The 55872-nt window shown below is 69.1% G+C and carries 56 protein-coding genes and 1 tRNA gene (1 of these 57 only partly in view); 17 read left to right on the forward strand and 40 right to left on the reverse strand.

The window, feature by feature from the left end; translation table 11 throughout:
* Positions 1-573: 573 nt before the first annotated feature.
* From HDC36_RS20775 to HDC36_RS20795, 5 genes are all read right to left on the reverse strand, one after another.
* Positions 574-1071: a hypothetical protein gene (locus tag HDC36_RS20775; protein WP_179570762.1), complete on the reverse strand. Its 498-nt coding sequence runs from the start codon at positions 1069-1071 to the stop codon at positions 574-576.
* Between the two features lie 258 nt (positions 1072-1329).
* Positions 1330-1587 (reverse strand): cell division topological specificity factor MinE, encoded by a 258-nt coding sequence (minE, locus tag HDC36_RS20780; protein ID WP_009608870.1) that lies wholly within the window; start codon positions 1585-1587, stop codon positions 1330-1332.
* A gap of 2 nt (positions 1588-1589) precedes the next feature.
* Positions 1590-2399 carry a septum site-determining protein MinD gene (gene minD, locus HDC36_RS20785; RefSeq protein ID WP_179570763.1) on the reverse strand — a complete coding sequence of 270 codons (810 nt, stop codon included), beginning with the start codon at positions 2397-2399 and terminating at the stop codon, positions 1590-1592.
* 37 nt (positions 2400-2436) lie between these two features.
* Positions 2437-3192, reverse strand: a complete 756-nt coding sequence (gene minC / locus HDC36_RS20790; protein ID WP_179570764.1) for a septum site-determining protein MinC — start codon at positions 3190-3192, stop codon at positions 2437-2439.
* A gap of 2 nt (positions 3193-3194) precedes the next feature.
* Positions 3195-3788 carry a GNAT family N-acetyltransferase gene (locus tag HDC36_RS20795; protein WP_179570765.1) on the reverse strand — a complete coding sequence of 198 codons (594 nt, stop codon included), beginning with the start codon at positions 3786-3788 and terminating at the stop codon, positions 3195-3197.
* 139 nt (positions 3789-3927) lie between these two features.
* Here HDC36_RS20795 and HDC36_RS20800 point away from each other — a divergent pair, with 139 nt between their 5' ends.
* The 5 genes from HDC36_RS20800 to HDC36_RS20820 all read left to right on the forward strand — a co-directional run bounded on the left by HDC36_RS20800 (position 3928) and on the right by HDC36_RS20820 (position 8549).
* Positions 3928-5121, forward strand: coding sequence for a sensor histidine kinase (locus HDC36_RS20800; protein ID WP_179570766.1), 1194 nt, complete (start codon positions 3928-3930; stop codon positions 5119-5121).
* Positions 5121-5762: a response regulator transcription factor gene (locus HDC36_RS20805; RefSeq protein ID WP_003465620.1), complete on the forward strand. Its 642-nt coding sequence runs from the start codon at positions 5121-5123 to the stop codon at positions 5760-5762. The genes HDC36_RS20800 and HDC36_RS20805 overlap by 1 nt, the downstream gene beginning before the upstream one ends.
* 476 nt (positions 5763-6238) lie before the next feature.
* Positions 6239-7405: a polyketide cyclase gene (locus HDC36_RS20810; protein WP_179570767.1), complete on the forward strand. Its 1167-nt coding sequence runs from the start codon at positions 6239-6241 to the stop codon at positions 7403-7405.
* 96 nt (positions 7406-7501) lie between these two features.
* Positions 7502-7873, forward strand: a complete 372-nt coding sequence (locus HDC36_RS20815; RefSeq protein ID WP_179570768.1) for a DUF423 domain-containing protein — start codon at positions 7502-7504, stop codon at positions 7871-7873.
* 1 nt (position 7874) lies between these two features.
* A complete protein-coding gene (locus HDC36_RS20820) occupies positions 7875-8549 on the forward strand; it encodes a DNA-3-methyladenine glycosylase (protein ID WP_179570769.1) in 675 nt (224 codons plus the stop codon).
* 226 nt (positions 8550-8775) lie between these two features.
* Here HDC36_RS20820 and HDC36_RS20825 read toward each other — a convergent pair whose 3' ends face one another.
* From HDC36_RS20825 to HDC36_RS20875, 11 genes are all read right to left on the reverse strand, one after another.
* Entirely contained in the window at positions 8776-9312 is a 537-nt protein-coding gene (locus HDC36_RS20825; RefSeq protein ID WP_179570770.1) for a hypothetical protein, read from the reverse strand.
* A 105-nt stretch (positions 9313-9417) separates the two neighbouring features.
* Positions 9418-10851, reverse strand: coding sequence for an FAD-binding oxidoreductase (locus HDC36_RS20830; protein WP_179570771.1), 1434 nt, complete (start codon positions 10849-10851; stop codon positions 9418-9420).
* A 39-nt stretch (positions 10852-10890) separates the two neighbouring features.
* On the reverse strand, positions 10891-11487 hold the full coding sequence (locus HDC36_RS20835) for a hypothetical protein (RefSeq protein WP_179570772.1): 597 nt from the start codon (positions 11485-11487) through the stop codon (positions 10891-10893).
* Positions 11484-12290 (reverse strand): M15 family metallopeptidase, encoded by an 807-nt coding sequence (locus HDC36_RS20840; protein WP_179570773.1) that lies wholly within the window; start codon positions 12288-12290, stop codon positions 11484-11486. The genes HDC36_RS20835 and HDC36_RS20840 overlap by 4 nt, the downstream gene beginning before the upstream one ends.
* Positions 12291-12305: 15 nt before the next feature.
* Positions 12306-12863, reverse strand: a complete 558-nt coding sequence (locus HDC36_RS20845; protein WP_179570774.1) for a PH domain-containing protein — start codon at positions 12861-12863, stop codon at positions 12306-12308.
* Between the two features lie 5 nt (positions 12864-12868).
* Positions 12869-14143: an alpha/beta fold hydrolase gene (locus HDC36_RS20850; protein ID WP_255432851.1), complete on the reverse strand. Its 1275-nt coding sequence runs from the start codon at positions 14141-14143 to the stop codon at positions 12869-12871.
* A gap of 28 nt (positions 14144-14171) precedes the next feature.
* Positions 14172-14357, reverse strand: coding sequence for a DUF4177 domain-containing protein (locus HDC36_RS20855; RefSeq protein WP_179570776.1), 186 nt, complete (start codon positions 14355-14357; stop codon positions 14172-14174).
* Positions 14354-14533, reverse strand: a complete 180-nt coding sequence (locus HDC36_RS20860; RefSeq protein WP_179570777.1) for an Arc family DNA binding domain-containing protein — start codon at positions 14531-14533, stop codon at positions 14354-14356. Before HDC36_RS20860 ends, HDC36_RS20855 begins: the two co-directional genes overlap by 4 nt.
* 61 nt (positions 14534-14594) lie before the next feature.
* The gene (locus HDC36_RS20865) at positions 14595-15479 is read right to left on the reverse strand and encodes an SPFH domain-containing protein (RefSeq protein ID WP_179570778.1); all 885 of its coding nucleotides are present in this window, start codon (positions 15477-15479) and stop codon (positions 14595-14597) included.
* Between the two features lie 371 nt (positions 15480-15850).
* Positions 15851-16477, reverse strand: a complete 627-nt coding sequence (locus HDC36_RS20870) for a DapH/DapD/GlmU-related protein (RefSeq protein ID WP_179570779.1) — start codon at positions 16475-16477, stop codon at positions 15851-15853.
* Positions 16467-17618: an SRPBCC family protein gene (locus HDC36_RS20875; RefSeq protein WP_179570780.1), complete on the reverse strand. Its 1152-nt coding sequence runs from the start codon at positions 17616-17618 to the stop codon at positions 16467-16469. Before HDC36_RS20875 ends, HDC36_RS20870 begins: the two co-directional genes overlap by 11 nt.
* A gap of 359 nt (positions 17619-17977) precedes the next feature.
* Between HDC36_RS20875 and purT the strand changes: the two genes are divergently transcribed.
* Positions 17978-19165, forward strand: coding sequence for a formate-dependent phosphoribosylglycinamide formyltransferase (purT, locus tag HDC36_RS20880; RefSeq protein WP_179570781.1), 1188 nt, complete (start codon positions 17978-17980; stop codon positions 19163-19165).
* 93 nt (positions 19166-19258) lie between these two features.
* Here the strand turns inward: purT and HDC36_RS20885 are convergent, their stop codons facing one another.
* From HDC36_RS20885 to HDC36_RS20915, 7 genes are all read right to left on the reverse strand, one after another.
* On the reverse strand, positions 19259-19882 hold the full coding sequence (locus tag HDC36_RS20885) for a hypothetical protein (RefSeq protein ID WP_179570782.1): 624 nt from the start codon (positions 19880-19882) through the stop codon (positions 19259-19261).
* Positions 19879-20526 carry a hypothetical protein gene (locus HDC36_RS20890; protein ID WP_241093021.1) on the reverse strand — a complete coding sequence of 216 codons (648 nt, stop codon included), beginning with the start codon at positions 20524-20526 and terminating at the stop codon, positions 19879-19881. The genes HDC36_RS20885 and HDC36_RS20890 overlap by 4 nt, the downstream gene beginning before the upstream one ends.
* A 10-nt stretch (positions 20527-20536) precedes the next feature.
* Positions 20537-21292, reverse strand: a complete 756-nt coding sequence (locus HDC36_RS20895; protein ID WP_179570783.1) for a PhnD/SsuA/transferrin family substrate-binding protein — start codon at positions 21290-21292, stop codon at positions 20537-20539.
* Entirely contained in the window at positions 21289-21789 is a 501-nt protein-coding gene (locus HDC36_RS20900; RefSeq protein WP_179570784.1) for a PAS domain-containing protein, read from the reverse strand. The genes HDC36_RS20895 and HDC36_RS20900 overlap by 4 nt, the downstream gene beginning before the upstream one ends.
* 10 nt (positions 21790-21799) lie before the next feature.
* A complete protein-coding gene (locus tag HDC36_RS20905; RefSeq protein ID WP_206229898.1) occupies positions 21800-22183 on the reverse strand; it encodes a roadblock/LC7 domain-containing protein in 384 nt (127 codons plus the stop codon).
* Between the two features lie 131 nt (positions 22184-22314).
* Entirely contained in the window at positions 22315-23556 is a 1242-nt protein-coding gene (locus tag HDC36_RS20910) for an endonuclease/exonuclease/phosphatase family protein (protein ID WP_179570786.1), read from the reverse strand.
* A gap of 226 nt (positions 23557-23782) precedes the next feature.
* Complete coding sequence (locus HDC36_RS20915; protein WP_179570787.1) at positions 23783-24544, reverse strand: arginyltransferase; 762 nt, start codon at positions 24542-24544, stop codon at positions 23783-23785.
* 214 nt (positions 24545-24758) lie between these two features.
* Between HDC36_RS20915 and HDC36_RS20920 the strand changes: the two genes are divergently transcribed.
* Positions 24759-25364: an EF-hand domain-containing protein gene (locus HDC36_RS20920; RefSeq protein ID WP_179570788.1), complete on the forward strand. Its 606-nt coding sequence runs from the start codon at positions 24759-24761 to the stop codon at positions 25362-25364.
* Between the two features lie 346 nt (positions 25365-25710).
* On the opposite strand, the gene HDC36_RS20925 is transcribed toward HDC36_RS20920, so the two are convergent.
* The 3 genes from HDC36_RS20925 to HDC36_RS20935 all read right to left on the reverse strand — a co-directional run bounded on the left by HDC36_RS20925 (position 25711) and on the right by HDC36_RS20935 (position 27997).
* Positions 25711-26223, reverse strand: coding sequence for a DUF2007 domain-containing protein (locus HDC36_RS20925; RefSeq protein WP_179570789.1), 513 nt, complete (start codon positions 26221-26223; stop codon positions 25711-25713).
* A 10-nt stretch (positions 26224-26233) separates the two neighbouring features.
* Positions 26234-27145, reverse strand: coding sequence for an acyl-CoA thioesterase II (gene tesB, locus HDC36_RS20930; RefSeq protein WP_179570790.1), 912 nt, complete (start codon positions 27143-27145; stop codon positions 26234-26236).
* Positions 27146-27217: 72 nt separating this feature from the next.
* Positions 27218-27997 (reverse strand): enoyl-CoA hydratase/isomerase family protein, encoded by a 780-nt coding sequence (locus tag HDC36_RS20935; protein WP_179570791.1) that lies wholly within the window; start codon positions 27995-27997, stop codon positions 27218-27220.
* Between the two features lie 48 nt (positions 27998-28045).
* Between HDC36_RS20935 and HDC36_RS20940 the strand changes: the two genes are divergently transcribed.
* A complete protein-coding gene (locus tag HDC36_RS20940) occupies positions 28046-28531 on the forward strand; it encodes a copper chaperone PCu(A)C (RefSeq protein ID WP_179570885.1) in 486 nt (161 codons plus the stop codon).
* A gap of 326 nt (positions 28532-28857) precedes the next feature.
* On the opposite strand, the gene HDC36_RS20945 is transcribed toward HDC36_RS20940, so the two are convergent.
* On the reverse strand, positions 28858-29286 hold the full coding sequence (locus HDC36_RS20945; protein WP_179570792.1) for a thioesterase family protein: 429 nt from the start codon (positions 29284-29286) through the stop codon (positions 28858-28860).
* A complete protein-coding gene (gene uvrA, locus HDC36_RS20950; protein ID WP_179570793.1) occupies positions 29283-32249 on the reverse strand; it encodes an excinuclease ABC subunit UvrA in 2967 nt (988 codons plus the stop codon). Before uvrA ends, HDC36_RS20945 begins: the two co-directional genes overlap by 4 nt.
* Positions 32250-32543: 294 nt before the next feature.
* Between uvrA and rplU the strand changes: the two genes are divergently transcribed.
* The 3 genes from rplU (at position 32544) to cgtA (ending at position 34446) form a co-directional block, all read left to right on the forward strand.
* Positions 32544-32864, forward strand: a complete 321-nt coding sequence (gene rplU, locus HDC36_RS20955; RefSeq protein ID WP_039005690.1) for a 50S ribosomal protein L21 — start codon at positions 32544-32546, stop codon at positions 32862-32864.
* A 12-nt stretch (positions 32865-32876) separates the two neighbouring features.
* Positions 32877-33152 carry a 50S ribosomal protein L27 gene (gene rpmA / locus HDC36_RS20960; protein ID WP_179570794.1) on the forward strand — a complete coding sequence of 92 codons (276 nt, stop codon included), beginning with the start codon at positions 32877-32879 and terminating at the stop codon, positions 33150-33152.
* Positions 33153-33375: 223 nt separating this feature from the next.
* The gene (gene cgtA / locus HDC36_RS20965) at positions 33376-34446 is read left to right on the forward strand and encodes an Obg family GTPase CgtA (protein ID WP_179570795.1); all 1071 of its coding nucleotides are present in this window, start codon (positions 33376-33378) and stop codon (positions 34444-34446) included.
* Positions 34447-34570: 124 nt separating this feature from the next.
* Here cgtA and rpsT read toward each other — a convergent pair whose 3' ends face one another.
* Entirely contained in the window at positions 34571-34843 is a 273-nt protein-coding gene (gene rpsT / locus HDC36_RS20970; protein ID WP_003469619.1) for a 30S ribosomal protein S20, read from the reverse strand.
* Between the two features lie 116 nt (positions 34844-34959).
* Here rpsT and murJ point away from each other — a divergent pair, with 116 nt between their 5' ends.
* The 6 genes from murJ to HDC36_RS21000 all read left to right on the forward strand — a co-directional run bounded on the left by murJ (position 34960) and on the right by HDC36_RS21000 (position 42337).
* Positions 34960-36552, forward strand: a complete 1593-nt coding sequence (murJ, locus tag HDC36_RS20975) for a murein biosynthesis integral membrane protein MurJ (protein ID WP_179570886.1) — start codon at positions 34960-34962, stop codon at positions 36550-36552.
* A gap of 269 nt (positions 36553-36821) precedes the next feature.
* On the forward strand, positions 36822-37820 hold the full coding sequence (locus HDC36_RS20980) for a bifunctional riboflavin kinase/FAD synthetase (RefSeq protein ID WP_179570796.1): 999 nt from the start codon (positions 36822-36824) through the stop codon (positions 37818-37820).
* 6 nt (positions 37821-37826) lie between these two features.
* Positions 37827-40658 carry an isoleucine--tRNA ligase gene (gene ileS / locus HDC36_RS20985; protein WP_179570797.1) on the forward strand — a complete coding sequence of 944 codons (2832 nt, stop codon included), beginning with the start codon at positions 37827-37829 and terminating at the stop codon, positions 40656-40658.
* A gap of 106 nt (positions 40659-40764) precedes the next feature.
* The gene (gene lspA / locus HDC36_RS20990) at positions 40765-41268 is read left to right on the forward strand and encodes a signal peptidase II (protein WP_179570798.1); all 504 of its coding nucleotides are present in this window, start codon (positions 40765-40767) and stop codon (positions 41266-41268) included.
* A gap of 7 nt (positions 41269-41275) precedes the next feature.
* Complete coding sequence (gene ispH / locus HDC36_RS20995) at positions 41276-42226, forward strand: 4-hydroxy-3-methylbut-2-enyl diphosphate reductase (RefSeq protein ID WP_179570799.1); 951 nt, start codon at positions 41276-41278, stop codon at positions 42224-42226.
* A gap of 35 nt (positions 42227-42261) precedes the next feature.
* Positions 42262-42337: transfer RNA gene (locus tag HDC36_RS21000), tRNA-Thr, on the forward strand.
* Between the two features lie 221 nt (positions 42338-42558).
* Here HDC36_RS21000 and HDC36_RS21005 read toward each other — a convergent pair.
* The 11 genes from HDC36_RS21005 to HDC36_RS21055 all read right to left on the reverse strand — a co-directional run.
* Positions 42559-43548: a DUF4238 domain-containing protein gene (locus HDC36_RS21005; RefSeq protein WP_179570800.1), complete on the reverse strand. Its 990-nt coding sequence runs from the start codon at positions 43546-43548 to the stop codon at positions 42559-42561.
* A 229-nt stretch (positions 43549-43777) separates the two neighbouring features.
* A complete protein-coding gene (locus HDC36_RS21010) occupies positions 43778-44038 on the reverse strand; it encodes a hypothetical protein (protein ID WP_179570801.1) in 261 nt (86 codons plus the stop codon).
* A gap of 44 nt (positions 44039-44082) precedes the next feature.
* A complete protein-coding gene (locus tag HDC36_RS21015) occupies positions 44083-44808 on the reverse strand; it encodes a hypothetical protein (RefSeq protein ID WP_179570802.1) in 726 nt (241 codons plus the stop codon).
* A 186-nt stretch (positions 44809-44994) separates the two neighbouring features.
* Positions 44995-46734, reverse strand: coding sequence for a peptidase M61 (locus HDC36_RS21020; RefSeq protein ID WP_179570803.1), 1740 nt, complete (start codon positions 46732-46734; stop codon positions 44995-44997).
* Between the two features lie 25 nt (positions 46735-46759).
* Positions 46760-48463, reverse strand: a complete 1704-nt coding sequence (locus HDC36_RS21025; protein ID WP_179570804.1) for a hypothetical protein — start codon at positions 48461-48463, stop codon at positions 46760-46762.
* Positions 48460-48903, reverse strand: a complete 444-nt coding sequence (locus HDC36_RS21030; RefSeq protein WP_179570805.1) for a RidA family protein — start codon at positions 48901-48903, stop codon at positions 48460-48462. Before HDC36_RS21030 ends, HDC36_RS21025 begins: the two co-directional genes overlap by 4 nt.
* Complete coding sequence (locus HDC36_RS21035; protein WP_179570806.1) at positions 48900-50177, reverse strand: aminotransferase class V-fold PLP-dependent enzyme; 1278 nt, start codon at positions 50175-50177, stop codon at positions 48900-48902. Before HDC36_RS21035 ends, HDC36_RS21030 begins: the two co-directional genes overlap by 4 nt.
* A gap of 28 nt (positions 50178-50205) precedes the next feature.
* Complete coding sequence (locus HDC36_RS21040; protein ID WP_206229884.1) at positions 50206-50733, reverse strand: RidA family protein; 528 nt, start codon at positions 50731-50733, stop codon at positions 50206-50208.
* A complete protein-coding gene (locus HDC36_RS21045) occupies positions 50730-52763 on the reverse strand; it encodes an amidohydrolase family protein (RefSeq protein ID WP_179570807.1) in 2034 nt (677 codons plus the stop codon). The genes HDC36_RS21040 and HDC36_RS21045 overlap by 4 nt, the downstream gene beginning before the upstream one ends.
* On the reverse strand, positions 52760-54244 hold the full coding sequence (locus HDC36_RS21050; RefSeq protein WP_179570808.1) for a hypothetical protein: 1485 nt from the start codon (positions 54242-54244) through the stop codon (positions 52760-52762). Before HDC36_RS21050 ends, HDC36_RS21045 begins: the two co-directional genes overlap by 4 nt.
* Before the next feature lie 58 nt (positions 54245-54302).
* Positions 54303-55872 carry the 3' portion of a TonB-dependent receptor gene (locus tag HDC36_RS21055; protein WP_179570809.1) on the reverse strand. Its footprint extends 677 nt past the window's final position, so only the last 1570 of its 2247 coding nucleotides appear in the window; its start codon lies beyond the right edge, outside the window; the stop codon is at positions 54303-54305.

Here is a 55872-nt window from a genome sequence, read left to right on the forward strand (position 1 = left end):
GGGTGCATTGTGGGAGGGGCTTCAATGCCGACTGCATGCGTGGCCGGTTGGCATCGGTGCTTCGTTCGTCGCGGCTGAAGCCGCTCCCACAGTGGCTTGCGGCAGATTGGCTGGGTGCGCTGTGGGAGGGACTTCAGTCCCGACTGCATGCGTGGCCGGTTGGCATCCGTGTTTCGTTCGTCGCGGCTGAAGCCGCTCCTACAGTGGCTTGCGGCGAATTGGCTGAGTGCATTGTGGGAGGGACTTCAGTCCCGACTGCATGCGTAGCCGGTTGGCATCGGTACTTCGTTCGTCGCGGCTGAAGCCGCTCCTACAGTGGCCTGCGGCAGATTGGCTGGGTGCACTGTGGGAGGGGCTTCAGTCCCGACTGCATGCGTGGCCGGTTGGTATCGTTGCTTCGTTCGTCGCGGCTGAAGCCGCTCCTACAGTGGCCTGCGGCAGAGTGGCTGGGTGCACTGTGGGAGGGACTTCAGTCCCGACTGCATGCGTAGCTGGTTGGCATCATGTTTCGTTCGTCGCGGCTGCAGCCGCTCCTGCAAGAATTCGGAAGTCGAGAGATTGCTTGCGCGGGCCTCAGGCCTGCTGCGGCAACAGTCCGCGCTGCATCAGCCAGGCGCGCGCGTCTTCGGCGTCCTGTTCGAACCAGGCCCGTGTCGAACCCAGCCGGTAGGTGTAGCCCCAGGTATCCATGTCGGCCATCAGCCGCGCGCTGCCGACGCCGGGCAGCGCGTCGGCCAGCACGATCTGCAGGTAGCAGGTGGCGTCCTCTTCCTCGACCGAGTCGGTGGCGTCGGTATGCACCAGCGCACGCCGTTCCGGCGGCAGCACGATCAGGTGGCAGGCTTCGTGCAACAGCGAGTGCACCGGCGTGTCGTCGCGCACGTACACGTCGCTGGCGATCACGCCGGCTTCCGGTTCGCCCCAGTAGCTGCCGGGAATCTTGGCGCCGTCGGCGACCCGGTGCAGCATCAGCCCATGCCGGGCCAGCAGCGCGCGCGGCGCGTCCAGGCCGATGGCGCCGACGGTCAGGACCTCGGCAGCGGGTGCGGAGCGGGAGTCGTCGGTCTGCATCGTGAGGTCGGGAAGGAGAGGCGGTGCGAGAGGCAATCGGCAGCGCATTGGCGGCGGTTGGGCCGGCCGACAGCGCGACTGCCATGCCGCTCGAACTCGTGCGTTCGGTGAGCGCAGCTGGGGTGGTGCACGCAACCATGGCGCATTTCGGGTGCCGCAGTGCATTTTCGTGGGACGTTATGTCGAACACACCACCGAACAACGCGGCGCAGGCTGCGCGCCACGGTCGCTATCCACGACCGCAGCGCGCTGCCCGGTTCAGGGCGTCGGCCCTTCCGGCAATGCCACCGAGATATCGAGCACGTCGTGTTCGCCGTCCTTGACCAGGTCCACCTTGACCGCGTCGGCGTCGATGTTGACGTACTTCTTGATCACTTCCAGCAGTTCGCGCTGCAGCAGCGGCAGGTAATCCGGGCCGCCGCGGTGGTTGCGTTCCTGCGCGATGATGATCTGCAGGCGGTTCTTGGCCGTCTCGGCGGTGTTCTTCTTGGCCTTGAGGAAGTCGAATAGTCCCATGCTCACCCTCCGAACAACTTGGTGAAGAAGCCCTTCTTCTCCACGGAGATGAAGCGCATCGGGCGCTCTTCGCCCATGATCCGGGCCACGGCGTCGTCGTACGCCTGGCCGGCCGGTGACTCGCCGTCCAGGATCACCGGCTCGCCCTTGTTGGAGGCGTTGAGCACGTCGCCGGATTCGGGGATCACGCCGATCGCCTTCAGCCCCAGCACTTCCTCCACGTCGGTGATGCTGAGCATCTCGCCGCCTTCCACCCGGCCCGGGCTGTAGCGGGTCAGCAGCAGGAACGCCGGCACGGTCTTGCCTTCCTCGGCCTTGCGGGTCTTGGAGTCGAGCAGGCCGATGATGCGGTCGGAGTCGCGCACCGAAGAGACTTCCGGGTTGACCACGACCACGGCGCGGTCGGCGAAGTACATCGCCAGGAACGCGCCCTTCTCGATGCCGGCCGGCGAATCGCAGACGATGTATTCGAAGCCTTCGGCGACCAGGTCCTTGAGCACCTTCTCCACGCCGTCCTGGGTCAGCGCGTCCTTGTCGCGGGTCTGCGAGGCAGCCAGCACGTACAGGTTGTCGAAGCGCTTGTCCTTGATCAGCGACTGCTTGAGCGTGGCCTCGCCGTGCACCACGTTGACGAAGTCGTACACCACCCGGCGCTCGCAGCCCATGATCAGGTCGAGGTTGCGCAGGCCCACGTCGAAGTCGATCACGGCGACCTTCTTGCCGCGTCGCGCCAGCCCGCAGGCCAGGCTCGCGCTGGTGGTGGTCTTGCCGACGCCGCCCTTGCCGGAGGTGACTACGATAATTTCAGCCAAAGGAATGTCTCCTGATACGTTCGGTTGTAGGGCCGCGTCAATCTTGCGCGGCGATCTTGATCTGGTCCTGCTCCAGCCAGACCTGGACGGCCTTGCCACGCAGTTCCTTGGGAATATCGTCCAGTACCTTGTAGTGGCCGGCGATGGCGACCAGTTCGGCATGGAAGTCGCGGCAGAAGATCCGCGCCTCGGTATTGCCTTGCGCGCCGGCCAGCGCGCGCCCGCGCAGGCTGCCGTAGATATGGATGCTGCCGTCGGAGATCACTTCGGCGCCGGCGCCGACCGTGGCTACCACGGTCAGGTCGCAGTTCTCCGCATACAGTTGCTGGCCCGAGCGCACCGCGGTCCTCTGCATGCGGCCCGGCTGCGGGCGCGCCGCAGGGGCGGGCGGCGGCGGGGGCGGCGGCGAGACCGGGGCGGGCGCGGCGGCGGGGGCGCCGCCGTCGATGCGCTCGTACTGGGCGCGGAACTTGGCCAGCAGCGGCAGGCCCAGCGCCTCGGACAGCTGTTCGGTCTCGCGGGTGCCGTAGGCCAGCGCCACCGGCAGCACGCCGGCGGCGCGCAGGCCTTCCAGCAGCGCGCGCGCGGTGGCGGTGTCGGGCGTCTGCGCCAGGCCGCCGAAATCGATGATGACCGCGGCGCGGCCGAACAGCTTGGGCGCGCGCTGCACGCGCTCGCGCATTTCCTGGGTCAGGCGCGCCACGTCCAGGGTGCGGATGCGCAGGTTGGCGATGCCGACCTGGCCGATCTTCAGTTCGCCTGCCTGCTCGAAATCCAGATTCACCGACGACACGCTCAGGTCCCGGTCGGGCGCTGGGCCCGTTGCAGGCGACGGGCATGGCCGACCCAGGGCAGGTCGGGCAACTGCTCGCCGTAGGTCTCGCGAACCCAGGCGTAACTGCACAGATCCTTCAACAGCATGCTGGCACGCACCTCCACCTCGTTCATCGTGTTCTGGCCCACTTCGCGGAAACCGAAGCTGCCGTGGAACAGCAGCGCCGCGTCCGCGCCATGGTCCAGGAAAACCTCGCACGCCAGCTGCGGGTAGCGCAGCTCGGCGTAGCTCTGCACGTCGGCATAGAACGCGCGGCCGACGCCACCGCCGCGGCGGCGGCTGGCCACCACGATGCGGTCGATATAGAAGAAGGCCGGATAGCGCTCGCGGAACCAGGCGAAATTGCTGCTGTCGTGATCGCTGTCGCCGCCGAAGCCGACCAGGAAGCCGGCCAGGTTGCCGTCGCGCTCGGCGACGCGGAAGTACTCTGCGGTCTCGTAGAAGCGGTGCAGCTTGGCCGAATCCAGCGGCAGGATCGCCAGTCCGGCGTTGTTGTTCAGGGCCAGGACCGAATCGAGCTCGTGCTCGCGCACGTCGCGGATGACGATCGACATTGGGACTCCGTTGCTGATGCGCGCGCGGCCAGATGCGGACCGCCAGCCGGATTATCGCACGCGTGGCCCGGGGCGGCGAGCCGCGCATGCATGACTTCCGTGGGAGTGCATTGCGCGCCGTTCATCCTAAGATGCATGCATGTTGGGAAACCTCAGCCATACCCGCGTCCTGCGCTTCGCCGGCCTGTTCACCTGGGCCATGATCGCCATGCCGCTGGTCTACACCTACTGGATCCCGGAGGAGGGCGTGAACCGGCGGGGCGGCTGGGAGGCGGCGATGATGTCCGGCTTCTTCATCGCCTTCGGCGGCAGCTACTACTGGCTGACCCGCGGGCTGGGCAGCGGCGGCCACGCGCATTGGTACGATCGCCTGATCCTGCTGCTGCTGACCGTCTGCGCGCTGGCGGTCAGCTATCTGACCGGAAGCGGGCTGGGCAGCATCCTGATGATGGTGGCGGCGGGGGTGATCCCGTGGCTGCTGCCGGTGCGGATCGGCGTGCTGTGGCTGGTGCTGAGCCAGTTGGCGGTGCTGCCGGTCTACTACCTGCTGGTCGGCTTTCCGCTGTTCGACGCGCTGATGCAGTCGCTGCTGTACGGCGGCTTCTCCATGTTCATCTTCGTCACCAGCCTGGTCGCGCGGCAGCAGGCCCAGGCCCGCGAGGAGCAGCGCCAGCTCAATGCCGAGCTGCGCGCCACCCGCGCGCTGCTGGCCGAAAGCGCCCGGGTCAACGAGCGCACCCGCATCTCGCGCGAACTGCACGACCTGCTCGGCCACCACCTGACCGCGCTGAGCCTGAACCTGGAAGTGGCCGGCCACATCACCGAGGGCCGCGCGCAGGAACATGTGCACCAGGCGCATACCCTGGCCAAGCTGCTGCTGACCGACGTGCGCGAGGCGGTCAGCCATCTGCGCGACAGCGGCGCGATCGACCTGGCCGCGGCGCTGCGGCCGCTGGTCGAGCGGGTGCCGTCGCTGCGGATCCACCTGCAGGTGGACGAGCCGTTGACCGTCGAGGATCCGGAGCGCGCGCATGTCCTGCTGCGCTGCACCCAGGAAATCATCACCAACACGGTGCGCCACGCGCAGGCCGACAACCTGTGGATCCAGGTGCGCCGCGACGGCCCGCAGGTGGTGATCCGGGCCCACGACGATGGCCGCGGCTGCGAGGCCCTGCTGCCCGGCAACGGCCTGCGCGGCATGCGCGAGCGGCTGAGCCAGTATGGTGGCAGCCTGGAAATCGATGCGCCGCAGGGCACGGGCTTCCGCCTGCGCGCTTCGGTCCCGAGCGCGGCCGCCTTGCTGCCGCCCGCCGTTTCACAAGGAGTGTTGTGATGATCCGTGTCTGCCTGGTCGACGACCAAACCCTGGTGCGGCAGGGAATCCGCTCGCTGCTGGCGCTGGACGGCGGGATCGAGGTGATCGCCGAGGCCAACGACGGCCGCCAGGCGGTGGAGCTGATCCCGCAGGTGAAGCCGGACGTGGTGCTGATGGACATGCGCATGCCGGCGATGTCCGGGCTGGAGGCGCTGCAGATGTTGTCGCGCAACGGCACGCTGCCGCCGACCATCATCCTGACCACCTTCGACGACGACCAGCTGGTGCTGGCTGGGCTCAAGGCCGGGGCCAAGGGCTACCTGCTCAAGGACGTGTCGCTGGAACAACTGGTCGGCGCGATCCGTGCGGTGGCCGCCGGCGGATCGCTGGTGCAGCCGGCGGTGACCCAGCGCCTGCTGTCGGGCCTGGAGCACATGCGCAACGACTTCGTCAGCCTGGACCGGCCCGACCCGCTGACCGACCGCGAGACCGAGATCCTGCGGCTGATGGCCAGTGGCTTCTCCAACAAGGAGATCGCCAACTCGCTGGGCGTGGCCGAGGGCACGATCAAGAACCACGTGTCCAACATCCTGTCCAAGCTGGGCGTGCGCGACCGCACCCGGGCGGTACTGAAGGCGTTCGAGCTGCAGTTGGTCTGACGGGACAGGATGCCCGGCCCGGCGCAGCGCGCCGGGTGTCGGCGTCGGGCGTTCGCGCGCACCGGTGCCGCGCCAGCCCCCTGTAGGAGCGACTTCAGTCGCGACGAACGCAGCGGCAGGCGCGCCGAGTCCGGATGCGGTCTGGGCCGACAGCCCGGCGTTACAACGCTCGGGATGCAATGGTCTGGCCGCCCGGATCGGCGGTGTCGCCCGCGGCCAAGCGCAAACGCCGCGCCATGTCTGGCCTGCCCGCAGCGACCCGGCCCCGGCCCAAGCCTGTCCGCCGTTGCCGGCGCGACAATGGTCTGGTCGCCCGCCCGGCGCGGCGGCGGCGCTTTGCACGGCGCGTTCGCGGGGTTTTCGCCACTATGCCGAATTCCGCGTCGCCATCTGCTGACCACGAGCCGCGAAGCCTGCTAGGATGGGCGCTTCGCTTCATTAACCCGGCCGTGGGATCGGCCCCGGAGACCTCCTGAATGACCCGTATTATCGAATTCCTGATCGCACTGGGGATCGTGGCTGGCCTGTTCGTCATCGTCGGCCTGGTGCTGCCTTCGGAGCGTCACATGTCCGAGAGCGTCGAAACCAATCGGCGCATGACCATTGTCTATGACACGGTGAACAGCCTGCGTCGTTTCAAGGACTGGAATCCTCTGGTGCTACGCGATCCGCGTATCCAACTGAAGCTTTCCGGTCCTGAAGCCGGCGTCGGCGCCCGCCTCGACTACACCTCCAACGAGGGCTACATCGGCAAGGGCAGCTGGACCATCACCTCGACCGAGAAGAACAAGCAGGTCGTCATCGGCATCGAAGACGAGAGCAAGGGCAGCGACAAGACCACGTCGTTCAAGCTCGAGCCGACCGGCAAGAGCGGTCGCAACGTCAAGATCACCCAGGACTACACGGTCAAGTACGGCTGGGACCTGTTCGGTCGCTATGCCGGCCTGTACGTGAGCCGTCATGTCGGCGACGACATCAAGCTGGGCCTGTCGCGGCTGAGCAACGTGCTGGCCACCGTGCCGAACGTCGACTACCGCGCCGAGGAAACCCCGTTGACCGACCTGAAGGTCGTCGATGTCCCGGCCGAGGATCTGCTGGTGGTCAACGCCGGCAACATCGACCGCGACAACGACTCCATCAAGAAGTCCATCAAGGACAACCAGGAGTGGATCAAGCGGGTGATGGACGCCAACGGCCTGGAAGCGGCCGGTCCGGTGCGCATCGTCACCACCGATTTCGGTTCCGACAAGTACGCCTTCGACGTGACCCAGCCGGTGCGCAAGCGTGCCGGTGGCGCGCCGAAGCCGGACGCGGCGGCCAAGCCGGAAGAGAAGAAGGACGATGCGGCGGCTCCTGCGGCTCCGGTCGATGCGACCCCGGTCGCCGCCAGCGGCGATCCGCTGAAGCTGACCATCCCGCAGGGCGCGCCGGTCACCTACCTGCGTACCGAAGCCCACCGTTCCGCGTTCGCCAGCTACACCGGCCACATGGCTGGCCTGGATGCGGCGCGCAATGCGGTCCGCGCCTGGGCCGCGACCAGCGGCTACGACGTGACCGACCGTCCGTACGAGGCCTGGAAGGGCGGCGTGGACAAGTCGTTCACGCCGGAAGGCACGTACGACATCTACTGGGCGATCAAGTAAGCCGTCGCCTGGATGGATGAGTGACCCGAAACGCGCCGCTTCTTGCGGCGCGTTTCGTTTCTGGGGCCGGAACACCGGCCGCAACGGAGCATCGTCATGCTGAATCTCGATCGGCGTTCGCGCAAACGCTCCTGGCTGGCCTGTGCCGGCGGCCTGTTGGCGGCCGCCGCGATCGGCCTGTCCGCCTATGCCTCGCACGGCGTCGCCGAGCCGCTGGCGCAATCGCATCTGCAGACCGCCGCGCTGTACGCCTTCGGCCACGGGCTGGCGCTGGCGGCGCTGGGCCGCAGCAGCGAGCGCCTGCTCGCGCGCGTCGCACTGGCGCTGCTGCTGCTCGGCACGCTGCTGTTTTCCGGCAGCCTGGCCGGCAACGCGCTGGCGCAATGGCCGACCCGGCTGGCCCCGGTCGGCGGGACGACGCTGATGCTGGGCTGGGTGCTGTACGCGCTGGATGCGCTGAGGCGTTGAGATGCCCCGTTACGCGCGCGGATTCGACACCCAGGCCGCCTACGACCATCTGAGCCGGCGCGACCGCAAGCTCGGCGCGTGGATGCGCCGGATCGGCCCGATCGCGTCGCAGCCGGGCTGGGCCAAGCCATTCGATCCGGTCGATGCGCTGGCGCGCGCGATCCTGTTCCAGCAGCTCAGCGGCAAGGCCGCGGCGACCATCGTCGGCCGCGTCGAAGCGGCCATCGGCAGCACCCGGCTGCATGCCGACACGCTGGCGCGGATCGACGATCCCGGCCTGCGCGCCTGCGGCGTGTCCGGCAACAAGGCGCTGGCGCTGCGCGATCTGGCGCGGCGCGAGGCGGCCGGCGAGATTCCTTCGTTGGGCAGGCTTGCCTTCCTGGACGACGAGGCGATCGTGCAGGCACTGCTGCCGGTCCGCGGCATCGGCCGCTGGACGGTGGAGATGATGCTGCTGTTCCGCCTGGGCCGTCCCGACCTGTTGCCGGTGGACGACCTGGGCGTGCGCAAGGGCGCGCAGCGGGTGGATCGACTGGAACGGCCGCCGACGCCGATGGAGTTGCTGGCCCGCGGCGAGCGCTGGAGCCCGTATCGCAGCTATGTGGCGTTCTACCTGTGGAAGATCGCCGACTTCAGCGCCGCCGCGACGCTGCCCACGCCGCGGTCGCAGGAGTAGGGCGGCCCACGTTTTCTGTAGGAGCGGCTTCAGCCGCGACCGGGCGTTACCAGGAAAGGACCCGGTCGCGGCTGAAGCCGCTCCTACAGGGAAGCGGGCCATCGACCTCTGGCCGCACGGCGATGTTCGGCAGCACGTCCTGCGCCGCGTTCGCAGGAATCGGGTGGATTGATCGGCATGTCGCTGCCTGGTGTCGCTTCCGCATCCACTGGTGGCTGTGGGGCGATCAGGCGGTCGGCGGAATGGAGGCATCCTGGCTGGCCTGGCCCGGCGTCGCCGCAATCGGCCGCGGCGGCGTCCGCCACAACGGATCGTCGCTCAACCGTGGGCGTTGCGAGGACGGGAAACGCCGTTCCTGCTGCAGCCAGCGGTGGTACTGGAAGGTGCCGCGCGCCGCGCTCAGGTAGACCAGGATCACGATCACCCCGAGGGCCGCACCATTGAGACTTCCGGCGAGCAGGAAGGCGATCCGGACGAGGACGTAGTAGGCCAGCAGCACGCTCGCCGCCACCCGATGCTTGCGCCGGACGCCGTAGGCCAGCGCCGCGATGAAGAGGGCCTCGATCGCGCTGGTCGTACCGATAACCGTGTTGCCGTTCTTGAGCGCGAGCAGTCCGCTGAGCAGCGTGATCCCCGCTTGCAGCGCTGCGACGATCCAGCCGACCTTGATCCTGCGCAGCACGTCGTCCGGTGCCTTGCCCGGCGGCGCGGCGGGGCTTGCCTGCAAGTCGGCTGCCGGCGCCGAGTACGGGTTCTGTTCCATCAGCGTGGATCTCCTGTACATGTCGCTGCGATATCGGTCGCGTGCGCGGCAACTTGAGCGCCTGGCCGCCGCAGATGCTCGCCGCGCGCGCCATCGCCTCCGGCTTCATGCCGGCAAATACTTGTCCCACAACCGATTGCGGAAGCGCTGCTGCGGATCGATGCGGCGCTTGATGCGCGCGAACGCCTCGGCTTCGGGATAGGCCGCGGCGAACTGGTGCGGCGTGGCATGCAGCCGGTACGGCAGGTAGTAGCGGCCGCCGTGCGCCAGCGCCGCGTCGATCAACTGCCGGGTCCACACCGCCGCCGCCCGGTCCGGAGCGGCGCCGCTGCGCTGCTTGTAGTACAGCACGAAGGAGAACACCGGCTGCGGCGCCCAGCGCAGCAACGACACCGTATCGGCCGGCGAGTGGCGGATCGAGACATTGAGCGCGTTGACCTCGTGGCGGCGCAGGATCGCGCCCATCTCGCGCGCGAATGCGGCGAACGCCGGCAGCGGCAGGAAGTATTCCTGCAGCAGGTAGGTGGACATGCGCCGCGTGCGCGGTTCCAGCGAGCGCGCGTCCAGGCTGGCCTGGCAGTTGCGGCGCATCACTGCCGGCGTGTGCAGCAGCGGTTCGGTCTGGTAGCGCTCGCGCAAGGACTCGCCCAGCGGCAGTTCGGAGGCCGCCCAGATCAGATTCTGTTCGCGTGCGTAGTCCTGCCCGCGCGGCACCAGCCGGCGCGTGTCGGTGGGCGCGGCGTCGCTGCGCAGCCAGGTCACCGCCAGCGGGCGATCGAAGTGCGGCGGCATCAGGTCGGCGTTGTGCATCACCGCGCGCGGGTCGGCGGCGATGCGTTCGGCGAAGAATGCCGGATAGTCCGCCAGCGCGACGCGCTGCGCATGCCGCTCCAGCATGTCGTTGCGGGCCAGCGACACTTCCACTTCGGTGACCACGCCGAGTCCGCCGTAGCCGCCGATCGCCGCGGAAAACAGCTCGGCATCGCGTTCGCGGTCGAGTTCGTGCACTTCGCCCTGCGCATCCACCAGTTGCAGCGCCTGCACCGTATGCGCGATCGGACCGGCATGCAGGTAGCGGCCATGGCAGTTGACCGCGACCGAGCCGCCGACGCTGAAATTGCTGTAGCTCTGCATCACCGCGACCGCCAGATCGTGCGGGTCGATCAGGTCCTGCACGTCGCGCCAGCGCATGCCGCTGCGCACGCGGATGCGCTGCGCGGCTGGATCCAGCCGCACCAGCCCGACCAGGTCGAGCAGATCCAGGTGCAGCGAGCCGGCGGCGCCGATCTGCCCGCCCATGCTGTAGCGCGCGCCGCCGATCGAGACCGCGCCGGTGCTGCCGCGCAACAGCGCGGCGACTTCGGCCACCGTGCGTGGCCGCGCGATGCGCGCGACCGCGGTGCGGTCGATGCCGGCGATGTCGGTGACCTGCGCCGCAGCGGCGGTCTCGCGCCGGCAACCGGGCATCGCCAATGCGGCGCCTGCGCCCAGCAGGGCGGCGGTGGCCGCGCGGCGCTGTTTGTCGATGTGCTCGTCCATAAGCAAGGTGTTCTCAATGGAATTGGCGGGGGGTGTACGTCAATCGGCGACCAGTTCCACCTGCGTCTGCACGCGCACCCAGGCATCCTGGCTGGGATCGTTGAGCGTGGCGTGCAGCGTATAGGTACCGAGCGGATCCTCCGGTTCGAAGCGCAGCTGCAGCGACAGCGGTGCCAGTTCCAGCATGCCCGGCGCGGCCGGTTTGCCGCCGGTGGTCAGCGGTCGCGGAGGTTCCTGCAGCGCGACCTGGCCGTCCGGCCCGAGCATGCGCAGGCGCATGCGTGCGTCGCAGGCGCCGTCGTTGTTGGGACTGGGCGCGCAGCCCGAATACAGCACGACCACCCGCAGCGGTTCGCCGCGGCGCACGCGCGTGGCCGTGCGCAGTTGCGGGCCGTGGCGGCTGTCGGTCTCGGTCCACTCTTTTCCGAAACGCGCGAACGCGGCTTCGTCGGCGACGTGGACGCTCGCCGCGAAGTCCTTGTCGTGCGCGCGCTCGGCGCTGTCGGCGACCGGCTTGCCCTGGCGATCGTGCCACTGCGCGGAGGCGCCGAACGGCAGCGCCAGCAATCCCAGCGCGCAACACGCCAGGCCGCCGCGCAACAGGCGCTCCACGCGCTGCTCCATGCCGGCCTTCATGCCGGCGCTCCCGCGTGCCAGCGCCAATGCCAGGGTTCGTAGACGATGCCGTGCGGATTGTCGCGCGGATAGCTCATCCGGTAGCCGAAGTCGGCGGCATGCGCGCGCAGCCAGGCGAAGGCCGCGGTGCGCTCGAAGCTCTCCTCGGCCGGCGGCTCGCCGGGCGTGCCGATGTCCAGCGCGTCGCCGCTGTGGTGTTCGCTGTAGCCGGGTGCGGCATTGACCTGCAGGATCTGCTGCAGGCTCTGCCCGCGCGCGAACTTGCGCGCGAAGATGCCCAGTTGGTAGGCGTGGCTGCGGTAGCCGGAGATCGCCTCCAGCACCACGCCGTCGCGGGCGGCGGCGCGCTGCAGCACCTGCCAGGCGCGCGCGGCGCCGGCGCTCAGCCACAGCGGGCGCCGGTAGCGGTCGCGGCCCGCGGCATGCAGGGTGGCGGGTTCGGCCTGCAGCGGCAAGCCGGTGCTGCGCGCGTAGTCCTCGGCGTCCAGGCCGAGGCCGTCCAGGCGTTCGTGCAAGGCGCTCAGCGGCAGCGGTCCGGCGTCGTCGTGTTGCCGGCGCAGGGGCAGGGCGTCGAGGCGATCCAGCGCCGCATCGATGCCGGGTTCGTGCATCAGCCGCGGCAGCAACGCATGCAGGCCGCGCGCGGAGGCGGCTGCCAGGTAGCGGCCGTCGCACTTGCGCCGCAACAGCCAGGTCGCCTGCGCGAGCAGGCGCGCATCGACGTTGCTGCGCGCGCGCAGCAACCTGGCCGGCAGCAGTTCGATGCATTCGGTATTGAGCAGCAGGGCGGGAGCGGGGCGCATCCGCACAGGGTAGGGCTAAGCGCGGTGCGCGGCCAGCCGTTGCAGGTCCTGCAGCAACTGCCGCGGCTGTTCGGGGCTCAGCAGCAGCCAGCGCCCGTCGCGCAACGGCAGCGCCAGCACGCGGCTGGCATCGGTGACCAGGCAGAACGCGCGCTGGCCGTTGCGCATGCGGAAATAGCCGGATTTGAAGCCGGGCAACGCGTAGGCGATGGTCTTGCGGGTCGGCGCGAATTCGCCGTGCTCGGCCAGGTCCACCACGCGTGCCTGCGCCAGATCGATCTGCGCGATGTCGGTGCGCGTGGCGAACAGGCTGGAGCGGACCAGCAGCGTCCGTTCCTGCAGGCGGATGCCGCGGCGCAGGTAGAACAGGCTCAGCACCGTGCCGGTGGCTGGCAGCAGCACCAGGGTGGTCCAGTGCAGGCGGTGGCCGCGCTCCGGACTGGACAGGCCCACGGCGGCGACCAGGCCGGCGGCGAGCAGCAGCGGCAGCCACAGGCCCAGCAGCGGCAGGCGCCCGGGCGTGGCGACGCGGTAGTCGCGGGAGGTCGGTGCGGCTGGGGAATGGCTGTGCATGGCGGTCACTGTTGTGCGCGGATCCATTGCGCGGTATCGGCGATCAGCTGCGCGTCGACATGCCCGGGCTGCGCGTACTCGGCGGGGTTCGGGGCGCCGCTGCCGGCGATGCCGAGGTGGTTGAGCTGCGCATAGCGGTGCAGGGTCGCGCGCGGGTCGTCGCCCAGCGCCTGCTGCCAGCGCTGCCAGTCCGGCGCGGTGACCTGGAAATCGCGCTCGCCCTGCAGCCACAGCACCGGCTGGCGCAAGGCGAGGACGTCGGCCACCGGATCCACCTTGTCGAACGCGCGCCAGTACGCGGCCGGCAAGTCCTGCGGCGAATCGGTCCGCGCCACCTCACCGTTGCCGCGGACCTTGGCCACGCGCCGCTCGATCTCGGCCACGCGTGCCTTGCCCTCGGCGGACGGCGTGCCTTGCAGGCCGAGCAGATAGCGGTTCTGGTCGAGCAGCAGGTCCAGCAGCGAGCGCGCCGGTGCCGCCCACAGGACGATGCCGACGGTCTTGCCGGACATGCGCGCGATGCGCGCGGCGAGCATGCCGCCCTGGCTGTGGCCCATCACGAAGATGCGCTTGGGGTCGATGCCGGGCGTGCGCGCCAGCGCCGCGACTGCGGCGACGGCATCGTCGGTGGTTTCGTCGTCCATGGTGAAGCCGTCCTGCATGCGCCCGGCGAAGCTTTCCGGCATGGCGAAGGTGCGCTTGTCGTAGCGCAGCACCGCGATGCCTTGTGCGGCCAGGCCACGCGCGACATCGAGGAACGGCCGGTTCGGGCCGATGGTCTCGTCGCGGTCGAGCGGGCCGGAGCCCTGCACCAGCACCACGGCCGGGAACGGTCCCTTGCCGGCCGGCAAGGCCAGGGTGCCGGGCAGCGGACCGACCGCGAACGCCTGTTCGGCGAAGCCGGCATCGGCAGCGGGCGGCGGCGGAGCCGGTGGCGCCGCCGGGGTCAGCAGCAGGCCGGCGATCTTGCCTTCGGCGTTCACCGAGACATGCAACAGCATCGCCCCGCGTTCGAATTGCAGGCGTCGCTCGATCAGGCTGAGTCCTTGCTGCTGGCGTTCGCTGGCCGTGCCGCGCTGCTGCAACGTGCCCATCTGCGCAGACACCATGTGCCAGGCCTCGGCCAGTTTCTCGGCCGGCACCGCTTGCGCCATCGCCGGCGTGAAGTCGCGTTCGGCCGCGGCGATGTCGCCGGCCTGCAGGCGGTCCAGCAGCGTGTTCGCCACCTGCTGAGGCGAGGCCGCCAGGGCAGCGGCTGGGAACAGCAGTGATGCCAGCATGGGACCGAGGTGGCGGCGTGGGCGCATGTCAGCTCGCCTTCTTGAACACCAGCAGCACCGGCCACAGCCGCGGCGAGCTGATCACGTTGACCAGTTCCCAGCCCAGGGCGCCTTGCTTGTTCAGCTCGGCCTGGATCGGTTCGGCGTCCACTTTGCCGAGAAAGGTGGGCTTGAGATTCACTTCGACAGTGAGGTAAGTCCAGCGCGTGGTCATGGCTTGGGTTCCTGGTCCTCGCCGGGCTTGGGCAGCCGGCCGGCCTTGCGCAGCGCGTCGCGCAACACGTATTCGATCTGCGCGTTGAGGCTGCGCAGCTCGTCGTCGGCCCAGCGCTGCACCGCCGCCAGCACGTCGGCGTTGATGCGCAGCGGATAGGCCTTCTTCTCGCTCATGCGGGACGGCTCGTTTGCATCCGTGCGGCCGCTGCCGCACGGAGGTGGCAGGACTCGCGCATCAGTACAGCGAGCCGGCGTTGACGATCGGTTGCGCGCCGCGGTCCGAGCACAGCACGGTCAGCAGGTTGCTGACCATGTGCGCCTTGCGCTCCTCGTCCAGCTGCACGGTGCCGTTCTTCTCCAGTTCGGCCAGCGCCATTTCGACCATGCCCACGGCACCGGCGACGATGCGCGTGCGTGCGGCGATCACCGCGTTGGCCTGCTGCCGCTGCAGCATCGCCTGGGCGATTTCCGGCGCATAGGCGAGGTGGCTGATGCGCGCCTCGATCACGTCCACCCCGGCCTGGGTGAGGCGCTCGTCAAGATGGCGCTTGAGCTGCTCGCTGATCTCGGCGGGGTGGCTGCGCAGCGAGATCTGGCCGTCCTCGTGCTGGTCGTAGGGATAGCTGGTGGCCATCGCGCGCAGCGCCGATTCGGACTGGATATGCACGAAGCTCTCGTAGTCGTCGACGTTGTACACGGCCTCGGACGCATCGATCACCTGCCACACGATCACCGCGGCGATCTCGATCGGGCTGCCGTCCAGTTCGTTGACCTTGAGCCGGCCGCTCTCGAAGTTGCGCACGCGCTGGCTGACCTTCTTCTTCGAATAGAAGGGGTTGTTCCAGCGCAGGCCGTTGTCCTTGACCGTGCCCACGTACTTGCCGAACAGGCTCAGCACTGCGGCCTGGTTCGGCTGCACCGTGTACAGGCCGCACAGGCTGAACAGGGCGGCCGCGCCGAGCAGCAGCGACAGCAGCACCAGCGGCAGCGAGCTCGGCCCGCCGCTGACCGGATCCTTGATGACGCCCATCACGAACAGCCACAGCGCCAGCGCGGACAGCGCCAGGACGCCGAGCAGAAGCGGAATGCCGGGCAGCGAGCGAAGCGTGCGTTCTTTCATGGCGGTCTTCCCAGGTGTGTGGCGGAAAGATATCATTTTGATATCGGTTTGCAAGGGGCTGGGAAAGGGGAATCGGGAATGGGGAATCGTGGAAGCGGGTCCGTGGGGGCCGACTGGTCCAAGAGGCGCCTTGTGAATCGCCACTCACGACTTCTGCGGCTGCGCGCGGTACCCGCTGTCGAGGATCAGAAGGGGCGACGTTGCGAGGGTTGGGAGAGGCATGCGGCTACGGCCACGGCCGGGATGCCGGCTCGTCCGGCGTCGGCCGGTGTGCATGCATCGACCGCGCACTCGGCTACGCCGGCGCCGATTCGGCGCTTTTGCGACTCCCTAATCCCGATTCCCGAATCCCGGCCGCTGCAAGCGCCCACTCAGCCGTCGATGATGACCACGGGCGTGCGCAGCGTGGCCAGGTGATGGGTGCCGACGGCGATGTCGCTGCGATAGCAACCGGGGACGTCGACGGTGCAGCGTTTGCCGACGCGTACGCCTGCAGCGATGTCCACGCGCCGGCCCAGCGTCGCGTGGCTGCCGATCACGGCTTGCGCACCGATGAAAACCCCGGCGTCGATCCATGACGACGCGCCGATCTTCGCGCCGTGTTCCAGCACGGCCGCCGTCCCGATCCAGGCGTTGTAGGCGATGTCGCAGTGCGCGCCGACGATCGCCCCGGCGCCGACCATGCAGTTCTCGCCCACCTTCGCGGTGGGCGCGACCGTGGCGCCACGGCAGATCAGCGGCGGCAGCTTGATTCCACGCGATTTCAGTTCGCCCATCAGTTCGAGGCGGCGGAAATTGAGGAATTGCGGTCCCCAGGCGACGAAGGCGGTCGTGTCGGCGCCGGCCAGCGCAGGCAGCGCGCCCAGGTCGAAGCGGTAGTCCTGGTCCTGGCCGACATCCACCGGGTGCAGCACGGTGTCCGGCGCCGCTTCGGCCCAGGCGGCCAGCGCCCACTGCAGCAGCGCGCCGGAGCCGATCAGGTATTTCTCAGAGGACATGGCGGCCCTCCATGACATCCATGTACCAGCGCTCGACCTGCATGTTGCCGTGCTCGTAATCGCCCAGCACCGCGCGCGGCGCGCCGCGATGCAGGCCCGATTGCACGCTTTCCATGATCTCGATGTCCTCGCGCAGCACTTTCTCGGCGCCTTGCAGGTGCGCCAGCAGCACCGCATCGGAGGTCGCGTAGCGGTGCTTCTTGCGCGCGGTGACGTAATACACCGTGAGGTCGGTGCGCTGCGCGGACAGCGGCTGGTGATGCTCGATGATGAAGGAATAGCCGCCCGACCCCGATGCGATATGCAGCGTGGGGTACAGCAGCCAGTTCAGGTACCAGTCGTCGTTGCCGAAGCGCTCGACCTTGTCGTGCCAGGCGTAGTGCGGCAGCGACTGCAGCGGCTCGTTCAGGCCGCCGTTGCTGAAACTGCGCAGGCGCGCCAGGTGTTCGGCCTGCGAGGCGCTGCCTTGCGCATGGTAGCGGTGCGCATCGGCGATGCCGGCGTCGTCCATCTGCACCTGGAACTTCACCTGCTGGGACAGGGTGCGCGCATGCACGAAGCGCGGGTGCAGCGCGTCGCGCAGGTTCTCGTAGGCCAGCTTCCAGTTGAAGTTGGCCTCGAAGGTCGCGACCAGCACCTCGCTGTCGAATTGTTCGGACGCCCGCCGCAGCATGTCCAGCGCCGGCAGCGAAAACTGCGCTTCGATCGGCATCGGCTGGGCTGAAACATTCACGAACACCAGATTGCCGATGCAGGCCACGGCGAAGCGCTGGAGCCGCAGGCATGCGCGCTGCTGCGGCGGCAGGCGATAGGCGTCGTCGTGGAACGGGATGTTGTCCACCCCGCCCTCGGCGCCATAGCGCCAGCCGTGGTAGCCGCAGACCAGCGGCCGCACGCCCTGCGGCTGTTGCTGCAGCGGGTTCTGGCGATGCAGGCACAGGTTGTGGAACGCGCGCAGTTCGCCATCGAAGTTCTGCACCACCACATCCACCCCGCACACCGAGCGGCGCACGAAGGCGTTGTGCTTGTCCAGCAGCATGCGCGGGGCGACGAACTGCCACAGCGGCTGCATCAGGCGCTCGCGCTCGCGGGCGAACCAGGCCTCGTCGATGTAGGCGTCGGCCGGAATCAGCGAGTGCATCGGCGGCGTTCTCCGGTTCGCGCCTTGCCGGCCCCGGCAATCGGGGCCGACGATCCCGGGGGGCAGGGCGGGTTCGGCTTCGACCGGCGTGCCGCCGGCCACGATTTCGCTCCGAGGCGGCATGGCCGGGCGCGCGATGCCGCGGCGGCGGCGCGCGCGCGCGGATGCCGGCGGCGCCACGCGGTGCGTGCCGATCGGCGTGTGCACGCGGCGGTGCATTGGTTCATGGCGACGTCCCAGGCTGGTGCGAGGAAGATAGCATCCCGATATGCGCTTGCCAGCGGGGGAGCCGGCGGCATCGGCGGCGCCGCGCGGCCGGTAGAATGGCGCCCTCTCTCCTTTGTGCAGGCACCGCCGCCATGACCACCCTGGGAACCCCGCTGTCCGCTTCCGCCACCCGCGTGCTGCTGCTGGGCTCGGGCGAACTGGGCAAGGAAGTGGCGATCGAGCTGCAGCGCTTCGGCGTGGAAGTGATCGCCGCCGATCGCTATGCCGATGCGCCGGCGATGCAGGTGGCGCACCGTTCGCACGTGCTGGACATGCTCGATGCGATGGCGCTGCGCGAACTGATCGCGCGCGAGCAGCCGCACCTGATCGTGCCGGAGATCGAGGCGATCCACACCGAGACGCTGGTGGCGCTGGAGCGCGAGCACGGCCAGCGGGTGATCCCGACCGCGCGCGCGGCGCGGCTGACCATGGATCGCGAGGGCATCCGCCGCCTGGCCGCCGAGACGCTGGGCCTGCCGACCTCGCCGTACCGCTTCGTCGATACGCCGGAGGAGTACCGCGCGGCGATCGCCGCGGTCGGCCTGCCGTGCGTGGTCAAGCCGGTGATGTCGTCCTCGGGTAAGGGCCAGAGCACGCTGCGCAGCGAAGCCGAGATCGACGCCGCCTGGGAATACGCGCAGACCGGCGGCCGCGCGGGCGCCGGCCGCTGCATCGTCGAAGGCTTCATCGACTTCGACTACGAGATCACCCTGCTGACCGTGCGCCACGCCGCCGGCACGTCGTTCTGCGATCCGATCGGGCACTGGCAGAAGGACGGCGACTACCGCGAGAGCTGGCAGCCGCAGCCGATGTCGGCGCTGGCGCTGCAGCGGGCGCAGGAGATCGCGCGCGCGGTCACCGACGACCTCGGCGGCTGGGGCCTGTTCGGCGTGGAACTGTTCGTCAAGGGCGATGCGGTCTGGTTCAGCGAAGTGTCGCCGCGGCCGCACGACACCGGCCTGGTCACCCTGGTCTCGCAGGAACTGAGCGAGTTCGCGCTGCATGCGCGCGCAATCCTGGGCCTGCCTATCCCGGTCATTCGCCAGAGCGGGCCGTCGGCCTCGTGCGCGCTGCTGGCGCACGGCGAAGGCGTGCCGCTGTTCGGCAACGTCGCCGCCGCGCTGCAGGCTCCGGACACCGCGCTGCGCCTGTTCGGCAAGCCCAGCGTGCACGGCCACCGCCGCGTCGGCGTGACCCTGGCGCGTGGCGCCAGCATCGACGAAGCGCGCCAGACCGCCCGCGACGCCGCCGCCGCCCTGACCATCGAACTGAAGGTCTGACGGCACGGGAAAAGGTTTGACGGCACGGAAAAGGGACGCGCACGTCGCGCCGTTCCGAATCCCCAATCCCCAATCCCCAATCCCGGCCACTCCTCAACCCGGCGGCGCGAACCGCGCCGCCGCCAGGCGGATGCTCCACACCAGTTCCACCATCGCCAGGTTGTTGAGCAGCGCTTCGCCGCCGAGGATCAGCCAGTAGCCGCTGCCGTCCACCCAGAACGGGACGAACGACCAGTCCGGCAGCAACAGCTGCGGCTCGCTGTAGAACGACACGTAGCGCTGCGCGCCGCTCCAGCCGCGTGCGCCCTGCCGCTGGGCGAAGCCGGAGAAATCGGCCGCGGCCACGCTCAACGTGTCGGCCTCGTCCTGGTTCAGCCCGGCATGGCCCAGGCAGAAACCGCCGTCGGAGGCCAGCACGGCGCGGCGTTCGGCCGACAGCGGCGCGATCACGTGCTGGGCGAAATCGTCCAGGCGGATCTCCGGGCCGGGCACCGGGCGCCGCAACAGCTGGATCCACTGCCGCTCGCGCGCTTCGTGCAGCAGGCGCTGCGCGTCGCCGTCCACGCGCATGCGCCATTCCGGCAGCGACAATGCGCCGTGCGCGCTGAGCAGCAGTTGCAGGGCGCGCTGCATGCGGTCCGGGGCGGCGCTGGCGAAACCATGCAGTACGCCGTGCGGCGTGGGCATCAGCCAGGTGGGTTCTTGGTCGTCGTTCATGGCCGAGGGCTTGCAATGGAAAGAGGGAGGTCGGCGGCGACGTTGCGGCCGCCGAGCAGGTCGCGTTGCTGCAGCCAGCGTGCGGTGCGGTCCCAGCGGTCGCCCAGGGCGAGCGCATGGCGGCGCAGCTCGCGGCTGGCGAGCATGAAGGCGAGCTTGTCCTGGCAACTGATGCAGTAGTCGAGGAACTCGCGCTCGCAGCGCGCCGCGGTCAGCGGGGCGCCTTCGCACAACGCCTCCACCACCTCGCGCACCATGCGCCGCGAATGGTCGGGGCTGGCCCGGCGGACCCGTGCCGGCACGTCGGCCGAGGGGCGCGCCAGCACGCTCCAGCGTGTGGCCAGGGCATTGATCGGCAGCAACGCGTGGCCATGGCTGTGGCGTTGGAAGGCCTCGGCCACATGCGGCGGCAGATGCGCGGCGGCCATCTGCAATGCCGCCTGGCGCAACGCGGTGTCGTGTCGCGGCAGCGCCACGAACAGGTCGGCGAGCACGCCTTGCGCCGGCTCGTTGTCGTGCAGCTGCAGCGCCGCATGCAGGCGCGCCAGATGCGCGGCGGCGTCGCGCGGATCGCGCAGCAGGGCGCGCGCATGCGTGCGCATCACCAGGCGGGCCGGATCTGCAGCGGTGGTGCGGTTGGCCATGGCGGTGCGCTCAGTCCAGCAAGGTGTCGATCAGGTCGATCATGAATTCCGCGTCTTCCATCGCCATCGCCTCGAAGCCGTGCTCCAGGCCCAGCGCATCGAGCACGCCCTGGTCCTCGCGGTGCGTCGCGTCGCCCAGCGCCAGCAGCGCCGTTTGCAGCGCAGGCAACTGCGCGGCGATGCGCGGATGTGCCAGCAGCACGTGGCCGATGTCGCACAGCGCGCTCTCCACCAGCGGCCGCAACCGCTCCCGGGTCAGCCGCGACAGGCGGCGATAGGCGTCGGCCAGGAACAGGCCGGCATCGGCCTCGTCTTCCAGCAGCAGCCGCGCCACCGCGGCATAGCTGCTGGCCGGACGCCAGGCGATGCGCTCGGGGTCGAGGTCGGCCGGCTCCAGCAGGCGCAGCGCGATCAGGCGCACGTCGTGGTTGTCGGTCAGCGCGATGCGGCAGCCATAGGACAGGTCTTCGACACGGCGCGCCGGCGCGTCCGCGGCGGCGGCGATCACCACTTCGTCGGCATGCGCGCGCGGGCGTGCGAGCGGCAGATAGCCGCGCGTGCGGATCAGGGCGCTGGCATCGAACGGACTGGCGTACACCAGGTCGACCACGCTGTCGTCGAGCAACTGCCTATGTTCCGCGGCGTCGGCCGGCATCAGCAGGTGCAGGCCGACGCCGGTGCGGCGCTGCAGCACGGTACTGAGCAGGTACCAGCCGCAGAAGTTCTCCGGCGCGAAGTCCGGCGCGACCAGGAAATCGAGGCTCATGCCGGCGTCTCCGCGCGCTCGTCCTGCAGCCACTGCGCGTACAGCGGTTGCAGTGCGTCGATGCGCCGCCGCGAGGGCTTGCGCCGCACCGAGGTGAAGCCGACCACCTGGCCGTTGCGCACGTTCGGCAGCGCGGTGGCGTAGACCCAGTAGCAGGCGCCGTCGCGGCGCAGGTTCTTGACGTAGCCGTGCCATTTCTCGCCGCCCAGCACCGTGTCCCACAGCTCGCGGAACGCACGCCTGGGCATGTCCGGGTGGCGCAGGATGCAGTGCGGCGCGCCGATCAGCGTCGCCCGCGGCCAGCCGCTGAGTTCGACGAAGGCGTCGTTGGCGTGGGTGATGACGCCGTCCAGGTCGGTGCGCGACACGATCAGGCGCCCGTCGGGGTAGGCCACTTCGCGTTCGCTCCAGTACACCAGGCGGCGGCTGCCGTCGTGGTAGCGCAGCTCGGCGCTGCGGTGTGGCTCGTGCGGCGGATCCATCGGCGGCAGCGGCATGGCGGCGCTCCTAGAGAATCTGCTGCAGCGCCTGGGCGGCGCGCTTGATGTCCAGGAACACCAGGCCGAGCTTGGCGCTGGGCTTGGCGAGCACGGTCAGCACCGCTTCGCGCCCGGCCGCGCTCATGATCACGTAGCCGAGTTCGCCCTGGATCAGCACCCGCTCCAGCGGCCCGCGCGCCAGCTCGCGCGCGCTGCGCTCGCCCAGCGCCAGCAGCGCGGCGGACATCGCGCCGACGCGGTCCTCGTCCATGCCCTGCGGCATCGCCGAGGCGATCATCAGTCCATCCAAGGAAATCAGCGCCGAGGCCTCGATATCGGCGGTGGCGCCGTTGAGTCCTTCCAGCGCCTGTTGCAGCTGTTGCGTTCGCATGCTCGCTATCCGGTGACGCATCCCGACGGGGTGCGGCATGCATTGGATAGCGTTTGCGCGGTCTTGCCCTTGATCTGGATCAAGGCCGGGGTGCGGCGCCCCCCAAGTCCGGATCAGCCCGGTCGCCGGCCGTCCGCCGGCACCGCCAATCCCTAATCCCGACTCCCCAATCCCGGCTCCAAAGCCACATCCACCCACACCAGGTGATGGTCGCTGCCGTCGGCGATCGCCGCGGCCGGGGCGCTGGAGGCCGGCCAGAACACGCCGCTGTCCAGATAGCGGAAGCCGTTGGACGGCAGCACGTAGTCCAGCCGCATCGCGCCGGCCTTCGGCCCGAAATCGCCGGTGACCTGCTGCGGCGGGCCGCGGTGGGCGATGCCCTGCGCGGCATAGGCGCGCGCGGCTTCTTCGCCGCCGGCGCTGTGCGGGGTCGGGTAGTGCAGCACGCGCGGGTGTTCGACCAGCGCGCGGATCGCGTCGTGGCGGCCTTCGCCGTCGATGACGTCGTTGTTGAGATCGCCGAGCATCACGAAGCGTGCGCCGGCGGCCAGGCCGCCGCAACGGCCGGCGTCGTCGCACAGCCATGTCGCGCTGGCGCGGTCGTCCAGATATTCGCGCCACAGCCGCAGTTCGTCGTGGTTGCGCGCCGCGTTGCGCTTCTCGGCGCCGTCGAACACCGGCGGCGTTGGATGCGCGACCAGCGCGTGGACCACGCCCAGCGGCGTGCGTACCGGCACGTCCCAATGCGATTTCGACGACAGCCGCAGTTGCGCCCACACCGCATCGCTGTAGAACGTGCGACCCGTGGCCGGATCGATCGGCCGCAGGGCGCCGGGCATCGCGCTCCATTTGAACAGACGGAAGCTGCGCACCGCCGCGGCGTCGATCGGGTACCTGGACAGCAGCAGCATGCCGTACTGGCCGGGATGCAGGCCGTAGCCCCAGGCGTCGTTGCCGCGCGCGCGGCCGTTGCCGCCGACGCTGCCGTCGTTGTCCAGGTCCAGCCCGCTGGGCACGCCGGTGTTGACCGGCGCCAGGTAGCGGTACGGGTAGTGCAGCGGTGCGCCGCCGAGCGGCTGGGCAACTTCCAGGTAGCGCTGCTGGAACAGGTCGGCGGCGCGGTGCGCGTCGTCGTAGTCGAATTCGTTGAGCAGCACCAGGTCCGGGCGCACCTGCTGCAGCACCGCGGCGATCTTGCGCGCCTGCGCGCTGTCGCCCTGCAGCGCGGCGATCAGGCCGCCGTCCTCGTCCGAATTCAGCGAGGTGTTGTAGGTGGCCAGGCGCAATGCCGCGGGGGCGGGCGCTGCGGGCGTGGCGGCGGTCGGGGCGGGGCCGGTGTGCGAGCAGGCGCCGCACAGCAGGGTCAGGGCAAACAACAGGGCACGTGGCTTCATGCGCGCATTTTCGCACGCGGCGCATGTCCGAACGATGGCGCCGTGGCGGCGTGCCGAACGCGCCTGCCGAGGCGATGCACGCCGCGGGTTGCGCCACCGGCAGGCGGCGCGGGACGACGAGCGTCTCGCTCGCCGTCAGCTCTCGCGGTCGCGCCGTGCATCGCTCATTGCCTCTCTCGCTCCCGTCGGTCGGTGAGCCGGAAGGCCGAATCGCGGTGCGCGCGCCCTAATCGCCGAGGCGGCCGGCGTAGTCATCGAACGCGCGCCAGTTGCGCCCGTCGTAGGCCTGCAGCGGCCGGAAGCGGCGCTTGTAGTCCATCTTCTGGTGGCCGCGGATCCAGTAGCCCAGGTACAGATGGCTCAGGCCTTCGCGCCTGGCCCATGCGATCTGTTGCAGGATCGCCAGCGTGCCCAGCCCGCGCGCGGCGACGTCGGGATCGTAGAAGGTGTAGACCGCCGACAAGGCCTGCTCGGCGATGTCGGTGACCGCCACCCCCAGCAGCGGTCCGCGCTGTCCGTCCGCGGTCTTCTGGCGCATCTCCAGGAAGCGCCCGTGCGACCAGCGGCCGATCAGGAACTGGTCGAACTCGTGCGCGCCGTGCGCATCCATGCCGCCGCCCGGGTGGCGCATGCGCAGGTAGCGCTGGTACAGCGCCAACTGTTCCTCGTTGCGTTCGGCGGCGACGATGCGCGTGTCGATGTCGGCATTGCGCGCCAGGCAACGGCGCTGGCTGCGGTCGGGCACGAATTCCGCGACCGGGATGCGCACCGCCACGCAGGCGCGGCAGTGGTCGCAATGCGGCCGGTAGACCAGGTCGCCGGAACGGCGGAAGCCCCAGCTCAGCGCCAGCGGATACAGCGCGCCCAGGCGCGGGTCGTGCGGGTCCAGCACCAGATCGCGCGCCTGCCGCTCGGGCCAATAGCCGCACGCGTGCTGGCCGGTCTGGAACAGGCGCAGGTCGTCGCTGGCGTCGGTGTGGATGGCCATGCAGCGAGCATAGCGCTTCGCGATCGCAGCGGCCGCGACTGTCCGCCGCATGAATGCGCCCCGGCGCGGGTCAACCGCGCCTGCAGCGGGGCGTTGATTGCAGTGAAGGCGCCGCTGCGCCGGCCCGCCTGGCGGTCCGTTCCTGCTGCGCTGGTGACTGCCGCATGCGCTTGCCGCGCCGGCAGGTGTCTTCCTTTCCCTCAGGGAGTTTTCCATGAAGTATCGCAACCCGCTGCTCGCCCTGGCCATGCTCGCCGTGCTGTCCGGCGGCGCCTACGCCGCCAACCCGCCGCCGTCGGATCCGGCCGCGCCGGCCGATGCCGGCGGCTTCGCCAGGCTGGACAAGAATGGCGACGGCGTCGTCGATCGCAGCGAGGCCGCGGCCAATCCGCGCCTGGCCGAGCACTTCGACGCGCTGGACAAGAACCACGACGGCAAGCTGACCCCCGACGAGTTCCCGCGCCATGGCCGTCACGGCGAGCGCGGCGGACGCGGCGAGCATGGCGCGATGTGGGCCAAGCTGGATACCAACAAGGACGGCCGCATCAGCCGCGACGAGGCCAAGGCCGATCCGAAGTTCGCCGCGCGCTTCGACAAGATGGACGCGAACAAGGACGGCTTCGTCGATCGCGCCGATTTCGAGCTGCGCGCCAAGCAGCATCGCGACGAATGGTTCGCCAAGGCCGACACCAACAAGGACGGCATGCTCAGCCGCGCCGAGTTCGACGCGGCGCAGTCGATGTGGATGCACAAGCCCGGCCAGAAGCCCGGGCAGAAGCCTGGCGCCAAGCCGATGCCGGCCGCATCCGACGCGAACTGATCGTTCCGCCCCGCACCAGGCAACAAGCAACAAGGCGCCGATCGACGACCGCCCCTGCGCAGCGATGCGCAGGGGCTTTTTTATTTGTCCACGCAGCGCACCGGTTCAATCGCCATGCTTTTGTAGGAGCGGTTTCAACCGCGACCAGCCCATTGGCGAAGTCGCGAACGTCGGCAGCCTGTCGGGGCTGAAGCCCCTCCTGCAGTGCAGCCAGCCAGCAGTGCAGCCAGCCAGCCGATCGCGGGCGGCTTCGGCCACCACAGGGGTGGTGACGACATTGCCGGCTTCAGTGGCAGTCGGCGGCCCCCAAACCCTGCAAGAAACAGCATGCCTTGCCGCCGACGGCTCAGTTGCCGCGCTGCGCCGGCTGCACCCGCACGCGCACTTCGTCGCTGTCCTGCGCCGGTTGCGAGGCCGGTGCGGCGGCTGGCGCGACAGCCGGGGTGGGCGCGGCGGCCTGGTTGCCGCGATGACGCAGCACCGTCACCAGCGCCACCGCGCCGATCGCCAGCAGCAGCGCGACGCGCAGCCGCCAGGCCCAGCGCTTGCCGCTGTCCGGGACCGCCTGCGAGCGGAATTCGCTCAGGTACGGCAGCGTCTGCGCCGGGTCCTGGCGGGTGCTGTCGATCAGGCCGGACTCGCGCAGCAGGGCGCGCGCGCGCGGCTGGTCGTCGGCGTGCACCACCCACACCGTCGGCTGCACCTGCGTCGCCACCGGGTCGATGTAGCTGAACTGGCCGCTGCGCCGGCTGCGGTAGGAACGGCCGTTGCTCAGCCGCACCTCGATGCCTTGCTCGCGCAACAGCTTGGCCACGCCTTCGGCGGTTTCCACGCGTTGACTGCTGAAGATCTGCCGCATCGTCGTCGCCTCAGTCCTTGGCCGGAACCTGCGCCGCGGCGCCGGCCTCGGGCACCACGCGGATCAGGCCTTCCTGCGCGGTGCTGGCGACCAGCACCCCGTCGCGGGTGAAGAACTGGCCGCGCGCCAGGCCGCGCGAGCCCTGCGCGCTGGGGCTGTCCAGCGAGTACAGCAGCCAGTCGTCGGCGCGGAACGGGCGGTGGAACCACAGCGCGTGGTCGAGCGAGGCCATCTGCACGTTCGGCGTGTAGTAGCTGATGCCGTGCGGAAAGGTCGCGGTGCCGAGCAGGTGGAAATCCGAGGCGTAGGCCAGCAGCGCCTGGTGCAGTTCCGGCGCGTCGCCGACCGGCTCGCTCAGGCGCAGCCACATCTGCTGGAACGGCGGGCGCTTGGGCGGGTTCAGTTCGTCGCGCGGGTACACGTGGCGGAACTCGAACGGGCCGCCGCGCGAGAGCCAGCGCTGCACCTTGGTCGGCAGCGTCGCCAGCACGTCCGGACGCGCGGCCTGGGTCGGCTCGATGTCTTCCGGCTGCGGCACTTCCGGCATCTTCAGCTGGTGGGTGGCGCCGTCTTCGCGCTCCTGGAACGAGGCGGCGCAGAAGAAGATCACCTTGCCGTGCTGGACCGCGGTGACCCGGCGCACCGAGAAACTGCCGCCGTCGCGGGTGCGGTCCACGTCGTAGACGATGGGGTGGTCGATGTCGCCGGCGCGCAGGAAATAGGCGTGCAGCGAATGCGCGCGGCGGCCGTTGTCCACCGTCGCCTGCGCCGCCGACAGCGCCTGCCCCAGCACCTGCCCGCCGAACACGTACTTGGTGCCGATGTCGCGGCTCTGGCCGCGGAACAGGTTGTCCTCCAGCCGTTCCAGCGACAGCAGTTCGATCAGTTCGGACACGACGGGAGCGGGCGGCTTGGCGGACAAGAGGCGGGGCCTGGGCGAGGAATGCCCACGATTATACCGGGCCGCCCGCGCCCGCCTGCGTGCCGGCGCGGCTCAGCGCTTGCCCAGCCTGGCCACCAGCGCGTACAGCGCGGCCTGGGTGTCCGGCGCCTGCCAGCCGTCGACGAAGCGCTCGAGCTGGATGTGCTCGTCGGCCAGCGCGGCGCGCAGGTCGGCGCGGGCGATCGCGCGGGTCTGCAGTATCGGCTGCCGCGGCAGTTTCAGCAGCTCCTGCAGCCAGGCCACCGCACGTGCGACCACCAGTTCCGCGTCGACCAGTTCGTCGACCAGGCCGATTTCCAGCGCCCGCTCGGCGCTGACCAGCTCGCCGGCGACCAGCAGCCGTTCGGCGCGGTGTGCGCCGACCACGCGCCGCAGCAGGCGCTGGATGCCTTCCGGCGCGACCAGGCCGACCTGGGTCTCGTTGAGCCCGATGCTGACCGGGTGCGCCGGCTCGGGACTGCGCGCCATCACCCGGTAGTCGCAGCACAGCGCCAGCACGCAGCCGCCGGCCGGCGCGTGACCGGTCAACGCGGCCACCACCGGGATCGCGCTGTCGGCCAGCGCGCGGGCGGCGCCGAAGAACTGCTGCCAGCTGTCGAGCAGCTTGGCGCGGTCGCTGCCGTGCCCGAGCAGATGCGGCACGTCCATGCCGGCGGAGAAGATGCGCTCGCTGCCGGACAGCACCAGCGCGTGCACCGCGTCGGCCTGCGCCTGCGCGATCGCCGCGGCCAGGTCGGCGCACAGGGCGGTGTCGAGCGCGTTGACCGGCGCGCGCGCCAGGCGCAGTTGGCGGATGGGGCCGTGGTCGAGAACCTGGATCAGCGAGGTCATGCGAAAGCTTCCGAAGGCGGCGCGGTGCGGGACCGCTATCATAGGGCCATGAAGCTCAAACCATCCGCATGCGTACGGGGGCTGGCCATCGGGCTGGCGTGTTTGGCCGGGTTGGCGCCGGGGGCGGCCTTCGCGGCGCCGGCGGCGGCCAAGGCAGATGGTTGCCTGCCGCAGTGGCAGGCGGGTTGGGCAAGGCTGCCGCCAAGCGCGGCGATGCCGATGGCCGCCGGTTTCGGCCGCCTGCACAACCCGTGCAAGCAGGCGCTGGCGGTGGTGTCGGCGCGCAGCCCGGCGTTCGCCGACGTTAGCCTGCACCAGACCACGCAGGTGGATGGGGTCAGTAAGATGCGCGAGATCGAGCGCCTGCCGCTGGCCGCCGGCGCCGATGCGGTGCTGCAGCCCGGCGGCCTGCACCTGATGCTGATGCAGCCGGCGCAGCCGCTGCGCGAGGGGGCGAGCCTGCCGATCACCTTCGTGCTGGAGGACGGGCGCGAAGTGCAGGGCGAGCTGAAGGTGGGTGCGGCCAAGCCGTAGCGGGGTGGCCGAGCGGTGGCGATTGCGATGGCGATCGCCACGATTGCCGCTGCACCCTTTGGGTTCGGCGCGTCGCGACTGAAGTCGCTCCCACAGCACCTCCGGCCAACACGATGGAGTCCTGTAGGAGCGGCTTCAGCCGCGACAGGCATTACCGGTAAAGCCGGTCGCGGCTGAAGCCGCTCCTACAAGGGCGGGGATTCGGGATTCGGAATTGGGGATTAGCAAAAGCGATCTTGCGCGGGTCTGCCAATCCCGAATCCCGGCTTTCCACAGCCGAACGGCTGGTCATCCCGAATCCCCAATCCCCAATCCCGGCTTTTCAATCAGCTGCAGGCCGCGCGGATCTCGTCCGGCAGCGGCGCGCTCTTGCCGGTTTCGGTGTCGATCCACACCACCACCACGTTGCCGTCCGAGTGCAGCACGCTCTCGTCGGTCTGGTCGACGATGCGGTGGCCGACGGTGATGCTGCTGCTGCCCATGCGCTCGACGAACAGCTCCACCACGATGTCGTTCGGCCACACGATCGGGCGCCGGTAGTTGACGTTGGTCGCCGCCACCACCGGGGCGATGCGGTTGCGCATCGAAAAGCCTTCCACGTTCAGCAGCCAACGCACGCGCGCTTCTTCCAGGTAGGAGATGTACTTGGCGTTGTTGACGTGGCCCATGCTGTCCATGTCGCGCCAGCGCACGCTGATCGGCACGCGCGCCAGCGGCTTGTGCGAGGGGGAGGAATCGGTGGGGGATGCGCTCATCGTGCGGCCTTCTTGGTCGTGGTCTTTTTAGCCGCCTTCTTGGCGGCGGCCTTCTCGGCCTTGCTCTTGCGCGGCGGCAGCGCGTCGGGCTTGTTGGCCATCGCCGCCGGCTTGGTCGGCTTGGCCACGGTGCCGGCGGGCAGCAACTTGGCCAGGAACTGGCCAGTGTAGGAATCCGGATGCGCGGCGATGTCCTCCGGGGTGCCGGTGGCGAGGATGGTGCCGCCGCGATGGCCGCCTTCCGGACCCAGGTCCACCACCCAGTCCGCGGTCTTGATCACGTCCAGGTTGTGCTCGATCACGACCACGGTGTTGCCTTCGTCGCGCAGCTTGTGCAGCACGCCCAGCAGCGCTTCGATGTCGTGGAAGTGCAGGCCGGTGGTCGGCTCGTCGAGGATGTACAGGGTGCGGCCGGTATCGCGGCGCGACAGTTCCTTGGACAGCTTCACCCGCTGCGCCTCGCCGCCGGACAGGGTGGTCGCGCTCTGCCCGAGCTTGATGTAGCTCAGGCCGACATCGACCAGCGTCTCCAGCTTGCGCGCGATGGTCGGCACCGGCTCGAACAGCCGCAGCGCGTCCTCCACGGTCATCTGCAGTACGTCGTTGATGTTGAAGCCCTTGTACAGGATCTCCAGCGTCTCGCGGTTGTAGCGCTTGCCGTGGCACACGTCGCAGGGCACGTACACGTCGGGCAGGAAGTGCATCTCGACCTTGATCAGGCCGTCGCCCTGGCACGCCTCGCAGCGGCCGCCGCGCACGTTGAAGCTGAAACGGCCCGGCGAATAGCCGCGCGCGCGCGATTCGGGCACCTGCGCGAACAGCTCGCGCAGCGGCGTGAACAGGCCGGTGTAGGTGGCCGGGTTGGAGCGCGGGGTGCGCCCGATCGGCGACTGGTCGATGTCCACCACCTTGTCGAACAGGTCCAGGTGTTCGATCTCGCGGTACGGCGCCACCGTATGCGAGGCGCCGTTGATCTCGTTGGCGGCCAGGGTGAACAGGGTGTCGTTGATCAGCGTCGACTTGCCCGAGCCGGACACGCCGGTGACGCAGGTCAGCAGCCCGGCCGGGATGTCCAGGTCCACGTTCTTGAGGTTGTTGCCGGTGGCCCCGCGCAGGTGCAGGGTCATCTTCGGATTGGCCTTGTGCCGCTTGGCCGGGATCTCGATGCGGCGCTTGCCGGACAGGTACTGGCCGGTCAGCGAGCGCGGCGCCTTCAGCAGGTCCGCCACCGTGCCCTGGCCGACGATCTCGCCGCCGTGCACGCCGGCGCCGGGGCCGATGTCCAGCACGTAGTCGGCCAGGCGGATCGCGTCCTCGTCGTGTTCGACCACGATCACCGTGTTGCCCAGGTCGCGCAGCCGCGTCAGCGTGCCGAGCAGGCGCTCGTTGTCGCGCTGGTGCAGGCCGATCGACGGCTCGTCGAGCACGTACATCACCCCGACCAGGCCGGCGCCGATCTGGCTGGCCAGGCGGATGCGCTGCGCCTCGCCGCCGGACAGCGTGTCGGCCTTGCGTTCCAGGGTCAGGTAATCCAGGCCGACGTCGACCAGGAAGCCGAGCCGCTCGGCGATCTCCTTGACGATCTTGCTGGCGATCTCGCCGCGCCAGCCGGGCAGGTCGAGCTGGCGGAAGAAGGTCAGCGCGTCGTCGATCGGCAGCACCACCAGGTCCGGCAGCGGACGGTCGGCGACGAACACGTTGCGCGCGGCCTTGTTCAGGCGCGCGCCCTTGCAGTCCGGGCACGGCCGCTGGCTGATGTACTTGGCCAGTTCCTCGCGCACCGCCGGCGATTCGGTCTCGCGGTAGCGGCGTTCCAGGTTGGGGATGATGCCTTCGAAGCGGTGCTTGCGTTGGGTGCGACCGCCGGCATCGGTGAAGTAGGTGAAGGTGATGGTCTCGTCGCCGCTGCCGTACAGCACCGCCTGGCGCACGCTCGCCGGCAGCGACTGCCACGGCGCGTCCACGTCGAACTTGTAGTGCTTGGCCAGCGAGGCGATCAGCTGGAAATAGTAGGCGTTGCGCCGGTCCCAGCCGCGCACCGCGCCGGCCGACAGCGACAGCTCCGGATGCACCACCACGCGCTCGGGATCGAAGAACTCGGCCACGCCCAGGCCGTCGCAGCTCGGGCACGCGCCCATCGGCGCGTTGAACGAGAACAGCCGCGGTTCCAGCTCCGGCAGCGAGTAGTCGCAGACCGGGCAGCTGTACTTGGAGGAAAACAGGTGCGGCGCGGCGGCGGTGTCGTCCAGCGATTGCACCGACACCATGCCGTCGGCCAGCTTCAGCGCGGTCTCGAAGCTCTCGGCCAGGCGCTGCTTGATGTCCTCGCGGGGGCGGAAGCGGTCGATCACCGCCTCGATGGTGTGCTTCTGGCGCAGCGCCAGCGCCGGCACCGCGTCGATCTCGTACAGCTCGCCGTCCACGCGCACGCGCACGAAGCCCTGCGCGCGCAGCTGCTCGAACACCTGCGCGTGCTCGCCCTTGCGGTCGCGGATCACCGGCGCCAGCAGCATGTAGCGCTGCTCGGGGTCCAGGCTCAGGATGTGGTCGACCATCTGGCTGACCGTCTGCGCCTCCAGCGGATAGCCGTGGTCGGGGCAGCGCGGCTGGCCGACGCGCGCGTACAGCAGGCGCAGGTAGTCGTAGATCTCGGTGATGGTGCCGACCGTGGAGCGCGGGTTGTGCGAGGTCGACTTCTGCTCGATCGCGATCGCCGGCGACAGGCCTTCGATGTGGTCGATGTCGGGCTTTTCCATCACGCTGAGGAACTGCCGCGCGTACGCCGACAGCGACTCCACGTAGCGGCGCTGGCCTTCGGCGTAGATGGTGTCGAACGCCAGCGACGACTTGCCCGAGCCGGACAGGCCGGTGATCACGATCAGCTTGTCGCGCGGCAGGTCGAGGTCGAGGTTCTTGAGGTTGTGCGTCCGCGCGCCGCGGATGCGGATGAAATCCATCGCCATGAGGGGTCCGTGTTGTGCCGGCCGGGCGACAGCCCGGGGCCAGCGTGGGGGCGGAGAGGGGACGGCAATCGATCAGCGTACCCAGCTTGTCAGGTGGGGGCAATTGCCGGATTTGCCAGGATTCGGGGCGGGCCGCGGCTGGCCGGTTCAGCCAATCGCGACGGGGCGCCGGGGCCGCATCCGCGCCGGACCGGGGACTTGACCCTAACCCGCTGAAGCCATTACAATTCCGCTCCTGTCTGCCCGAAGAGGCACGGCAGGGGCGACCACAATAACTACAGAGGAAGTCTGGTCATGTACGCAGTACTGGTAACCGGCGGTAAGCAATACCGCGTCGCGCAGGGCGAAACGCTCCGCGTGGAAAAGCTCGAAGTCGAAGCCGGCAACGAGATCAAGTTCGACAACATCCTGATGCTGGGCGACAGCGACGGCATCAAGCTCGGTGACGCGCTGAACGGCGCCACCGTCACCGCGAAGGTCGTGGCCCATGGCCGCGCCGACAAGGTGCGCATCATCAAGTTCCGCCGCCGCAAGCACCACATGAAGCGTCAGGGACATCGTCAGCATTACACCGAAATCGAGATCACCGGCATTGCCGGTGGCGACAAGAAGTAAGGAGCAGCAGTCATGGCACACAAAAAAGGCGTAGGTTCCTCGCGCAACGGCCGCGACTCCAACCCGAAATACCTGGGCGTGAAGATGTTCGGCGGCCAGGCGATCGAGGCGGGCAACATCATCGTGCGTCAGCGCGGCACCCAGTTCCACCCGGGTTCGGGCGTCGGCCTGGGCCGCGACCACACCTTGTTCGCGCTGGTCGACGGCAAGGTCGAGTTCTCGGTGAAGGGCGCCAAGAAGCGTCGCACCGTGAGCGTGGTCGCCGAAGCGGCGACTGCCGAGGCGTAAGCGTTTCGCCTCCAGGGCCTGCGCCACGGCGCGGGCTTGCTGACGAAAGCCCCGCTTCGGCGGGGTTTTTCGTTGGAGGGCCGGGATATTGGGATTGGGGATTGGGGATTCGCGAAAGCGGATCCCGCCGAGTCCCTGATTCGTTGCCTCCGTTCTTTGCCGGGGCCGCTAAACTGCGGCATCCGGTGGTTTTTCCAATCCCGAATCGCGAATCCCAAATCCCATGAAGTTGGTAGACGAAGCAGAAATCCAGGTCAGTGCCGGCAATGGCGGCAACGGCTGCATCGGCTTCCGCCGCGAGAAGTTCATCCCGCTGGGCGGGCCGGACGGCGGCGATGGCGGCAACGGCGGCAGCGTGTGGCTGGTCGCCGACGAGAACCTCAATACCCTGGTCGATTTCCGCCATCAGCGCGCGTTCCGTGCGCAGCGCGGCGAGAACGGCATGGGCCGGCAGATGTACGGCAAGGCCGGCGAAGATCTGGTCATCACCGTGCCGGTCGGCACCGTGGTGATCAACGTCGATACCGACGAGACCATCGGCGACCTGGTCGCGCACGGCGACAGGCTGCTGGTCGCGCAGGGCGGCAAGGGCGGCCTGGGCAACATGCATTTCAAGAGCTCGGTGACGCGCGCGCCGCGCAAGGCGACGCCGGGCGAGGAGGGCGAGGAGCGCGTGCTGAAGCTGGAGCTGAAGCTGCTCGCCGACGTCGGCCTGCTCGGCTTCCCCAATGCCGGCAAGAGCACTTTCATCCGCGCGGTGTCCGCGGCCACGCCGAAGGTCGCCGACTATCCGTTCACTACGCTGTATCCGAACCTGGGCGTGGTCAGCGTCGAGGCCTACCGCAGTTTCGTGATCGCCGACATTCCGGGCCTGATCGAGGGCGCGGCCGATGGCGCCGGCCTGGGTGCGCAGTTCCTGCGCCATCTGCAGCGCACGCGTCTGCTGCTGCACCTGGTGGATCTGGCGCCGATGGAAGGCGGCGTGGATGGCGTGTCGCCGACCGAGCAGGTGCGCGCGATCGAGCGCGAGCTGGAAAAGCACGACCCGGAGCTGCTGGCCAAGCCGCGCTGGCTGGTGCTGAACAAGGCCGACCTGCTGTTCGAGGACGAGGCGCGCACGCTGGCCGAGCAGGTCGTCGCCGAACTCGGCTGGACCCAGCCGTGGTACCTGGTGTCGGCGCTGGGCCGCGACGGCACCTGGCCGATCATGAAGGACGTGATGGCGTTCTTCGACCGCCAGCGCGAGGATGCGCTGGAGGCGGCCGCCAATGCGCCTGCCGCCGATGCGCTCTGAGCGCGGCGGCCGGTCCGGCGCACGGTTGTCGCCAACGGATCGCACGCACACGAAAAACCCGGCCGAGGCCGGGCTTTTTCGTAGTGCCGGAAGCGCTGGCGCCTCCGGCAACGACCACAGCCGGTTAGGCGGCGGTCTTGATCGCCTTGATGCGGGCGGTCAGGCGGCTCTTGTGGCGCGCAGCCTTGTTCTTGTGGATCAGACCGCGCGAGCTGAAACGGTCGAGGATCGGCTGGGCAACGGCGAAAGCGGCTTCGGCGCCGGCGGCGTCGTTGGCGTCCAGGGCCTTGATGACCTTCTTGACGGCGGTGCGCAGCATCGAACGCTGAGCCGTGTTGCGCGCGTTGCGCACGACGGTCTGCTTGGCGCGCTTCTTGGCGGACTTGATATTGGCCACGGTGGTGGTTTCCTGGAAAGCTGTGTGGTGGATAAAAACAAGCGGGAGAGTATGAAGGTTCTAAACAACTGCGTCAAGCCAATTGTCAAGAGGGTCGCTGCATGAGCGCGCCGCGCATGTCCCGCGGGCTGCTTTCGTTCAGCAGCATGACCATGGTCTCGCGCGTGCTGGGGCTGGTACGCGATCAGGCTATCACCATTTCGTTCGGCGCCAACGCGACCACCGACGCTTTCTGGGTCGCGTTCCGCATTCCGAACTTCCTGCGCCGGCTGTTCGCGGAAGGCTCGTTCGCCACCGCCTTCGTGCCCGTGTTCACCGAGGTCAAGGAAACCCGGCCGCATGCCGACCTGCGCGCGCTGATGTCGCGGGTGTCCGGCACCCTGGGCGGGATCCTGCTGCTGGTCACCGCGCTGGGGCTGATCTTCACCCCGCAGGTGGCGCTGCTGTTCAATCCCGGCTCCAGCGACGACCCGGCCAAGTTCGGCCTGATCGTGGACCTGCTGCGGCTGACCTTCCCGTTCCTGCTGTTCGTGTCGCTGACCGCGCTGGCCGGCGGTGCGCTGAACAGTTTCAACCGTTTCGGTTTGCCGGCGCTGACGCCGGTGATCCTCAATCTGTGCATGATCGCCGGCGCGCTGTGGCTGGCGCCGAAGCTGGAGGTGCCGATCCTGGCGATGGGCTGGGCGGTGCTGGTCGCCGGCGCGCTGCAGCTGTTGTTCCAGCTGCCGGCGTTGCGCGGCATCGACCTGCTGACCCTGCCGCGCTGGGGCTGGAGCCATCCGGACGTGCGCCGGGTGCTGACGCTGATGGTGCCGACCCTGTTCGGCTCCTCGATCGCGCAGATCAACCTGCTGCTGGACACGGTAATCGCCTCGTTCCTGTTCGCCGGCTCGCAGAGCTGGCTGTCGCAGGCCGACCGCTTCCTGGAACTGCCGCTGGGCGTGTTCGGCGTGGCGCTGGGCACGGTGATCCTGCCGGCGCTGTCGCGGCACCACGTCAAGACCGACCACGCCGGCTTCTCCAATGCGCTGGACTGGGGCCTGCGCACCACGCTGCTGATCGCGGTGCCGGCGATGCTGGGGCTGATGCTGCTGAGCCAGCCGCTGGTGGCCACGCTGTTCCAGTACGGCAAGTTCACCGCGTTCGACACGCGCATGGCGGCGATGTCGGTGTTCGGGCTGAGTTTCGGCCTGCCCGCGTTCGCGCTGCTGAAGGTGCTGCTGCCGGCGTTCTACTCGCGCCAGGATACGCGCACCCCGGTGCGCGCCGGCGTGGTCGCGCTGGTCGCGAACATGGTGCTGAACCTGCTGTTCCTGGCGATCCTGTACCAGCTGTGGGTGCCGGCCGAGCTGCGCGCGCAGGGCGTGCGCGCGGCGCTGGCGGCGGTGCCGGGCCTGCACCTGGCGCTGGGCCTGGCCAGCGCGGTGGCCAGCTACATCAACCTGTCGTTGCTGTGGCGCTGGCTGCGCCGCGCCGAGGTGTACCGGCCGCGGCCGGGCTGGGCGGGCTACCTGCTGCGGCTGGGCGTGGCCTGCGCGGCGATGGCCGCGGTGCTGGGGCTGGGCCTGCACTGGCTGCCGGGGTTCACCACCATGGACAAGTGGCACCGCATCGGCAGCCTGCTGGCGCTGGTCGGCGGCGGCGGGGCGGTGTACCTGCTGGCGTTGCTGGCGCTGGGCTTCCGGCCGCGGGATCTGCGCGAGCATTGACGGCCGGGATATTGGGATTGGGGATTGGGGATTCGCAAGTGCGGCATTTGCGCTTTCTGTAGGAGGGGTTTCAACCCCGATGCTCTGCCGGTAAGGCGTCGGGGCTGAAGCCCCTCCTACAGAAAAGCGGCGCCCGCCTCGGTCCGATGGCCTGGCGGCGATTCCACTGGCGGCGGGCCTGCCGTCCCGGGTCTTGCCACTCCCCGCTATACTCGACGGTTACGCATCATCGGCCGGCGCATTCCAGCGCCGGCGCTTCGGACCGAGGAATGAGCAGGCTGTTTAGAGACGTCGAGGGCGGGACTTTGTTCCCGCAGGGAAGCGTGGTCTGCATCGGCGCCTTCGATGGCCTGCATCTGGGCCACCGCGCGCTGGTGCGCCATGCGCTGGCGCGTGCCCGCGCGCTGGGGGTGCCGGCGGTGGCGTTGAGCTTCGAGCCGCTGCCGCGCGAGTTCTTCGCGCCGGCCTCGCCGCCGCCGCGGCTGACCCTGCCGCGGGCCAAGGTCGAAGGCCTGCAGCAGCTCGGCATGGACAGCGTGGGCCTGCTGCGTTTCGATCTGCGCCTGTCGTCGATGAGCGCGCAGGACTTCGTGCAGCGCACCCTGGTCGAGCGGCTGCAGGCGCGCGAGGTGTGGATCGGCCCGGCGTTCCGTTTCGGTCACAAGCGCGGCGGCGACATCGCGCTGCTGCGCGAGATGGGCGCGCACCTGGGCTTTTCCGCCGGCGAGATTGAGCCGGTGCACCTGCGCGAGGAGCGCATTTCCAGCACCCGGATCCGCGAACTGCTGGTGGCCGGCGAATTCGCCCATGCCGCCGAACTGCTCGGCCGCCCGTACGCGATCGACGGCCGCGTGGTGCGCGGCAAGCAGCTCGGGCGCACCCTTGGCTATCCCACCGCCAACCTGCGCTTCCCGCGCACGCCGGCGCTGTCGGGCATCTACGCGACCTGGGTGCACGGGGTGACCGAGCAGCCGTGGCCGTCGGTGTCCAGCTTCGGCACGCGGCCGACGGTGCAGGGCGTGGAGCCGCTGCTGGAAGCGCACCTGTTCGATTTCCACGGCGACCTGTACGGACGCCACATCGCCGTGGAATTCGTCGCCAAGCTGCGCGACGAAGAAAAGTTCTCCGATCTGCCGGCGCTGACCGAACAGATGCATCGCGACGCCGCGCTGGCCCGGCGCCTGCTCGCGTCGGCGCAGCGCCCCGCGCTGCCGCCCGCACAAGCCCGCGCCTCCGCGCGCGGACTCTCCACTGAAGACAACCGGTAAATCCCCGTGACCCAGGACTACAAAGCCACCCTCAACCTGCCGGCGACGGACTTCCCGATGCGCGGCGATCTGCCCAAGCGCGAGCCGGACACGCTGGCCCGCTGGGAGAGCGAGGGGCTGTACGCGCAGTTGCGCGACAACGCCCAGGGCCGGCCGCTGTTCGTGCTGCACGACGGCCCGCCGTACGCCAACGGCGCGATCCACCTCGGCCATGCGGTCAACAAGATCCTCAAGGACATCATCGTCAAGTCCAAGTACATGGCCGGCTTCGATGCGCCGTACATCCCGGGCTGGGACTGCCACGGCCTGCCGATCGAGATCGCGATCGAGAAGAAGTACGGCAAGGTCGGGGTCAAGCTGGATGCGGCGCAGTTCCGGCAGAAGTGCCGCGAGTACGCCAACGAGCAGATCGACATCCAGCGCCGCGATTTCAAGCGCCTGGGCGTGATCGGCGACTGGGACAACCCGTACCGCACGCTCGACTTCCATTTCGAAGCCAACGAGATGCGCGCGCTGGCCCGGATCGTCGACAACGGCCACCTGACCCGCGGCGTGAAGCCGGTGCACTGGTGCTTCGATTGCGGCTCGGCGCTGGCCGAGGCGGAGATCGAATACGCCGACAAGCAGTCGCCGACCGTGGACGTGGCCTACACCGCGCGCGACGGCGCGGCGCTGGCCGCCGCGTTCGGCGTCGCGCTGCCGGAGGATGTGGAAGTCGCGGTGCCGATCTGGACCACCACGCCGTGGACGCTGCCGGCCTCGCTGGCGGTGTCGCTGGGGCCGGACCTGAGCTACGCCCTGGTCGAGGGCCCGGCGCACGACGGTCGCCGCCGCTGGCTGGTGCTGGCCGATGCGCTGGCCGAGCGCGCGCTGCAGCGCTACGGCGTGACCGAGGTGGTGGTGCACGGCCGCGTCGCCGGCGCGGCGCTGGAGCACCAGTTGCTGGCGCATCCGTTCTACGACGAGCGCGACATCCCGCTGATCCTCGGCGACCACGTCTCCGACGAGGACGGTACCGGTGCGGTGCACACCGCGCCCGGGCACGGCCAGGAAGACTACGTGGCGGCCAAACAGTACGGCCTGATCGAGCGCTACACCGCCGCACAGATCAATCCGATCGACGGCCGCGGCGTGTACCTGCCGTCGACTCCGCCGGCCGACGGCGTGGCGCTGGCCGGGCTGCATATCTGGAAGGCCAACGACACCATCGCCGAGGTGCTGGCCGCGCGCGGCGCGCTGCTGGCGCACGCGAGCATGGTCCACAGCTACCCGCACTGCTGGCGGCACAAGACCCCGATCGCGTTCCGCGCCACGCCGCAGTGGTTCATCTCGATGGAGCAGGCCAACCTGCGCGCCGATGCGCTGAAGGCGATCGAGGGCGTGCACTGGTATCCGTCCTGGGGCCAGGCGCGCATCGCCGGCATGGTCGCCGGGCGCCCGGACTGGACCATCTCCCGGCAGCGCACCTGGGGCGTGCCGATCGCGCTGTTCCTGCATCGCGAGACCGGTGAGCCGCATCCGCGCAGCACCGAACTGATGCGCCAGGTCGCCGACCGCGTCGAGGAGAGCGGGGTGGACGTGTGGTACACGCTCGACGCCGCCGAACTGCTCGGCGACGAAGCCGCCGACTACGACAAGATCACCGACATCCTCGACGTGTGGTTCGATTCGGGTGTGACCCACGAGGCGGTGCTGGCCGAGCGCGGCATTCCCAAGCCGGCCGACCTGTACCTGGAAGGGTCGGACCAGCATCGCGGCTGGTTCCAGTCCTCGCTGCTGACCGGCGTGGCGCTGGACCAGGCGGCGCCGTACCGGCAGTGCCTGACCCACGGCTTCACCGTGGACGAGCACGGCCGCAAGATGTCCAAGTCGCTGGGCAACGGCATCGAGCCGCAGGACATCATGAAGACGCTGGGCGCGGACATCCTGCGCCTGTGGATCGCCTCCAGCGACTACAGCAACGAGATGTCGCTGTCGCAGGAGATCCTCAAGCGCAATTCCGACGCCTACCGGCGCCTGCGCAACACCGCGCGCTTCCTGCTCGGCAACCTGCATGGCTTCAATCCGGCCGCGCACCTGCGCACCCTGCCGGAGCTGGTGGCGCTGGACCGCTGGATCGTGCATCGCGCCTACGAGGTGCAGGAGCAGATCAAGGCCGCCTACGCGCGCTACGACTTCGCCGCGATCGTGCAGGCGCTGCTGAACTTCTGCAGCGTGGACCTGGGTTCGCTGTACCTGGACGTGACCAAGGACCGGCTGTACACCATGCCGGAGGACTCGCACGGCCGGCGTTCGGCGCAGAGCGCGATGTTCCATGTCGCCGAAGCGTTCGTGCGCTGGATCGCGCCGATCATGAGCTTCACCGCCGACGAACTGTGGGGCTACCTGCCCGGCGCGCATGTCGGCAACGTGCTGTTCGCGACCTGGTACGAAGGCCTGGCGCCGCTGCCGGAAGATGCGCCGCTGAGCGCGGCCGATTTCGAGCAGCTGCTGGCGCTGCGCGAGCAGGTGGCCAAGGTGCTGGAGCCGATGCGCGGCAACGGCGTGATCGGCGCGGCGCTGGAGGCGGAGATCACCGTCGCCGCCGACGCGGCCACCGCCGCCAAGCTGCAGCCGCTGCAGGAGGAACTGCGCTTCCTGTTCATCAGCGGCGACGTGGTGGTGCGCGAGGCCAGCACCGACGAGATCTTCGTCAGCGCCCAGGCCACCAGCAAGCAGAAGTGCGTGCGCTGCTGGCACCACCGCGCCGACGTGGGCGTGGATCCGGCGCACCCGGACCTGTGCGGCCGCTGCGTCGGCAACGTCGAAGGACCGGGCGAGGAGCGCCACTGGTTCTGATCCGCCCCTGCGCGGCAGGGGCGGCGGCGACGCGTTCGCCGTCGCCGCCGGCGTCCCCGCGTAGATTTTCGTTGCATCCATCCTTCGCCCGAGGCGGACCCCGCGCATGACCGTACGACCCAACCCCTCCGCCCTGATCTGGCTGCTGCTGTCCGCGCTGGTGATCGGCCTGGACCAGTGGAGCAAGGCCTGGGTGCTGTCCAGCCTGCCCGAGTTCACCGCGGTGCCGGTGATCGACGGCTTCTGGAATTGGTACCGGACCTACAACACCGGCGCCGCGTTCAGTTTCCTGAGCCAGGCCGGCGGCTGGCAGCTGTGGTTCTTCACCGCGCTGGCGGTGGGCATCAGCGGCCTGCTGGCCTGGTGGCTGGCGCGCACCCCGCGCGGCGACTGGCGCAGCGCAATGCCTTACGCCCTGGTCATCGGCGGCGCGATCGGCAACGTGATCGACCGGCTGATGCACGGCCACGTGGTCGATTTCATCCAGTGGTACGTGGGCGACCACTACTGGCCTTCGTTCAACATCGCCGACTCGGCGATCGTCGCCGGCGCCGTGGGCATCGCCCTGTTCGGCGTGTTCGACGGCAAGTCGAAGCGAAAAGCGGGATAATTGGCGCATGGACGTCCTGCTTGCCAATCCCCGTGGTTTCTGCGCCGGCGTCGACCGTGCGATCGAGATCGTCAAACGCGCCATCGAGACCCTGGGCGCGCCGATCTACGTGCGCCACGAGGTGGTGCACAACCGCTTCGTGGTCGACGACCTGAAGCAGCGCGGCGCGATCTTCGTCGAGGAACTGGACGAGGTACCCGACGGCAACACGGTCATCTTCAGCGCCCACGGCGTGTCCCAGGCGGTGCGCCAGGAGGCCGAGCGGCGCGGGCTGAAGGTGTTCGACGCGACCTGCCCGCTGGTCACCAAGGTCCATTTCGAGGTGGCCCGGCACTGCCGCGCCGGCCGCGACGTGGTGCTGATCGGTCACGCCGGCCACCCCGAGGTGGAGGGCACGATGGGCCAGTGGAACCGCGAACGCGGCGCCGGGCGCATCTACCTGGTCGAGGACATCGAGCAGGTCGCCACGCTGGACATCCAGCAGCCGGAGAACCTGGCCTACACCACCCAGACCACGCTGTCGGTGGACGACACCCGCGGCATCATCGACGCGCTGCGCGCGCGCTACCCGGCGATGCAGGGGCCGAAGAACGACGACATCTGCTACGCCACCCAGAACCGCCAGGACGCGGTGCGCGACCTGGCCAAACAGTGCGACCTGGTCCTGGTGGTCGGCTCGCCGAACAGCTCCAATTCCAACCGGCTCAGCGAGCTGGCGCGACGCGACGGGGTGGAGTCCTACCTGATCGACGGCGCCGACGAGATCGACCCGGCCTGGGTCGCCGGCAAGCGCCGCATCGGCCTGACCGCCGGCGCCTCGGCGCCGCAGGTGCTGGTGGACGGGGTCATCGCGCGGCTGCGCGAGCTGGGCGCCGACGGCGTCGGCGAACTGGCCGGCGAACCGGAGTCGATGGTGTTCGCCCTGCCCAAGGAACTGCGCCTGCGCCTGGTCAATTGACCGGCGGCCGGCGCCCCCCTAGAATTGGCGGTTCAGCCGGAATAGCTCAGTTGGTAGAGCGGCGCATTCGTAATGCGTAGGTCGTAGGTTCGATTCCTATTTCCGGCACCAGATGCAGCGAAGAACCCCGGCCTTGGTCGGGGTTTTTTGTTTGTCTGCAGGGGCGGAATCTTCAGAAATTGATCCGTCAAGAGAGATTTGAGGCCTGTCCGCTTCCAATCGCGTGTTTTGCAATCTCACAGGTTCCAGATTCGACACCTGTTTCCGGCCCCGGATTCAATAGTCTTGGTGGCGAAGCGAGTAACGAGAGGGTCCGGATGATCCTGGGCTCATTAGCTCGTGTCCTCTGGTTTCCACTTGGTCTTCTGCGCCATAGGCCCAAACGTCATTGTTCCCACTACCAGTCTGCCCCCGATCACGGGAACTTCCGCGGTGCTCAGAGTGGGCGACATCGTGGCATAGGGTGCTATTTGGGGGGCATCTGAGGCCGATGTTGAAAACACGGTGTGGTAGCCGAAACGGACAATCATCCTGTTCACGAACGCGATTCGATCTGGATCGGTTAGTGCACCATGCCGAACGCCATCAAAAAGGAACTCTTCCGCATGACGTGGATTCCAGCCGTAGAGAAGCAAATCCGGTGCCATAGGAAAGAAGAGATCAATAGGGCCGTTCTGTGTGATGCGATAGGGTTGAATAAGGTCCTCCTCCATGGATGGGTCGAACCAAATGACCGGATTGTCGCTTGTCAGAAGAGGGACCTCCGTTTCATTCCGAAGAATTCCGAAGTTGAGACTGTTGAAGACTTTCTCACAGGCCTCCAGCGCCACCGCGATGCCGCGTAGAGACGATTGTGGGGACACTGTGATTTCCAGGTCGTCCAATATGTCTTCTCTACCACCTGGGATCGGTGGAAGCTTTCCTTGGGCATGGAGTTGACGCGCCGTGGCCAGAATTCCAGCAGCCTGGAATCTTTCATAACTGTCACGCGTGGCAGGAACACGCGCACGTTGCAGTGCAATGTACTCAAGAAGCCGTGCTAGATCGTTGCCTAGCAATTCCGAGCGGTTTCGCGCAGCGGCCAGGGACGCGGGCCAGTCGTTTTCTACGAGCTGAAAGGCATCTTCCAGGCTGTTTGTATCAAAGGTCCCATCAGCCTTGTCGAATCCGTAGTAGTAGTTAGTGAATCCGATGTTCTCGGGCTTGCAGACGAATGGCTTCGTCGGGTCCGCCTTGCGGTATACATGGAGCGACCCTTCAATGGCTGTAAAGCCCTTGAGGTAGGTAACTGGGACGAAGTGGTGCTTTCGCTTTTCGTACATGCGCGATTGGAGGTCAAGGGCTTAGCGATAATAGTCCTGCCTCGATCTTGATCAGACATCGTAGATGACGCAAATGGGCGCTACGACCTATCGTTCATACATCTAACAACTAGTTATGGCACTCGCCTGAATGCGCCGCCACTGCCACGTCGCAGGGTCTCCCTGCGCGGTTTGCATGCGATGCTCAGCGGCCGTCGCGCAGCAGTTGCCGAGTAAAGATGCCGTCCTGTTAGCCTTTTAGTTGGTACTGGCCGACCAGGAGGATGATCGCTTCGCCGTTGCGCACGCCGGCCTTCGAGACGGTCGAGCCGGGGATCAGGTCGCGGACGATGCGTAGAGATTCGGTCAGTACCGCAGGGGCGAAGCCGAGTCCGTAGCGGCGCATGGTTTGCGAGACGCGTTCGAAGCAGGGGCAGGGCGGCGCCATCGAGCATGGCGTGCAGTTGGGGACTGCGTCCTCACCGAGGTGGTCGCGGAGCAGCACTTCCAAGTCGGCGATGCCGAGCGGCTTTGTCGAGTTGCTGCAGGAGTAGGCTAACCAGACTTTGTCTTGGAATCAGCCTCGGCCGCCGGCGCTTCCTTCCCGCTTTGCACATGCGACAACGCATGCCCCACGCCCAGGTTGATCCCCGCCCCGATCAGCAGGGTGATGGTCGAGGCAACCGCACTGCGCCATAGGGCGATCCGCATCCGGTGGCGGAACCAGACGATCTGCACGCACCAGAACCACAGCACCGCTGCCAGGATCATGCAGGCGCCGGGCAATTCGGCGTCGGTGCCGATCAGGAGCAGCGAGCCGCCGATGGACACCACCAGGGCGAAGGGCGCGACCAGGTAGCACTGTTCGTAGAACGGGCCGCGCAGGGTCTGGCGGTTGATCGGGATGCGCTCGCCGACCAAGTAGCAGGCCGCGCCGGCGAGTGACCAGACGCCGAAGGCGATGGTGCGGTAGAGCAGCAGGTTCTGCTCGGAGGCCAGCAGCGCGTCGGCCAGGGAGCCGGAGTCGGTCGGGGTCTGCGCGCGGATTTCCAGGTCGACCAGGTGGGCGATGAGAATGCACAGGATCAACAGCAGGGGCGGGCTGATCGAGTCGCCGAAGCGCTGTTCGTCGTCGGCCGAGGCCAGTTCGCGCTCGGCGTAGGTGGCCATGCGGCGCGGGCTGAACATGATGCGCAGCAGGGTCTGCGGCAGCAGGATCAGCCAGGTCAGCGCTTCGTAGACGAAGTCTTCGAAGGACTTGAGGATCTTCAGGAAGTCCATCGCGCGCTCCTGTCGTTCGCTTGTCTGCTGGGCCCCGCCGATGCACGGGATGGCCTCAACGCTGCGCCCGCAGGCGGCTCGAGGCCGAGGCTAGCAGACCCGCGATCCGTGCCTGCGTGAAGCCTGTCCCGCTCATTCCGGAGGCTGAAACCGTGTCAGGCGCATGCCCGGGCAGGAGTCGATCGATCATGGCGCAGGCGCGGTGGCGGGCAGCGAGCAGGCGATCTGCGCGCTGCCCGGCTTGCGCCGCCACTGCCATGTCGCCATGGTTTCCCCGCGCGGCTTGTACGAGACCGTCAACGGCTTGCCCTCGCGCAGCAGCTGCAGGGTGAGGATGCCGTCCTGTTCGCCCTGCAACTGATCCTGGCCGACCGGGCGGGTGATCTCGTCGCCGTTGCGCACGCCCGCCCTGGCGGCGGCCGAGTCGGGGATCAGGTCGCGGACGATGCGCGGGGATTCGGTCAGCACGGCTGGGGCGAAGCCGAGTTCGTAGCGGCGCATGGGCTGCGAGATGCGTTCGAAGCAGGGGCCGAAGGCGTCGCTGGCCGGGAGCGGTGCGGCGCCGTCGAGCATGGCGTGCAGTTGGCGCACCGCGTCCTCGCCGAGGTTGTCGCGCAGCAGCGCTTCCCAGTCGGCGATGCCGAGCGGCTTGTCGCCTTGTCGGCGGTGCAGCATCGCCAGGATCAGATCGTCCAGCGATTTGCGGCCGCCGCTCGCTTTGCGCATCGCGTCGTCCACGGTGACGAAATACAGGAAGCCGCGATCGTAGGGCAGGGTGCGGATGCGGGTGTCCTGCCAGAACTTCGTGGACACTTCGCTGTTGGGGGCGTTGCCGAGGAGGTTGGTGTAATAGCGGGCGGCAGTGAAGTTGAGGTCTTTCAGGAACGTATCGGCGTCGATCATGCCGTAGCGGAACGGCAGGCGCGCCTGGTAGAACACCGCAGTGCCTTCGTTGAACCAGGAATCGGCGAGCGTCTCGCCGTCGTACTGCGAACTCATGTGCGGCTGGAAGGTGTGGAACATCTCGTGGGCGAGGGTCAGTTCCAGCTGTTCCGGATCGTTGCCGCGGTCGTCGTCGTAGGTGACGATGAAGGAGTTGTACATGCCCATGCCGCCGCCGGGGTTGACCCGGTTGCGGCGCAGGAACACGCCGTACGGCGTGGCCGGCACGGCGAAGAACGCCTGGTAGTGCTGGCGCAGTTGTTGGGTCCATTCCAGCAGTTTTTGCGCGTCGAACGGGGTGTTGCCCTGCCACGCGGAGAAGAAGCCGGTGGCGTCGGGCGCCTGCGGGTACAGGCCGATCTTGCCGGCCATGAAGTAGCTGCTGTCCAGTGCTTCCATGTCCACGTCGCGGGCGTTGCGGTCCTGCAGGCTGCTCACGGCATGCGCGCCGGCGCCCAGCGCGGATAGGTCCCAGTGCAGTTCGATGTCGTGCCGGCCGCTGGTCGGATGCAGCAGGAAGGTGGCGCCGGCGCCGGAGAAGGCGCCTTCCTCGCTGCGCAGTTCGATCGGCGGTGCGGCGCCGCGCGCGGCCAGCGCTTCGGTCATCGCCGCGCGATAGGAAAAGCGCAGGGTGCCGGCGACAGCGCGGTCGGCATACCACTCGCGCTGCCGGGCCGGGCCTTCGCCCTGGTCGCGATAGCGCAGTTGCACGGCGCCGCGGTCGTCGCGCGCGGCCAGTTCGCCGACGCTGGCAGCGATGGTGGGCACGTTGCTGGTCACGTGCGGCATCGCCAGCACGGTGGTGCCGGCCGGCGTGGCCGGCAGCGGGATGGCTTCGTCCACCAGCAGTGCCTCGATCCTGCTGCCGGCGGCGTCCGCCTGCGCATGGATGGTGATCGCGTAGGGCGCATCGGTCGCGGCCAGGGCCGGAGACGCGGCCGCGGCGAGGGCGAGGAACAGGCAGCGTTGGCGTGGCATCTTCATCGGCAAGGGTCGCGGCAGGTGGGGATCAGGGCGAACAGCGGGCGGCCAGCGCCGGATCGACGGCGAAGCGCCAGGCGTCCACGCGCGCGCTGCGCGGCAGGTAGTCGATCTGCACCGGCTTGCCGTCGCGCTCCAGTTTCAGTTGCATGTGCGTGTGCTCATCGGCCATCGCCTGTTCCAGCGGGGTGTAGTCGACGATGCGGTCGTTTTCCTGCACCCCGGCACGGGCGGCGGCAGATTCGGGCAGCAGGTTCTTGACCACGCCCATGCGCATGCGATCGAAACCGAGTTCGAACGGCTGGTGCGGCGCCGGCACCACGCGGTAGCAGCCATACGCCGGCGCGGGCGGCACGATCAGCTTGCCGGCGACCATCGCGTCGAACTCGCTGCCGGCGCCGGCGCCGAGTTCGCGCACCACCATCGCGCGCCATTCGGGTACGCCGATGGTCTCGCCGGCGCGCTGGCGCTTGAGCACTTCCAGGACAAGGTCGTCCACCGAATGCGCCTGCCGGCCGTGCTGGCGCAGCTGCGCATCGACGCTCACCAGGTACATGAAGCCGCGGCCGTACGGCACGCGCTGGGCGCGCGCGTCCTTCCAGAAACGTTCGCCGGCGGCGCTGTTGTCGAGCGCGCGGAACGGGTTGTCGTAGTAGCCGTCGGCGCGGTGGTTGATCGCCTGCAGGAAGGCGTCCTTGTCGTACACGCCGGCGCGCAGCGACAGCAGCAGCGAGTAGAACTCGGCGGTGCCTTCGGTATACCAGGCGGTGAGCGCGTGTTCCTCGCCGTCGAGCTTGGGCCAGGTATGGGCCATCTCGTGCGCCAGCAGCGCCTGCGGACCCTCGGCGATGGTCTGGCCCTGCGGCCCGTAGCCGAACATGAAGGAGTGCGCCAGGCCGGTGCCGCCGCCCGCTGGATAGGGATTGCGGCGGGCGAAGGCGCGATAGTCCGAGCCGTCGTCGCCGAAGAAGCGCGCCATGTAGCGGTACAGCTGCCCGGTCTGCTTGGCCAGCAGTTGCGCGTCGAACGGGGGGGTGTCCATCCAGTAGAAGTGGAAGACGTCGTCGTCGTTTTCCGGCACCCGGTGCATCGCGCCGACGGCGTAGTAGGAGAAGCGCAGCAGGTCGGTCGGCGCGGTGGTGCGCTGCTCGCCTTCGCCGACGCTCCACACGCCGCGCGCACCGGCCGGCAGTGCGCTCAGGTCCCAGCGCAGATGGATCCGGCGCGGCGCCTCGCCCGGCGGCAGCGCCATGAAGTAGACGCCGGCGCCCATCAGGCCGCCGTCCTGCGCGCGCAGGTCGAACAGCGGGCCGTTGCGGGTGTCGGCATCGACGGCGCGCGGCGGCGTGGCGTAGTCCACGTCGACGTCGCCGACGCTGGCGCGGGTGGCGAGGTAGTTGCGGTACTTGCCGGACGGATCCGGCGCTTCGTCGACCGCGCGCAGCGGCAGGACGCCGCGCGCGTCGCGCACCTGGATCTGTTCGGCGCTGTAGGCGGCGGTCGGCGTGGACACCAGTTCCACCGGCATGCGCAGCAGCGGCGCGCCTGCGGCGACCTTGGGCGCGGGCAGGTGCAGGTGCACCTGCAGCGCGCCGATCCGGCCGGCGTCGGCCTTGGGCGTGAGTACCACGTCGAGCGGGACCGGAGCTGTCGGCGGTTCGGCGGCGAGCGCGGCGCAGGCCGGCGCCAGGAGCAGGACGAGGGGGAGCCAGCGGAAGGTGCGTGCGGTCATGGTGTGGCCTGGGGCAGGTAGGCGATGCATTCGATTTCCACCTTGGCGCCCAGCGCCAGAGCGTTGGCGCCGATGGCGCTGCGTGCGGGCAGGTGGCCGGGTTTGAAACGGCGCACGTACAGGGCGTTGAACGCGGGCCATTGCGCCATGTCGGTCAGCATCACCGTGCACTTGGCGACGTCGTCCATGCCGGCGCCGGCCAGGGCCAGGGCGCTGGCGACGTTGTCCAGCGCGTTGTTGGCCTGGGCGCTGAAATCCTCGGGCAATCCGCCCGGCGCGGCGCTGCCGATCTGGCCGGAGACGTAGAGCGTATCGCCGGCACGCACCGCGGCCGAGAACGGCGCGCCGGGCGCGGTGCCGTAGTGATGCAACGCTGCCGGCGCGGCCTGTGCGGTCCATGGCAGCAGCGTGCACAGCAATAGCAATGGGAGTCGCTTCATGACAGGGCCTCGATCAGGCGTTCGACATCGTCGCTGCCGTTGTAGAACGACGGCGACACGCGGAAGTAGTTGCGGTACAGGGTGACTTCGACGCCGGCGGCCTTCAGCTTCGGCGCCAATCGCTTGCCGACGTCGCGCTGGGCGAAGGACACCAGCGCGGAGCTGGAATCGGGCGGGGTCATCGCGTCGAAGCCGAGCCGCGGGATCGCGGCGTGCAGGCGCGCCAGCAGCGGTTGCCGCCATTTCTGGATCGCGTCCACGCCGATGCGCTCGATCAGTTCCAGCGAGGTCGCCAGCGCGGCGGCGGCGGAATTGTTGAGCGTGCCGACCTCGATCTTGCCGGCCAGGCCGCCGATCGCCTGCGTCTCCAGCGGCGGCTCGCCGGGCGGGTCGAACGGCAGGATGTGCGAGACCGTTTCGCCTTCCTGGCGGTAGCCCCATACCATCTGCCGCAGCGCGTCCTGGCTGGCGCGGCGCGCATACATCACGCCCAGGCCGAAGTCGCCCATCAGCCATTTGTAGGTGGAGCTGGCGGCGAAATCCACGCCGCTGCCGTGCAGGTCGATCGGGGTGTTGCCGGCGGCCTGGATCAGGTCGGCGTAGACCAGCGCGCCGCGGCTGTGGGCGAGGTCGCAGACCGCCTTGAGGTCGTGCTGGAAACCGTTGACGCTGGACACCAGTGTCAGCGCGACCAGGCGCGTGCCCGGGGTGATCGCCTTGTCCAGATCCTCCAGGCGGATGCGGTTGTCGCGCGGGCGCACCACCTGCACGTCGAGGCCGCGCTTGGCCAGTTCCATGTACATGAACAGCGAGCCGTTGAAATGGTAGGCGTCGGTGACCACGCGCTGGCGGCTGTGGGGGATGCCCAAGCCGTTGAGTACCAGGTTCTCGCCGAACATGGTGCTGGGAATCCACGCCAGTTCGTCGCGGTCCGCATGCAGCAGCCGGCCGAGCGCGGCCATCGCGCGCGCGCGGTCGCCGCCCATGTCGACCTTGTCGGCCCCGGCGTTCATCAGCCGCGCATCGAGGAAGCCGCGTTGCGCCTGCGCGGCGGCGCGGCTGACCGGATGCATGTAGGCGCCGTTGAGATAGCAGCCGGCGATCTCGAAGGCCTGGTTGAGGCCTTGCAGGCCGCGTGCGGGCGTGGACGCAGTGGCTGTGGCCGCGGCGGCATTGCCGGCGAGGCCGGACAGCGCGGCGGACAGCGGCAGCGCGCCGGCGGCCGCCAGCAAGTGCCGGCGGGTGGGATCGAAACGGGGCGAGCGCGTGTCCATGGTGGCGTTCCGGCAGGCGAGGGTCAGTTCAATGCAGTTCGGCTTCGGCTTCGATCTCGACCGGGATGCCGAACGGGAGCTCGGCCATGCCGACCGCGCTGCGTGCATGTTGGCCCAGTTCCGGCCCCCACAGCGCCAGCAGCAAATCCGAGCAGCCGTTGATCACGTTCGGCAGGCGCTGGAAGCCGGGCGCGCAGCGGACCATGCCGAACACGCGCACCCAGCGCTTGATCCGCTCCAGGCTGCCCAGGCTGCGTTCCAGGCTGGCCAGCATCGACAGGGCGGTGGCGCGCGCGGCGGCATAGCCCTGGGCTTCGTCCAACTCGTCGCCGACGCGGCCGACGCCGCCGGCCATGCTGCCGTCGGCATGTTGCGGGCCGTGGCCGGAGATCAGCACGCGGGTGCCGATCACGTGCACCGGCGCGAACGGCAGGATCACCCCGTCGGGCACGCGCAGCGGCGGCGGCAGGGTCATGCCGAGCGCACGCAGGCGCGCGCTCACGGTGTCGGATGGGGGGACGTGCGGGGTCTGCATGGGATGGGGGATCGGGCTCATTGAAGTTTCTTTGGGGCCGGCGCGAACGGGGCCACGCCCAGGGCGCGGTAGATCTCGGCGGGCAGGTACAGGGACTGGTCCTTCACCACCAGTACGGGCTGGCGGATCGCGGCGATGTCGGTGGTCGGATCGCCGGGCAGCAGCACGAAGTCGGCCTGCTTGCCCGGATGCACGCTGCCGAGCCGGTCGGTGCGGCCGAAATGCTGCTCGCTCTGCCAGGTGCCGGCGCGCAGCGCCTGCTGCGGGGTCAGCCCGGCGGCGACGTACAGCTCCAGTTCGCGGTGCACGGTGAAACCGGTGGTGTCGTCGGTGCCGGGCAGCAGCACGGTGCCCTGGCGGTGCAGGCGGCCGATCAGTTGCAGGGTCTTGTCCAGCGCCTGCCGGTAGTGCGCATCGGTCTGCGCGTCGAGGTCGGGGACGAAGGTGCGCTGGCGGTAGCGCTGGTAGGCGATCGGCATGTGCGACAGGTACGGCGCATCGGCGGGCAGCACGCTTCCGGCGCGGCTCAGCATCAGCCGCTCCAGGATCACGTCGGTGGTGTCCATGGCGATGTCGCGCTGGCGCATCAGCTGCAGCGTGTGGCGCACGTTCGGCGCGTCGAGGTCGAGCGCGGCCACGCGCTTCATCGCGGTCAGTCGCAGCGGCGTGCGCGTGTCTTCCTCGGGAGACAGCACCCAGCCCAGCATCAGCTGGTTGATGTGGGTGATCTCGTCGTAGCCGGCGGCGATCATCGCGTCGGCGTTGGTGAAGGCCGGGATGTGCCCGGTGACGCCCATGCCCAGCGCATGCGCGCGATCGGCGATCGGCGCCACCCAGGCCGGGTTCATCGAGTTGTAGAGCTTGATCTGCCAGTAGCCGTGGGCCTTGTACCAGGCGACGTCTTTCAGCGCGTCGTCCAGCGTATCGACGACGAAGCCGTTGCGCGCCGAATACGCGCTGCGGCCTTCCAGAAAGCCATTGCGCACGATGCGCGGGCCGGCGATCTCGCCGCGCTCGATGCGCGCGGTCAGGTCGAGCAGGAAGGCGTTGTCGTTGCCCATGTCGCGGGTGTTGGTGACGCCCGCGGCCAGGTACCACAGCCCGGAGGACAGGGTGCTGTGCGAATGCATGTCGTGCAGGCCGGGGATCACCGTGCCGCCGTTGCCGTCGTAGACGCTGTCGCCGGGCGCCGGCTGCCAGCGCGCGTCCATCGAGACGATGTGCCCGTCGGCGACATGCAGGTTCACCGCGTCGCTGCGCAGTCCGTTGACCGGATCGAACACATGCACGTTGCGCAGCCACAGGCCGCGCGTCAGCGGATGCGCGAGCTGGCGCTGCAATGCCTGCGCATGCGCGAACTGCTGCGCCTTCACCGCGTCGGCGATGGTCGCCACCTGCGCCTGGTAGCCGTCGCGGATCGCCACGGCGTCGTCGTCGATGTCGGCCAGCAGGGCGTCGTCGGCATCGACGGCGAGGTAGTGCGGTTCCAGGTCCAGGCCGGACAGCCGCAGCAGTCGCGCCTGCAGCGGCGGCGCCCCGGCCTGGCCTTGCAGCGCCAGCGTGCCGACCAGTTCCAGTTGCATGCGGCCGCTGGGCAGCACGTCCAGGGCGTGTTCGGGCGCGGCCAGCAAGGCCTTGGCGTAGGTCCACATCGCCCACGGACTGCTGTCGTTGGTGATGTACAGCGCCGGCCGCGGCTGCGGCCGGCGGCCGCTGTCGGCCTGGCAGCTCCATTCGGCGACGCCGTCGCGCCATTGGTAGCGCTCGGCGACCTGGCCGCCCATCAGCGAGGTGCCGGTGACCGACCAGGCCAGCGGCAGCGCGTGCTCGCCGAGCACGATCGTCTCGTGGTGCTTGGGGCCGCGGCCGTTGTTGTCGACGTGGTAATCGACTTCGTAGGTGTCGCCGTCGGCCGTGGCCTTCAGGTAGCCGACGTTCTCGCCGTTGGCGATCAGCACCAGCGATTGCGGCGCGGTGGCGGCGCTCGCGGCGTGGCCGGCGAACGTGCAGGCGAGGGCGAGGGCGGCGGACAGCGGCAGCGTGCGGGTCATTGCAGGAAGTCCTTCAGCAGGCTGTGCAACTGCGGGCGCAATGCGTCTTCCGCGAACACCGCATGGCCGCCGGGCAGCAGGCGGAAATCGATGCGCGCCGGATCCAGGGCGCTGTGGTGCAGCGCGTACCAGGGGCCGAGCGCGGGCACGGCCAGGTCGTAGTAGCCGTTGAGCGCCAGCACATGGAAGCCGGGATTGGCCTGTGCCAGCCGCGCCAGGTTCGGGGTGGGATTGAAGCGCAGCGCGCTGCCGAACGGGCGCGGGCCGGCGCCATCGTCGGCGGCGAAGCGCCAGGCCATGGCGATGTCGATGTCCAGGCTGACGTAGTCGCGCGGCAACGCAGTGCCGAACAGGCCGTGCAGGTAGTCGGCCATCACTGTGGAGGTGATCTGGTTGCTGCGGCCCAGGCCGAGCGCCGGATCGTTGGCGGCCGAGGGCCGGCCGTTGTCGGCCGCGTGCGGCGCCGGCAGCGGCGCGGCGATGCGGCTGTCGAGCCGGCCGATCTGCCGGCCGTCGGCGGCGAGCACGCCGAGCCGGAAGGTTTCGACATCGGGACGCAGGTCGGCCGCCAGCAGCGCCTGCGCCGGCAGGCCCAGCAGCGCGGCCAGGCGCGCGGCGATGCGGCTGCGTGCGTCGGCGGGCAAGGCGCTGCCCTGCAACAGGGCCTGTGCGTAGTCGCCGAGCGCGAACGCACGCGCCTGCGCATAGACGCTTGCGACCGGTTGCCCGGCCAGTTCGCCCTTGCCGTGGGCGGCGGCGGCGACGATCAGCGAGGGCAGGTCGAACATCGCGCGCAGGTCGTTGCCGGGGCTGTCGTCGCCGCTGGTGGCGTCGAGCAGCGGCGAGATCAGCAGCACGCCGGCCGGACGCAGGTCGGCGATGTCCGCTGCGAGCAGGGCGAGCCGGTAGCCGCCGTAGCTTTCGCCGGCGATGTACAGCGGCGCGCGTTCGCGTCCGTGCGTCTTCAGCCAGTGGCGGATCATCGCCTCCACGGCCTTGGCGTCGCCATGGTCGGACCAGTAGCGCGCGCGTGCGCCGGCATCGGCCGGGGCCTGGCTGAAGCCGGTGCCGGGCGGGTCGATGAACACCAGGTCGGCGGCATCGAGAATGCTGTGCGGATTGGCGATCAGCGTCTGCCGTTTGCCGTTGCGCACGCGCAGCCGCGGGCCGAGGCCTTCGACCTGCAATACCGACGATGCGCCAGGCCCGCCGTTGAAGGCGAACAGCACCGGCCGCGTACCGGCGTCGGTGCGCTCGGCCAGATAGCCGATGGCGCTGATCGAGGCGGCGCGGGCGCCGTCGGCGGCGGCGAAATCGAGTTGGTCGAAGCTGACCCGATAGCGCAGCCGCTGCTCGCCGATGCGGGCCTGCTGCGGGCTGGACAGCAGGGTCGGTCGCGGCAGCGGTGCCGCGTCGTCGGCGACTGCGGCGAACGGCAGCGCCGTGCACAGCAGCAGGGCCAGGCCGTGGATCCATTTCATCGGGGAATTCCGCAACAGGAGAAAGGGCCGGCCGCCGTGCGGCGGCCGGCGAGGCGCATCAATAGTCCCAGGCCAGGGTCAGGCCGACCGTGCGCGGCTGGATCAGCGTGGCGCCGAGCGTCGAACTGGCCAGCGAGCCGCGGCGGTTGGCGTTGATGTAGCCGACCTCGTCGGTGAGGTTGCGCACGTACAGCGTGGCGCTCCAGGCCTGGCCCTGCACGCCGGCGTTGAGGCCGACGGTGGTGTAGCTGGGCAGGTGGATGCGCGGGATGCTGGCCGAGGTGGTGAACTCCATGTCGCGATCGCCCATGTAGGCCACGTCCGCGCCGGCGAAGCCTTCCAGGTTGCCGCCCAGCGGGAAATAGCGCTTGAGCGAGGCCGAGGCGCTGTTGCGCGCCGAGTACGGCAGGCGGTTGCCGTCCTTGCCGTAGGCGGAGGACCCCTCGGTGTAGCCAGGGATGTCCTGTGCCAGGGTGGCGTCGGTGTAGGCGTAGCTGGCGGTGACCTTCCAGTCGGCCGACGGCACCCAGTTGACCGACAGTTCCAGGCCCTGGCTGGTGGCCTTGCCGGCGTTGGTGGTGTAGCTGCTGCCCAGGGTCGGCTCGACCTGCGAGATCTGCAGGTCGCTCCAGTCGATGTAGAACAGCGCCGCATCCAGGCTCAGCGAGTGGTCCAGCAACTGGGTCTTCAGGCCCAGCTCGTAGCTCCACAGGCTGTCGGAGTCGTAGGAGAACGGGACGTTGGCCACCAGGGTGCCGTTGCTGCCGCCGGCACGGTAGCCGGAGGCCACGCGCAGGTAGGTCATCAGCGCGTCGTTGAAGCGGTAGCGCGGCGAGAACAGGTAGGTGGTGGCGCTGTCCTTGTTGCTGTCGAAGCTCTGGGTCGGGTCCTGCAGCAGGCCGCCGGTGTCGCTGTTCTCGCGCAGGCTGTTGCGCGCGTAGCGGGCGCCGACCTGGATGTCGAACTGCGGGGTGAAGTGGTAGGTGCCGTCGGCGTACACCGCCTTCTCGCGGTAGGTGCTGTCGCCCAGCGAGACCAGCAGCGGGAAGTCGCGGTAGATGGTGCCGCTGGACTTGTCGGCGATGTAGAAGTTCTGCGTGCTCTTGGCTTCCTCGTCGCTGTAGAACGCGCCGACCTGCCAGTCCAGCGCATGCTCGCCCTGCGAGACCAGGCGCACTTCCTGGGTCGTGCGGTCGGTGTTGTAGCGGTTGTCGATCAGCGAACTGGGGTTATCGCTGTCCAGGCCGAAGATGCCGGCGAACACCGGCGCGAGCCGGCCGATGGTGGTGTAGCCCACGTCCTGGTAGGCCCGGCTGCGGTGCTGGGCGTAGCCGCTGATGCTGTCCAGCATCGCCCAGCCCAGATCCCAGCTGACCTTGGTGGTGTAGAAGCGCACCTGGCCCTTGAAGGTGTCGCCGCCGTTGATGCGGTCGTGGCTGTACTGGCCGTACAGCGGATGCAGCTCGGGATCGGTGTCGACCACCGAGCTGGAGCCGGTCTCGGTGTCCTGGAACAGCGCCGAGGAACGCACGGTCACCGTATCGCTGACGTTCCACAGCGCCGAGACGCGGCCGCCGCGCACCTGGCTGTCGTTCTCGTCGTCGCTGTTGGTGTTGTGCACGAAGGCC

The organism is Xanthomonas sp. JAI131 (genome assembly GCF_013410075.1).
In the GTDB taxonomy this organism is placed as follows: Bacteria; Pseudomonadota; Gammaproteobacteria; order Xanthomonadales; family Xanthomonadaceae; genus Xanthomonas_A; species Xanthomonas_A bonasiae.

Coding starts and splice junctions, on each gene's coding strand:
- HDC36_RS20810 (WP_179570767.1), top strand. CDS start 6,239: ATGACCCGTATTATCGAATTCCTGATCGCACTGGGGATCGTGGCTGGC.
- HDC36_RS21045 (WP_179570807.1), bottom strand. CDS start 52,763: ATGACCCGCACGCTGCCGCTGTCCGCCGCCCTCGCCCTCGCCTGCACG.
- HDC36_RS20825 (WP_179570770.1), bottom strand. CDS start 9,312: ATGGAACAGAACCCGTACTCGGCGCCGGCAGCCGACTTGCAGGCAAGC.
- uvrA (WP_179570793.1), bottom strand. CDS start 32,249: ATGGCGATGGATTTCATCCGCATCCGCGGCGCGCGGACGCACAACCTC.
- HDC36_RS20900 (WP_179570784.1), bottom strand. CDS start 21,789: ATGCCGCTGCCGCCGATGGATCCGCCGCACGAGCCACACCGCAGCGCC.
- rplU (WP_039005690.1), top strand. CDS start 32,544: ATGTACGCAGTACTGGTAACCGGCGGTAAGCAATACCGCGTCGCGCAG.
- HDC36_RS20850 (WP_255432851.1), bottom strand. CDS start 14,143: ATGCTGGCATCACTGCTGTTCCCAGCCGCTGCCCTGGCGGCCTCGCCT.
- HDC36_RS20925 (WP_179570789.1), bottom strand. CDS start 26,223: ATGCGGCAGATCTTCAGCAGTCAACGCGTGGAAACCGCCGAAGGCGTG.
- HDC36_RS20830 (WP_179570771.1), bottom strand. CDS start 10,851: ATGGACGAGCACATCGACAAACAGCGCCGCGCGGCCACCGCCGCCCTG.
- HDC36_RS21050 (WP_179570808.1), bottom strand. CDS start 54,244: ATGAAATGGATCCACGGCCTGGCCCTGCTGCTGTGCACGGCGCTGCCG.
- HDC36_RS20870 (WP_179570779.1), bottom strand. CDS start 16,477: ATGTCCTCTGAGAAATACCTGATCGGCTCCGGCGCGCTGCTGCAGTGG.
- HDC36_RS20805 (WP_003465620.1), top strand. CDS start 5,121: ATGATCCGTGTCTGCCTGGTCGACGACCAAACCCTGGTGCGGCAGGGA.
- murJ (WP_179570886.1), top strand. CDS start 34,960: ATGTCCCGCGGGCTGCTTTCGTTCAGCAGCATGACCATGGTCTCGCGC.
- HDC36_RS20910 (WP_179570786.1), bottom strand. CDS start 23,556: ATGAAGCCACGTGCCCTGTTGTTTGCCCTGACCCTGCTGTGCGGCGCC.
- HDC36_RS21005 (WP_179570800.1), bottom strand. CDS start 43,548: ATGTACGAAAAGCGAAAGCACCACTTCGTCCCAGTTACCTACCTCAAG.
- HDC36_RS20885 (WP_179570782.1), bottom strand. CDS start 19,882: ATGAACGACGACCAAGAACCCACCTGGCTGATGCCCACGCCGCACGGC.
- rpmA (WP_179570794.1), top strand. CDS start 32,877: ATGGCACACAAAAAAGGCGTAGGTTCCTCGCGCAACGGCCGCGACTCC.
- HDC36_RS20980 (WP_179570796.1), top strand. CDS start 36,822: ATGAGCAGGCTGTTTAGAGACGTCGAGGGCGGGACTTTGTTCCCGCAG.
- HDC36_RS20935 (WP_179570791.1), bottom strand. CDS start 27,997: ATGACCTCGCTGATCCAGGTTCTCGACCACGGCCCCATCCGCCAACTG.
- purT (WP_179570781.1), top strand. CDS start 17,978: ATGACCACCCTGGGAACCCCGCTGTCCGCTTCCGCCACCCGCGTGCTG.
- HDC36_RS20895 (WP_179570783.1), bottom strand. CDS start 21,292: ATGAGCCTCGATTTCCTGGTCGCGCCGGACTTCGCGCCGGAGAACTTC.
- HDC36_RS20840 (WP_179570773.1), bottom strand. CDS start 12,290: ATGCGCCCCGCTCCCGCCCTGCTGCTCAATACCGAATGCATCGAACTG.
- HDC36_RS21030 (WP_179570805.1), bottom strand. CDS start 48,903: ATGAAGCGACTCCCATTGCTATTGCTGTGCACGCTGCTGCCATGGACC.
- HDC36_RS21035 (WP_179570806.1), bottom strand. CDS start 50,177: ATGGACACGCGCTCGCCCCGTTTCGATCCCACCCGCCGGCACTTGCTG.
- HDC36_RS20775 (WP_179570762.1), bottom strand. CDS start 1,071: ATGCAGACCGACGACTCCCGCTCCGCACCCGCTGCCGAGGTCCTGACC.
- lspA (WP_179570798.1), top strand. CDS start 40,765: ATGACCGTACGACCCAACCCCTCCGCCCTGATCTGGCTGCTGCTGTCC.
- HDC36_RS20795 (WP_179570765.1), bottom strand. CDS start 3,788: ATGTCGATCGTCATCCGCGACGTGCGCGAGCACGAGCTCGATTCGGTC.
- cgtA (WP_179570795.1), top strand. CDS start 33,376: ATGAAGTTGGTAGACGAAGCAGAAATCCAGGTCAGTGCCGGCAATGGC.
- minE (WP_009608870.1), bottom strand. CDS start 1,587: ATGGGACTATTCGACTTCCTCAAGGCCAAGAAGAACACCGCCGAGACG.
- HDC36_RS20835 (WP_179570772.1), bottom strand. CDS start 11,487: ATGAAGGCCGGCATGGAGCAGCGCGTGGAGCGCCTGTTGCGCGGCGGC.
- HDC36_RS20920 (WP_179570788.1), top strand. CDS start 24,759: ATGAAGTATCGCAACCCGCTGCTCGCCCTGGCCATGCTCGCCGTGCTG.
- HDC36_RS20860 (WP_179570777.1), bottom strand. CDS start 14,533: ATGAGCGAGAAGAAGGCCTATCCGCTGCGCATCAACGCCGACGTGCTG.
- HDC36_RS20800 (WP_179570766.1), top strand. CDS start 3,928: ATGTTGGGAAACCTCAGCCATACCCGCGTCCTGCGCTTCGCCGGCCTG.
- HDC36_RS20890 (WP_241093021.1), bottom strand. CDS start 20,526: ATGGCCAACCGCACCACCGCTGCAGATCCGGCCCGCCTGGTGATGCGC.
- HDC36_RS21040 (WP_206229884.1), bottom strand. CDS start 50,733: ATGAGCCCGATCCCCCATCCCATGCAGACCCCGCACGTCCCCCCATCC.
- HDC36_RS20845 (WP_179570774.1), bottom strand. CDS start 12,863: ATGCACAGCCATTCCCCAGCCGCACCGACCTCCCGCGACTACCGCGTC.
- HDC36_RS20875 (WP_179570780.1), bottom strand. CDS start 17,618: ATGCACTCGCTGATTCCGGCCGACGCCTACATCGACGAGGCCTGGTTC.
- HDC36_RS20940 (WP_179570885.1), top strand. CDS start 28,046: ATGAAGCTCAAACCATCCGCATGCGTACGGGGGCTGGCCATCGGGCTG.
- HDC36_RS21015 (WP_179570802.1), bottom strand. CDS start 44,808: ATGGACTTCCTGAAGATCCTCAAGTCCTTCGAAGACTTCGTCTACGAA.
- HDC36_RS20945 (WP_179570792.1), bottom strand. CDS start 29,286: ATGAGCGCATCCCCCACCGATTCCTCCCCCTCGCACAAGCCGCTGGCG.
- HDC36_RS21020 (WP_179570803.1), bottom strand. CDS start 46,734: ATGAAGATGCCACGCCAACGCTGCCTGTTCCTCGCCCTCGCCGCGGCC.
- HDC36_RS20855 (WP_179570776.1), bottom strand. CDS start 14,357: ATGACCACGCGCTGGACTTACCTCACTGTCGAAGTGAATCTCAAGCCC.
- HDC36_RS20905 (WP_206229898.1), bottom strand. CDS start 22,183: ATGCGTCACCGGATAGCGAGCATGCGAACGCAACAGCTGCAACAGGCG.
- HDC36_RS21025 (WP_179570804.1), bottom strand. CDS start 48,463: ATGACCGCACGCACCTTCCGCTGGCTCCCCCTCGTCCTGCTCCTGGCG.
- HDC36_RS20820 (WP_179570769.1), top strand. CDS start 7,875: ATGCCCCGTTACGCGCGCGGATTCGACACCCAGGCCGCCTACGACCAT.
- HDC36_RS20915 (WP_179570787.1), bottom strand. CDS start 24,544: ATGGCCATCCACACCGACGCCAGCGACGACCTGCGCCTGTTCCAGACC.
- ispH (WP_179570799.1), top strand. CDS start 41,276: ATGGACGTCCTGCTTGCCAATCCCCGTGGTTTCTGCGCCGGCGTCGAC.
- HDC36_RS20815 (WP_179570768.1), top strand. CDS start 7,502: ATGCTGAATCTCGATCGGCGTTCGCGCAAACGCTCCTGGCTGGCCTGT.
- HDC36_RS20865 (WP_179570778.1), bottom strand. CDS start 15,479: ATGAAAGAACGCACGCTTCGCTCGCTGCCCGGCATTCCGCTTCTGCTC.